The following is a 56232-nucleotide window of genomic DNA, read 5'->3' as shown; positions in this document are numbered from 1 at the left end:
AAGTACTCGCCCATGGTGCAGCCGGTAAAGGGCGCGATGTACTGCATCGGCGCCGGATCGGAGGCGGTGGCGGCGACGACGATCGAGTATTCGAGCGCGCCCTGCTCTTCCAGCACCTTCACGAACTGGGCGACGGTCGAACGCTTCTGGCCGACCGCGACGTAGACGCAGTACAGCTTGATGTTCTCGTCCGGCTGCGCGTTGAGCGGCTTCTGGTTCAGGATGGTGTCGAGCGCGATCGCGGTCTTGCCGGTCTGGCGGTCGCCGATGATCAGCTCGCGCTGGCCGCGGCCGATCGGGATCAGGGCGTCGATGGCCTTGAGGCCGGTCGCCATCGGCTCGTTCACCGACTTTCGCGGAATGATGCCGGGTGCCTTGACGTCGACGCGCATGCGCTTCTCGGCCTGGATCGGTCCCTTGCCGTCGATGGGGTTGCCGAGCGCGTCGACGACGCGGCCGAGCAGGCCCTTGCCGACCGGCGCGTCCACGATGGCGCGGGTGCGCTTGACGGTCTGGCCTTCCTTGATCTCGCGGTCGGCACCGAAAATAACGACACCGACGTTGTCGGTTTCGAGGTTCAGCGCCATGCCGCGGGTGCCGTTCTCGAACTCGACCATTTCACCGGCCTGGACGTTGTCCAGACCGTAGACGCGGGCGATACCGTCGCCGACGGACAGCACCTGTCCGACTTCGGAGACTTCAGCTTCCTGGCCGAAATTCTTGATCTGGTCCTTGAGGATCGCGGAAATTTCCGCGGCGCGGATGTCCATCAGCCTGCCTCTTTCATCGCGTGCTTGATCGAATTGAGTTTGGTGCGAAGCGAACCATCCACCATGCGGCTGCCCAGCTTGACGACGAGGCCACCGATGATCGAGGGATCGACTTTCACGTTCAGCGCGACGTCCTTGCCGGTCACCGACTTCAGGGCAACCTTGAGGGCATCGAGATTCTTGTCAGAGAGCGCCTCCGCCACCGTGACGTCGGCCGTCGTCTCGCCCTTGAACCGGGCCACGAGGGCGCGGTAGGCGCGGCTGACGTCGGCCACCGCGAACAGGCGGCGGTTGGCGGTCAGCACTTTCAGAAAGTTGGCGGTGATGCCGGCGATGCCCGCCTTGTCCAGCACGGCCGAAAGGGCCTTGGACTGGGCATCGGCGGCGAACACCGGGCTGCGGACGAGGCGCTTGAGATCAGCGCTTTCGTTCAGCAAGGCATCGAATTTATCAAGATCGGCTTTGACCTCGTCGACCACGTTCTGGTCGCGGGCCAGCTCGAACAAGGCCGTTGCATAACGGCCGGACACACCTGAAACGGACGTATCTTCTGCAGCCACAGACGCGCTCTTTTTGCTGTCAAACTCGCAAGGGAAAAACCGTCGCCACGAAGCGGCGCCTAGCGATCCAAGCCCTTGGAATTCAAGCGGGACTTCGATTTCCGACCAGCACGGGAGGTGCCGGGCTCGTTAAAATCGCGGCTTTGCTAACATAGCAGGTGCGCAGGTGCAACATGACGCCAAACTAAAGGCATGAGGTTCTATCGCCAGTTCGTCGCAGCCTCGCAACACATTGCGCGCGGGAGGGCCGACCGAGGCGGCGACCTGCCACGTCACGGAATTCAGCGCCGGCCCTGCCGCGGCACCCCCCATTTGGTTCCTGCCCCCAGCGCATAGCGGCCATGAACACGGATCGCTGAGGCGTGAATCCGTTCCCACCAGTTCCACCCGCCGAATACTTATCGAATTCTAAACGCTAAGGGCGATGACTTCGCTTTACAGTATTCGCAAGTAATATAGAGGTTAATAAATCGTTAAAGGCGAAGATTACGGAACATCGGCTGAATATCACGCGACGGTAACAAGATATTTCAAGACGACACATAGCGGATTTACTGCCCAATTCACGCCTCATTGGGAATCGAAACGCCAAATCGCTCACAAACTGATGGGGGCTCCACTTGCCACAAATGTGGCAATACTAGCTTAGGGACCATTAAATGCTGTCTTTGAAGACGCTGGGCTTTGTGACCCGGCCGCGTACGGCGATTGCTTTCGTCGCCGCAACTCTCCTCGTCGGTGGAACTGCCACCGAAGCTTCCGCCAAATCCAAGCATCGGCATCACCACCGCCACCACGCCCAGACCGAGGCCAACGCGACCTCCGATTGGCGCAATGCCAATGCGTCGATGACGCCGACCTCCGGCACGGGCCGCAGCTTCTCCGGCATCGCGTCCTTTTACGGCAATGAGTCCGGCAGCAAGACCGCCTCGGGCCAGCGCTTCAACCAGAACGCCATGACCGCGGCGCACCGTTCGCTGCCCTTCGGCACCAAGCTGCGCGTCACCCATGGCAGCCAGAGCGTCATCGTCACCATCAACGACCGCGGCCCGTTCATTCGCGGGCGTGTGCTCGACCTCTCCACGGGTGCCGCCCGCGCCATTGGCCTCACCAGTCGCGGCGTTGGCCGCGTCACCGCGGAAGTCGTCTCCTAAAGGCGCGATCCGCGCCTGATCGAGCGCGCAGTTTTCATCAGTTTGCTGCGCACGTGAAACAAGCCCGCGGTCTTGGGGGACCGCGGGCTTTTTTTGTTTTGTCATTCCGGGGCGCGCGGAGCGCGAACCGGAATCCATTCATCCACAAACTCTGCCGCCCGATGGATTCCGGGCTCGCGCTACGCGCGCCCCGGAATGACAGTAGAGGGTATGGCTGCGGTGGCCCTACAAAAAGCTCTGCGGATCGACGTCGACTTCCAGCTTCAGATTGCCTGTCGGCTTCGGGCAGACCGCGAGCCAGTTGCGCAAATAGTCCGACAGGTCGAAACCGCGCGCCGATTTCACCAGGATGCGGAAGCGGTAGCGGCCCTTGATGACGGCGAGCGGCGCTTCGGCGGGGCCGAGCACGACGACGCGCTCGTCGCGCGGCGCGAGCGCGACGAGCTTGCGGCCGAAGCCTTCGGCGCCCGGGCGATCGCCGGCGGAGATGATCAGGCTGGCGAGCCGGCCGAACGGCGGATAGAGCGTCTTCTCGCGCAGCTCGATCTCGCTGTCGTAGAACGCCTCGCGGTCGCAGGCGACGAGCGCCCGCATCACGGGATGATCGGGCTGGTGGGTCTGCAGATAGCCGACGCCGCGGCCCTGCTCTCGGCCGGCGCGGCCGATCACCTGGTTGAGCAATTGCCAGGTGCGCTCCGCCGCGCGCGGATCGCCGTTGGAAAGGCCGAGATCGGCATCGACCACGCCGACCAGATTGAGCCGCGGGAAGTTGTGCCCTTTGGCCACGAGCTGCGTGCCGATGATGATGTCGACGCGGCCCTCCGCGATCTCGGCGAGCTCGCTTCGCATCGTTTCGATCGAGGTGATGAGATCGCTCGACAGCACCATGGTGCGCGCTTGCGGGAACAACGCGGCCGCCTCCTCCTGCAGGCGCTCCACGCCGGGGCCGACCGCGACCAGCGATTCCTCGGCCGAACAGTTCGGGCAGACATGCGGGCGCGGCATCGAGAAGCCGCAATGGTGACAGACGAGGCGCTGGCGAAAGCGATGATCGACCAGCCAGGCATCGCAGATGGAGCAGGCGAAGCGATGGCCGCAGGCACGGCACAGCGTCAGCGGCGCATAGCCGCGGCGATTGAGGAAGAGCAGCGCCTGCTCGCGCCGCTCGATCGCGGTCCTGATCTCGCCGGCGAGCCGCGGCGAGATGAAGCGGCCGCGCGCGGGCGGCTCGCGGCGCAAATCGATGGCCTCGATATGCGGCATGTGCTGGCCGCCGAAGCGCGAGGGCAGCGCGATGCGCTGATAGCGGTTCTTGCGCGCATTGACCTCGGATTCCACCGACGGCGTCGCGGAGGCCAGCACGACCGGAATTTTTGCGATATGCCCGCGCACCACCGCCATGTCACGGGCGTGGTAGTGCACGCCGTCGTCCTGCTTGTAGGCCTGGTCGTGCTCCTCATCGACGACGATGAGGCCAAGATTGGCGTAAGGGAGAAACAGCGCCGAACGCGCGCCGACCACGACCGGCGCCGAACCTTCGGAGATCGCGGCCCAATTGCGCGCGCGGGTGCGCGGGGTGAGCTCGGAATGCCATTCGATCGGCCGCACGCCAAAACGCTGCGCGAAGCGATCGAGGAACTGGCCGGTCAGCGCGATCTCCGGCATCAGGATCAGCGCCTGCTTGCCGCGGCGGACCACCTCGGCGACCGCTTCGAAATAGACCTCGGTCTTGCCCGAGCCGGTGACGCCATCGAGCAGCGCGACATGGAAGGTGCCATTGGCCGCGAGCGCGCGCATCGCATCCACACCGGCACGCTGCAGCGGCGAAAAATCCGGCCGGCCGAATTCCGGATCGGGTGCCGGCGGCGGTGGCGGCGGCGGCATCGGCTCCACCGTGAGCGTGCCTTCATCGACGAGGCCGTCGATCACGCCCGAGGAGACGCCGGCCTCCTTGGCCGCCTCGGACTTGCCGTGCAGCAGCCGGTCCGACAGCAGCGCGATGACACGCTGGCGCGCCGGCGTCAAACGCTTCGGCGGATTGCCGGTCAGGCGCACGCCGGCGCGCACCCGCTCCGGGCCGAGATTTTCGCCCATGCGCAGGCACATGCGCAGCACCATGCCGCGCGGGCTCAGCGTGTAATTGGCGACCCAGTCCACCACCTGGCGCAGCTCCGGCTTGAGCGGCGGGATATCGAGCTTCTCGCTGACCTCCTTGAGGCGGTTGTGCAGGCGCGGATCGGGATTGGCGTTCTCGCCCCAGATCACGGCCAGCACCTCGCGCGGACCGAGCGGCACACTGATGAGATCGCCCGCCTTCAGCTCCATCCCGCGCGGCACCTTGTAGGAATAGGTCTGGTCGAGCGCGACCGGCACCAGCACGTCGACCATGCGGGTGGCGGGGGCGGTGTCGTTGCGCGGCGATTGGTCCATGAGCTTTGGAATCGGAACCTTGAGGTCTTGAGGCTAGCGCCGCGCGGCGGCCTTAGCGAACAGTAAACTGGTGTGATGCGATATACTGTGCGGAATCACCACGTCCAGAGCGCATGAGCAAAGCGGCCGCCCCACACATCGAGCTCGCCAGCGCCGATCCCTCGATCGCGCAGGAGATGGCGCGCTGGCTGTCGCATCTCGGCGCCGAGCGGCGGCTGTCGCCGAAGACGCTGGAGGCCTATGGCCGCGATCTGCGGCAATGCCTGGATTTCCTCTGTGGCCATTGGGGCGAGCGCGTCACGCTCGAGCGGTTTGCAGCGCTGGAAGCCACCGACGTGCGCGCCTTCATGGCGATGCGCCGCGCCGACGACATCGCCGGCCGCAGCCTGATGCGCGCCCTGGCGGGCCTGCGCTCGTTCGGACGTTTTCTGGAGCGTGAGGGCAAGGGCAAGGTCGGTGCATTGTCGGCGATCCGCGCGCCGAAGGTCGCCAAGAGCCTGCCGAAGCCGCTGCCGATGGCATCGGCCAAACGTCTTGCCGACGCCGACGAGCGCGCCGGCGAGGAGCGCGAGACCTGGATCCTGGCGCGCGATGCCGCGGTGATGGCGCTGCTCTATGGCTCGGGCCTGCGCATCTCCGAGGCGCTGGGTCTCAAGCGCCGCGAGGTGCCGAAGCCCGGCGAAGGCGACGTGCTGGTCGTGACAGGCAAAGGCAACAAGACCCGCATGGTGCCGGTGCTGCAGAACGTGCTCGCGCTGGTGCAGGAATATGTCGCGATGTGCCCCTATCCGCTGCCGGCGGAAGGACCGATCTTCGTCGGCGCGCGCGGCGGCCCCTTGAGCCCGCGCATCATCCAGCTCGCGATGGAGCGGCTGCGCGGCGCGCTCGGGCTGCCCGACAGCGCCACGCCGCACGCGCTGCGGCATTCCTTCGCCACGCATCTGCTCTCGCGCGGCGGCGATCTGCGCGCCATCCAGGAATTGCTCGGCCATTCCTCGCTGTCGACCACGCAGGTCTATACCGGCATCGATTCCGAGCGGCTGCTCGAGGTGTATGCCAGCGCCCATCCGCGGCGCTGACACACTCTCGTCATAGCTCGCGTGCCTCTTGCACAGCGCCCACGGTTCGGTCAAATCGTGGGAACCGGCACAGGAGGGACATTATATGGGCGCACATGAAAGCATGGAGCATGCCGAGCACGCCGAACACGCGTCCGGCTCGAACAAGAAGATCGCTCTTCTGATCGCCGTGCTGGCGCTGTTCCTGGCGATCTCGGAGACGCTCGGCAAGGGTGCCCAGACCGAATCGATCAGCAAGAACGTCGAGGCCGCCAATCTCTGGGCATTCTTCCAGGCCAAGAGCATCCGCCGCACCGTGGTGGTGACCGCGGCGGAACAGGGCAAGCTGACACTGGCCGCCGCGGCCGAGGCGCAGAAGCCCGCCGTGCAGAAGCAGATCGACGACTGGACCAAGACCGCGCAGCGCTACCGCTCCGAGCCCGAGACCGGCGAAGGCACCGAGCAGCTTGCGGACAAGGCCAAGCACGCCGAGCACGCCCGCGACGAGGCGACCGCGAAGTACCACCATTTCGAGCTGGCCTCGGCCGCCTTCCAGATCGGCATCGTGCTGGCGTCCGCCACCATCATCACCGGCATGATCGCGCTCGCCTATGTCGGCGGCGCGCTGACGATCGCCGGCCTGTTCATGACCGCGCTCGGCCTGTGGTGGCCACATCTGCTGCATTTGCATTGAGGTGTTGAGGCCGGGTTCTCACCGCGTCATTGCGAGGAGCCCTTGCGACGAAGCAATCCAGACTGCCTCCGGGGAAAGATACTGGATTGCTTCGCTGCGCTCGCAATGACGGAGGATAGAGCGGGGACGCCTGTCCCGGATTGCGCTGCGCTCCATCCGGGCTACGGACGGTCCTTGTGGCGAAGATCACCGCGCCTGATGCACGCTCTTCCTGAAGCGCTGGATCATACGCAGCGTGCGGTAGGACCAGCCCTCGCCGTTGCCGGCGATCAGCTCGCGGATGCGGCGCTTGATCGGGTCGACCAGCTCGGCGGCCTTGGCGCGCACCCTCAGCACCAGGGCGTAGATCCGCTCGAACCAGCGCATCTCCAGAAGCTTGGCGCGCGTGACGTCGAACACGAAGGCGGTGACGCCGACGCCGACAAGCTTTCCGAACACGATCGTGAAGAACGCGCCGGTCCAGTATTCATGCGCGAGCAGCCACAGCCCGACCAGCTTGAGCGGAAACAGCGGGACGACGGGCACCGCAAACACGAGCAGCGTCATGGCCGGCGAGAGCGCATCGACGCGCTCCGTCAGCCAATGCTTGAAGCGCGCCAGCGGGATGGCTGCGACGATCCTGGCGACGATCGGCTCGAGATGATCCCACAGCCAGGCTTCGATCAGGAAGACGATCGCAAGCAGGACCCAGACCGGTTGAAGAAGGCGGCGCAGCATGTGTTCCCCGCCCGGTTCGGCGCTGGGCGCGTCGTTACATATGGATGGCTCGCTTGCCGACCGCAAGCGCGGCTTCCTTGACGGCCTCCGAGCGCGTCGGATGGGCGTGGCAGGTGCGCGCGAGATCTTCCGCACTGCCGCCGAATTCCATGAGAACACACGCTTCATGGATCATTTCGCCGGCTTCGCGGCCGATAATGTGCACGCCGAGCACGCGATCGGTCTTCGCATCCGCGAGAATCTTCACAAAGCCGTCGGTGGTCTGGTTGACCTTGGAGCGGCCGTTGGCGGTGAACGGAAACTTTCCGACCGTGTAAGCCACGCCCGCCTGCTTGAGTTCCTCCTCGGTCTTGCCGACGGAGGACACTTCCGGCGTGGTATACACGACGCCGGGGATCACATCGTAATTCACGTGGCCGGCTTGGCCTGCGATGATCTCGGCGACCGCGACGCCCTCGTCCTCGGCCTTGTGCGCGAGCATGGGGCCTGCGACGACATCGCCGATGGCATAGACGCCCTTCAGGCTGGTGGCGAAATGCGAATCGATCTGCACCCGGCCGCGCGCGTCCAGCGCGACACCGGCTTCCTTGAGGCCGAGACCGTCGGTGTAGGGCACGCGGCCGATGCAGACGAGCACGACGTCGGCTTCGATGGTCTCGGCGGCACCGCCGGAAGCCGGTTCGATTTTCGCAAGCAATGCCTTGCTGTTCATCTCGACGCCGGTCACCTTCGAGCCCAGCTTGAATGCAAATCCCTGCTTTTCAAGGATGCGCTGGAATTGCTTGGCGATCTCGCCATCCATGCCGGGCAGGATGCGATCGAGGAATTCGACCACCATGACTTCGGCTCCGAGCCGGCGCCACACGGAGCCGAGTTCGAGCCCGATCACGCCGGCGCCAATGACCAGCAATCGGCCTGGCACCTTGTCCAGCGCCAGCGCGCCGGTCGAGGACACGATGCGCTTCTCATCGATCTCGATGCCCTTGAGGCGCGCGATGTCCGAGCCGGTGGCGATCACGATGTTCTTGGTCTCGACCACCTGCGACTTGCCGTCGGCGGAGACCTCGACCTTGCCGGTGCCGAGGATCTTGCCGGTGCCCTTGAGCACGTCGATCTTGTTCTTCTTCATCAGGAACTCGACGCCCTTGACGTTGCCGTCGATGCCCTGCTGCTTGAAGTTCATCATCGCGGGCAGATCGAGCTTCGGCGCGGAAACGCTGACGCCCATCTTGGCGAAGGAATGGCCGGCTTCCTCGAACATTTCGGAGGCGTGCAGCAGCGCCTTCGACGGCATGCAGCCGACATTGAGGCAGGTGCCGCCGAGGGTCGCGTTCTTTTCGACCACGGCGACCTTCATGCCGAGCTGGCTCGCGCGTACCGCGCAGACATAACCGCCCGGTCCGGTGCCGATGACGACGAGATCGTAGGTAGCCATGAGAGAAAGTCCCGTAAGGTTAGCGCGTGGTGAGGATGCGTCAGCGCGGCGCGTCAGCGTCCGCCGGACACATCGAGAATGGCTGAGGTGACGTAGGAGGCCTCGTCCGAGATCAGCCAGACGATGGCATTGGCGATTTCATCGGCGGTGCCGACGCGCTTCATCGGCACCAGATGGGCCAGGCGATGGGCGCGGTCGGGCTCACCACCGGCAGCGTGGATGTCGGTGTCGATCAGGCCGGGACGGATCGCGGCGACGCGGATGCCCTCGCCCGCGACCTCATGGCCGAGGCCGACGGTGAAGGAATCGACCGCACCCTTGGACGCGGCGTAGTCGACATAGGTGTTGGGCGAGCCGAGCCGCGCTGCGACGGACGACAGGTTGACGATGACGCCGCCCGTGCCGCCGTGCTTGGTCGACATCCGCTTCACCGCCTCGCGCGCGCAGAGGATGGAGCCGGTGACGTTCACCGCCATCACGCGCTGGATGCGCTCGGCCGACATCTCGTCGACGCGCACGCCGCTCTTGCCGACGATGCCGCCATTGTTGACGAGCGCCCCGAGCGTGCCGAACCTGTCGGCCTCCTCGAACAGATTGAGGATGTCGCTTTCCTCGGCGACATCGCATTTCACAGCGATGGCCTTGCCGTTGCTGGCCGCGATCTGCGCGACCACCTCGTCGGCCGCCTGCTTGTTGCTGGCATAGCCAACCACGACGCGAAAACCGCGCGCGGCCGCCGCAAGCGCGGTCGCCCGCCCGATGCCGCGGCTGCCGCCGGTGATGACAACGACTTTATCCGTCACATCAATCCCCACGAGTTCGAGCGCACTACGACGTCCTGCCCTCAAGAGCCGCCAAGCGATCAAGCACGGACTTGTCCGTCAAGCTGATCAAATGGAACAGAATGAAGGGCGTGAGAAACGGGATCAGGCACAAGGCCGCGAAGCCGACCCCCTTACCTTTCCTGCGACTAATCGGAATCGCAAAGAAGAAAAAGATAAGGGTGGTCAGCAGGAGCGGCACCATGGAGATGAGCGCATGCGCGAGCGACGGCTCCCCCATCGTCGCCTCCCTTAGAGGTCCAGCACCAGGCGCGCCGGATCTTCCAGGCTCTCCTTGACGCGGACCAGGAAGGTGACGGCTTCCTTGCCGTCGATGACGCGGTGATCGTAGGACAGCGCCAGATACATCATCGGGCGGACCTCGATCTTGCCGCCGACGACCATCGGCCGCTCCTGGATCTTGTGCATGCCGAGGATGCCGGACTGCGGCGCGTTCAGGATCGGGGTCGACATCAGCGAGCCGTAGATGCCGCCATTGGTGATGGTGAAGGTGCCGCCCTGCATCTCGTCGATCTTGAGCTGGCCGTCACGGGCGCGGCGGCCGAAATCGGCGATGCTCTTCTCGATGTCGGAGATCGACTTGTGGTCGCAGTCGCGCACCACAGGCACGACCAGGCCCTTGTCGGTGCCGACGGCAACGCCGATGTGGTAGTAGTTCTTGTAGATCAGGTCGCTGCCGTCGATCTCGGCGTTGACGGCCGGGATGTCCTTCAGCGCCTGCACGACGGCCTTGGTGAAGAAGCCCATGAAGCCGAGCTTGGCGCCGTGCTTCTTCTCGAACGCGTCCTTGTAGTGTGCGCGCAGCGCCATGACGTTGGTCATGTCGACCTCGTTGAAGGTCGTGAGCATGGCCGCGGTGTTCTGCACGTCCTTGAGCCGGCGCGCGATGGTCTGGCGCAGCCGGGTCATCTTGACGCGCTCTTCGCGGGCGGCGTCATCGGCCGGCGACGGCGCGCGGACCTGCACGGCAGCGGCGGGCTGATTGACCGGCGTCGGCGCCGAGGCGGCGCGCTCGATCGCGGCCAGCATGTCGCCCTTGGTGACGCGGCCGTCCTTGCCGGAGCCCGGCACGGTCGAGGCGTCGATGCCGGTCTCGGCCGACAGTTTGCGCACGGACGGCGCGAGCGGCGCATCGGCCGGCGGCGCCTTCGCGGCAGCGGGAGCCGGCGCGGGAGCGGCGGCAGCAGCTGCAGGCGCCGCAGCCTTGGCCGGCGCGGCGGCGGGCTTGGCTGCGCCGGCACCATCGGTGATCTGACCGAGCAGCGCGCCCACGGCAACGGTCGCACCATCGGCAGCGATGATCTCGCTCAGCGTGCCGGCGGTCGGCGCGGGGACTTCGATGGTGACCTTGTCGGTCTCGAGCTCCACCAGGGGCTCGTCGACGGCGACGGGGTCGCCGGCCTTCTTGAACCAACGGCCGATGGTGGCCTCGGTGACGGATTCGCCGAGCGTCGGCACACGAATTTCAGTCATGGTCTCTTCCTCAAGGGATCGCAGGTAGCGGTCATGAATTTCATACGTCATTGCCCGCGAAGGCGGGCAATCCAGTACGCCGTGACCTTCGTGATCAGAACGAAAGCCGCGGAGTACTGGATGCCCCGCCTTCGCGGGGCATGACAGAGTCCTAAAAAAACTTCTCAGCTCAGTGCTTCGTCCAGGAACGCCTTCAGCTGAGCCTGATGCTTGGACATCAGACCCGTTGCGGTCGCGGCGGAAGCGGCGCGGCCGACATAACGCGGACGCCGGCTCGCGCCGTTCACCTGGTTCAGCACCCATTCCAGATAGGGCTCGATGAAGTGCCAGGCACCCATGTTGCGGGGCTCTTCCTGGCACCACACCATCTCGGCCTTCTTGAAGCGCGACAGCTCGGCCACCAGCGCCTTCAGCGGCACCGGATAGAGCTGCTCGACGCGCATCAGGTAGATGTCGTCGATGCCGCGCTTCTCGCGCTCCTCGTAGAGGTCGTAATAGACCTTGCCGGAGCACAGCACGATGCGGCGGATCTTCTCGTCGGGGACGAGCTTGATCGCCTCGTTCGGCAGCATCTGGGCGTCATCGTAGAGGATGCGGTGGAAGGTCGTGCCCTTCGCGAGCTCGTCGAGACGCGACACCGCCCGCTTGTGACGCAGCAGCGACTTCGGCGTCATCATGATCAGCGGCTTGCGGATCTCGCGGTGCAGCTGCCGGCGCAGCACGTGGAAATAGTTCGCCGGCGTGGTCGGGTAGACCACCTGCATGTTGTCTTCCGCGCACATCTGCAAGTAGCGCTCGAGGCGCGCCGAGGAGTGCTCCGGCCCCTGGCCCTCATAGCCGTGCGGCAACAGGCAGACCAGACCGGACATGCGCAGCCATTTGCGCTCGCCCGAGGAGATGAACTGGTCGAACACGACCTGCGCGCCGTTGGCGAAGTCGCCGAACTGGGCTTCCCACAGCGTCAGCGTGTTCGGCTCGGCGAGCGAATAGCCGTATTCGAAACCGAGCACGGCCTCTTCCGACAGCAGCGAGTTGATGACCTCGTAATGGCCCTGCTCGTGGCCGAGATGGTTGAACGGCGTGTAGCGGCTTTCGTCTTCCTGGTCGATCAGGACCGAATGGCGCTGCGAGAAGGTGCCGCGTTCCGAATCCTGTCCGGACAGGCGGACGTGGTGGTTTTCGTTGAGCAGCGAGCAGAACGCCAGCGCCTCGCCGGTCGCCCAGTCGATGCCGTTGCCGCTCTCGATCGCCTTGGCGCGGTTATCGAGGAAGCGCTGAATGGTGCGGTGAACGCGGAAACCGTCCGGCACCTTGGTGATCTTGCGGCCGATGTCCTTCAGCGTGGCGATGTCGACGCCGGTGACGCCGCGCCGCGCATCCTCTTCCTGGTCGGCGATCTTGAAGCCCGCCCACTTGCCGTCGAGCCAGTCGGCCTTGTTCGGCTTGTAGGAGGTGCCGGCCTCGAACTCGGCATCGAGCCGGGCGCGCCAGTCCGCCTTCAGCTTGTCGACCTCGCCCTCGGTGACGACGCCTTCCGCGATCAGGCGCTTGGAGTAGAGCGTCAGCGTCGAGGGATGGGCGGCGATCCGCTTGTACATCACCGGCTGGGTGAAGGCCGGCTCATCGCCCTCATTGTGGCCGTAGCGGCGGTAGCACCACATGTCGATGACGACGGGCTTGTGGAACTTCTGCCGGAATTCGGTCGCGACCTTGGCCGCGAACACGACGGCTTCCGGATCGTCGCCGTTGACGTGGAAGATCGGCGCATCGATCATCTTCGCCACATCCGACGGATAGGGCGAGGAGCGCGAGTAGCGCGGATAGGTGGTGAAGCCGATCTGGTTGTTGACGATGAAGTGCACGGAGCCGCCGGTGCGGTAGCCCTTCAGGTCGGACAGGCCGAAGCATTCAGCAACCACGCCCTGGCCGGCGAAGGCGGCGTCGCCGTGCATCAGGAGCGGCATCACCGAGATGCGCATATCAGGGGGATCGCCGTGCTGGTCCTGCTTGGCGCGGACCTTGCCGAGCACGACGGGATCGACGATCTCGAGATGCGAGGGGTTGGCGGTCAGCGACAGGTGGATGCGGTTGCCGTCGAACTCGCGGTCCGAGGAGGCGCCGAGGTGATACTTGACGTCGCCGGAGCCTTCGACCGCGTCGGGATTGGCCGAGCCGCCCTTGAACTCGTGGAATAGTGCGCGATGGGCCTTGCCCAACACCTGGGTCAGCACGTTGAGGCGGCCGCGATGCGGCATGCCGAGCACGATTTCCTTCACGCCGAGATTGCCGCCGCGCTTGATGATCTGCTCGAGCGCGGGGATCAGGGCTTCACCGCCGTCGAGGCCGAAGCGCTTGGTGCCGGTGAACTTGGTGTCGCAGAACTTTTCGAAACCCTCGGCTTCGATCAGCTTCTGCAGGATGGCCCTGCGGCCTTCACGCGTGAACGAGATCTCCTTGTCGGGTCCCTCGATGCGCTCCTGGATCCAGGCCTTCTGCGCCGCGTTGCTGATGTGCATGAACTCGACGCCGAGCGTCTGGCAGTAGGTGCGCTCGCAGATCGCGGTGATCTCGCGCAACGTGCCGTATTCGAGGCCGAGCACGTGATCGAGGAAGATCTTGCGGTCGAAATCGGCTTCGCTGAAGCCGTAGGTGCGCGGATCGAGCTCTTCGCGGTTACGCTGGGCTTCGATGCCGAGCGGATCGAGCTTGGCGTGGAAGTGGCCGCGCATGCGGTAGGAGCGGATCAGCATCAGGGCGCGGACGGAATCGCGCGTCGCCTGAAGCAGGTCGGCGGAGGAGATGTCGGCCCCCTTGGCCTGCGCCTTGGCGGCGATCTTGCCACTGACCGTCTTCTCGACCTCGGCCCAGTTGCCGTCGAGGGCGGAGGTCAGATCGTCCTTCGGGGTCAGCGGCCAGTTGTCGCGCTCCCAGGACGGGCCTTCCGCGTTCTTGCTGATGTCAGCCGGCGCGTCGTTCAGGCTCTTGAAGAACTCCTGCCACTCGGCATCGACCGAGCACGGGTCCTTCTGGTAGCGGGCGTAGATTTCGTCGATGTAGGTGGCGTTGGTGCCCTGCAAAAAGGATGACAGGGCAAAGGCTGCGTTCGCGTCCTGGCGAGACATACTTGAGTTCCTGGCGATTTCGATTCGCGCATAACAAACGGCGCTGGCGCCGAGCTCCCCCGACAGGGCTCGACGCGACAGGCACCCTTTACCCTATTTGCTGCGAAACTTCGCCCGGAAAAGCACGAAGAACTGAATTAGCCTTTCAACTTTTCGGCAAGCGTGTGGCCGAGGCGGGCGGGCGACGAGGACACTGTAATCCCTGCGGATTTCATCGCCTCGGTCTTGGAACCGGCATCGCCCTTGCCGCCGGAGATGATGGCGCCGGCATGACCCATGCGGCGGCCGGGAGGGGCGGTGACGCCGGCGATGAAGCCGACCATCGGCTTCTTGCGGCCACGCTTGGCCTCGTCCTTGAGGAACTGGGCGGCGTCCTCCTCGGCGGAACCGCCGATCTCGCCGATCATGATGATCGATTCGGTCTTGGGGTCGGCGAGCAGCATCTCCAGCACGTCGATGAACTCGGTGCCCTTGACCGGGTCGCCGCCGATGCCGACCGCGGTGGTCTGGCCGAGGCCTTCCTGGGAGGTCTGGAACACCGCTTCATAGGTCAGCGTGCCCGAGCGGGAGACGATGCCGACCGAGCCGGTCTTGAAGATGTTGGCGGGCATGATGCCGATCTTGCACTCGCCGGCGGTCATGACGCCCGGGCAGTTCGGCCCGATCAGGCGCGACTTGGAGCCGAGCAGCGAGCGCTTGACGCGAACCATGTCGATCACAGGAATGCCCTCGGTGATGCAGACGATCAGCGGGACCTCGGCGTCGATGGCTTCGCAGATCGCGTCGGCTGCGCCCGGCGGCGGCACGTAGATCACCGAAGCGTCGGCGCCGGTCTTCTCACGCGCCTCGCGCACGGTGTCGAACACCGGCAGGCCAAGATGCGTCGAGCCGCCTTTGCCCGGCGAGGTGCCGCCGACCATCTTGGTGCCGTAGGCGATCGCGGCCTCCGAGTGGAAGGTGCCGTTCTTGCCGGTGAAGCCCTGGCAGATGACCTTGGTGTTCTTGTCGATCAGGATGGACATGAGGTCTGCTTTCGCGAAACTAACAGAGTGAGTGGGTCAGTGGATGCGGCGGTAGACGCCGGTGAGGACGTCGGACCAGCCTTCCGCGTCCGGCGAGAATTGAATCTTCAACGAGTAGGAATCCTCATTGATGATCTCGTAGACGTGGCGCGCATTGCCGCGGAGCGAACCGCGCACCAGCGTCAGGGTCTTGCCGGCCCAGCCGCCCGAGGCGGGCGATGGCGGCGTATAGCCGAGCGAATCGTACCAAAACAATTTGTAGGTCCGGTCGTCGCGGTCGAAGGTGAAGATGCCGTGGGTGGCGAAGACCTGCTTGCCGTCGCGCATCTGGACGGAGTCCTGGATCAGATAAAAGCCGTTGAGATCCATGCGCGCGACGGTGCGCGAGGTCGCCGGCCCGCCCGCCGTCCAGCGCGACGGGAAGACCATCTCCTCACCATCCCATTCGCCGGCGAACGCGGCGAGGCGCGCATGCTCGGGGAGCGGAGATGATGCGGCGAGATGGTCCTGGGCCATGGCGCTAGCCTCCCTTGACGGCCTTCACGATCTTCTGCGCGGCGTCGTCGAGATTGTCGGCGGGCACCACGTTCAGTCCGGATTCACGGATGATCTTCTTGCCGAGCTCGACATTGGTGCCTTCGAGACGGACCACCAGCGGCACGCTCAGGCCGACCTCGCGAACCGCAGCCGTGACGCCCTCGGCGATCACGTCGCACTTCATGATGCCGCCGAAGATGTTGACCAGGATGCCCTTCACGTTGGGATCGGCGGTGATGATCTTGAACGCGGCCGCGACCTTCTCCTTGCTGGCGCTGCCGCCGACGTCGAGGAAGTTGGCCGGCGCCATGCCGTAGAGCTTGATGATGTCCATCGTCGCCATGGCGAGACCGGCGCCGTTGACCATGCAGCCGATATTGCCGTCGAGCGTGACGTAGTTGAGATCGTATTTCGACGCCTCGATTTCCTTGGCGTCTTCCTCGGTCAGATCGCGCAACGACACCGCGATCTCGGGATGGCGGAACAGGGCGTTGTCGTCGAAGGACACCTTGGCATCGAGCACGCGGAGCTCGCCCTGCTTGGTCACGACCAGCGGATTGATCTCCAGCATCGACATGTCCTTGGCGACGAAGGCCGCGTAGAGCTGCGCGGTGAGCTTCTCGGCCTGCTTGGCGAGGTCGCCGGACAGATTCAGCGCCTTCGCGACCGTGCGGCCATGATGGCCCATGATGCCGGTCGCCGGATCGACCGAGAAGGTCACGATCTTCTCCGGCGTGTTGTGCGCGACGTCCTCGATGTTGACGCCGCCTTCGGTCGACACCACGAAGGAGACGCGCGAGGTCTCGCGGTCGACCAGGATCGAGAGGTAGAATTCCTTGTCGATGTCGGAGCCGTCCTCGATGTAGAGGCGGTTGACCTGCTTGCCGGCAGGTCCCGTCTGCACGGTGACCAGCGTCGCGCCCAGCATCTGCTTGGCGAATTCGTTGACCTCTTCCACCGACTTGGCGATGCGGACGCCGCCTTTGTCGCCGGCGGATGCTTCCTTGAACTTGCCCTTGCCGCGCCCGCCGGCATGGATCTGGCTCTTCACCACCCAGACCGGGCCGGGAAGCTGTCTTGCGGCGGCGTCGGAGTCCGAGGCCTTGAGAACCGCTACGCCGCGCGAAATCGGAACGCCGAATTCATGCAGCAGCGCTTTGGCCTGATATTCATGGATATTCATATGGTCGCTCCCTGAACCCGCGGGCGGTGACCTCATGGGCCCACCTCAGTCTTGTGGCTGGCATACCATATACCACAGGAACTGCAACCCGGATTCTTTGACAATCGAGATCTACCGAGACCGGAACCCCACCCCGGTCAGCCGGGGTCCGGAAGTGAAACCGCCGAAGACCGGGTTTCGATCTTCGGCGGGTATTGCTTTGCCTTAGCGGCCGAGAAGATCGGGTGCGATCTTCTTGCAGGCATCGACCAAGCCCTGCACGGCACCGACCGACTTGTCAAACGCCTCGCGGTCCTTGCCGGCGAGTTCGATCTCGACCACGCGCTCGACGCCCTTGGCGCCGATCACGACGGGCACGCCGACATACATGTCCTTCACGCTGTACTCGCCGTTGAGATAGGCGGCGCAGGGCAGCACGCGCTTCTTGTCCTTCAGATAGCTCTCGGCCATCGCGATCGCGGAGGCGGCAGGGGCGTAGAAGGCCGAGCCGGTCTTGAGCAGGTTGACGATCTCGGCGCCGCCATTGCGGGTGCGGTCGACGATCTCGTCGAGGCGCGCCTGTGAGGTCCAGCCCATCTTGACGAGGTCGGGCAGCGGGATGCCGGCGACGGTGGAGTACTTCACCAGCGGCACCATGGTGTCGCCGTGGCCGCCGAGCACGAAGGCGGTGACGTCCTCGACCGAGACGTTGAACTCGTCGGCGAGGAAGTAGCGGAAGCGGGCCGAATCCAGCACGCCGGCCATGCCGACGACCTTCTTGTGCGGCAGCCCCGAAGCCTTCTGCAGCGCCCAGACCATGGCATCGAGCGGGTTGGTGATGCAGATGACGAAGGCGTCGGGGGCGTACTTCTTGATGCCGGCGCCGACCTGCTCCATGACCTTGAGGTTGATGGAGAGGAGGTCGTCGCGGCTCATGCCGGGCTTGCGCGGCACGCCGGCGGTGACGATGCAGACCTTGGCGTTGTCGAGCGCCTCATAGGAGTTCGCGCCGGTGTAGTGGGCGTCGAAGCCGTCGACCGGCGAGGACTGCGCGATGTCGAGCGCCTTGCCCTGCGGCACGCCCTCGGCGATGTCGAACATCACGACGTCGCCCAGTTCTTTCAGGCCGATGAGGTGAGCCAGCGTTCCGCCGATCTGGCCGGAGCCAATCAAAGCAATCTTGTCGCGCGCCATGTGAACCTGTCCTTTAGACACGTAAGGAGGGGAAACTGAGACGGGTGGTTATCCCTTTCGTCTCCCCCGTTCAAGTCGCCCAATGCCCAATTGTCGGGCTTGCCGAGATAGCAGCCAGCATACCCCGGCCGTCATTCCGGGGCGCGCGAAGCGCGAGCCCGAAATCCATAACCACCATCCGGAGTATGGATTCCGGGCTCGTCGCTTTGCGACGCCCCGGAATGACGGCGGGGATAGGACTTAAGTCTCGACCAAGCCCTTGGTCGAGCCGCTGGCGGTGGAATCCTTGCGGCCGTGAGGCAGCGCCAGATAGGATTCCGAGCTCATTTCGATCAGGCGCGAGGCGGTCCGGTTGAACTCCATGGCCTCGGCGCCATCGGTCGCGAGGTAGAGCGAGATCGGATTGGCGTCGGCCGAGGCCATCAGCTTCACGGCGTTGTCATAGAGCGTATCGATCAGGGTGATGAAGCGCTTGGCCGCGTTGCGCTGGGAGAGGTCCATCACTGGAATATGGTCGACCAGGAGGGTGTGATAGTCGTGCGCCAGCCTGAGGTAGTCGGATGCACCGAGCGGCTGCTCGCAGAGGTCGGCGAAGGAGAATCGCGCCACGCCATGGGCCGAGCACGGCACGTGCAGAATGCGGCCCTTGATCGAAATGTCACGCGAGCGGCATTTGGCGCCGCCCGTCATCCGCTTCCAGGCACGGTCGAGCGCGGCATCCGCATCGCCATCGGCCGGTGTCAGCCACATTGGCACGCCCTGCAGCTTCTCCAGGCGGAAGTCGGTGCGCGCATCGAGCCGCGCGACGTCCATGTGGTCGGTGATCTGCTTGATGAAGGGCAGGAACAGCGAGCGGTTGAGACCGCCCTTATAGAGATCGTCGGGCGCGACGTTGGAGGTCGCGACCACGACGGTGCCGAGCTCGAATAATTTGGCGAACAGGCGGCCCAGGATCATCGCGTCCGCGATGTCGGTGACATGGAATTCGTCGAAGCAGAGCAGCCAGCTCTCCTCGAAGATCGCATTGGCCGTCAGAGCGATGACGTCGCTGTCGGCGATCTCGCCGCGCGCGATGCTCTGGCGATAATCGTAGATGCGCTCGTGCACGTCCGCCATGAACTCGTGGAAATGCGCGCGGCGCTTATGCTCGACCGATGAGTGCTGGAAGAACAGGTCCATCAGCATGGTCTTGCCGCGGCCGACCTCGCCGTGGATGTAAAGCCCGCGCGGCGCCTCGTCCTTGTCACCAGAGCTGAACAGGCGGCTGAGCAGGCCCTGCTTGCGGGTGGGCTTGTAGGTCGAAAGCCGCAGGTCCAGCGCCGCATAGGCCTCGGCGACCTCGGCCTGCGCGGGATCCGGCTCGATCGCGCCGGACGCGATCTCGGCCTGATAGGCCTCGCGGAATGAGGGATTTGGGGTGGAGAGCATGGCTCTTTACCGCCAGAGACGGACGGAAATTGCAAGCCGTGAAATGGGGTCAGAGGTATGCGCGTTTCTTCTCCCTCGCCCCGTTCTTACGGGGGCGCGACGAGCTTCGCTCGCGCTGGGAGGGTCGGGGTGAGGGGCTCTATCCGCGTATGAGATCCATCGAAAGACCTGTCCCCCCTCACCCGGATCGCGAGAGCGATCCGACCTCTCCCCGCAAACGGGGAGAGGTTAAGAAAGAAATTACTCACACAGCTCGTAGGCGTCCTCGACCACATACGGGCCGCCGCCCGTCGATGCGCGCGAGGAGAACAGCACGAAGCGTTCGGCCATGAACGCCCTGCTCGGGAAATAGCCGCGCAGCGAGAGATAGTCGGCGACGTCGCGGTCGGAGGCGTCGTGAAGCCTCGCGAGCGTGACGTGCGGAATGAACTTGCGTCCCTCCGGGTCGAGGCCGATCCGCTGCATCATGCGCTCGAGCTCGGCCTGCAATTCCATCAGCGGCTTGCTCGGCGCAATCGTGGCGACCACCGCGCGGGGCTTGCGGCCGCCGAAGCTGGTGAGCCCCTGCACCTTCACCTCGAACGGCTTGCGGTCGACGCGAAACAGCATCGAAGCGATCTCGTTGGCGGAAGCGCCGTCGATGTCGCCGATGAAGCGCAGGGTGACGTGATAATTTTCGGGATCGATCCAGCGGGCGCCGGGGAGGCCACCTCTCAAGTTGGAAAGCGACTGGCCGATTTCGGCCGGAATTTCCAGACCCGTGAACAAACGCGGCATCGTTTCGCACTCCCGATGCTTGGGTACGGTGCTCGAACAGCGAGAACCATATCCAAATTAGAGCCGGCGACGAATCACCGGTACCCTGATTCCTATCGCAGTTGTGTGACTCTGCGAAGCACACCGCGCCTCACCCCGGTAAAACCCTGGGAATTAGGGTTAGCGCTGCCTGGTTTCAACGCCGTTGCTCAGCGATCGTGCCAATGAATGCCTCCACCATGGGCATGATCCTGCCGACGATGATGTCGACGCCTTCAGCGGTCGGATGAATGCCGTCGGCCTGGTTGAGCTTGGCCTCGGCCGCGACGCCTTCGAGGAAGAACGGATAGAGCGGCACGTCGAATGTCTTCGCCAGATCCGGATAAATCGAATTGAAGCGCGCGGCGTATTCGGCGCCGTAATTCGGCGGCGCCAGCATGCCGCAGAGCATGACCGCAATCTTTCGCGCCTTGAGCCGCTGGACGATGTCGGTCAGCGCGGCGCGCGCCACGTCGGGATCGATGCCGCGCAGCGCGTCATTGGCGCCGAGCTCGACGATGACGCCGTCAGTTCCATCGGGCACCGACCAGTCGAGCCGGTCGCGGCCGCCCGAGGTGGTGTCGCCGGACACCCCGGCATTGGTCATGTCGACCTCTATGCCTTTGGCCCGCAAGGCTTTTTGAAGCTTTTGGGGGAACGCCTCCTGGGCCGGAAGGCCAAGGCCCGCGCTTAAGGAATCGCCGAGGACGACCAGCTTGACCGGTTTTGTCGCACCCGCCCAAGCGGGGTTCGCCATCGTCATGACGGCGAGCATCAACACGGCTATGTGCATGAACAATCCGTAACGCCTCTCGACCCCGCGTGCGGACTTGCCATATGACCGGACCATGGACACTCGCATCGACCCCTCTTCGCTCGCCGCTACCGCGGACACCATCGCCATCTCCAACGTCAACCTCTCATTGGGCACGGGCGCGGCACGCGTTCACATCCTCAAGGATATCAGCCTGCGGGTCGGCCGGAGCGAGACGATCGGCCTGATCGGCCCGTCAGGCTCGGGCAAATCCACGCTGCTGATGGTGATGGCGGGGCTGGAACGTCCTGATAGCGGAGAGGTGGTGGTGAATGGCACGCCTTTCAATGCCCTCGACGAGGACGCGCTGGCGCGCTTCCGCGGCCGCCAGGTCGGCATCGTCTTCCAGTCCTTCCACCTGATCCCGACCATGACGGCGCTGGAGAACGTTGCTGTGCCGCTCGAGCTCGCCGGCAACCCCGATGCCGCCAAGCGCGCGGCAGAGGAGCTGCAATCGGTCGGGCTCGGTGACCGCCTGCATCATTATCCGACCCAGCTCTCCGGCGGCGAGCAGCAGCGCGTCGCGCTCGCCCGCGCGCTGGCGCCGGATCCCGCGATCCTGGTCGCTGACGAGCCGACCGGCAATCTCGACGAAGCAACCGGTAAGCAGATCGTCGATCTGCTGTTCAGCAAGCATGCCGAGCGCGGCATGACCTTGGTGCTGGTGACGCACGATTCCTCGCTCGCGCATCGCTGCGATCGCGTCATCCGCCTGCGTTCCGGGCGCATCGACACGCAGTCTGCGCCCGCATGAGCGCCGTGGCCGAATCGTTCCCGAAGCCGAACGCCGTCGCGCTGTCGCTGCGCTACGCCTTGCGCGAATTGCGCGGCGGCCTGCGCGGCTTCTACGTCTTCATCGCCTGCATCGCGCTCGGCGTGATGGCGATCGCCGGCGTCGGCTCGGTGTCGGCGAGCCTGAGCGACGGTCTGGCGCGCGAAGGCCGCACGCTGCTCGGCGGCGACGTCTCTTTCGTGCTGTTCCAGCGCGAGGCCAAGCCGGAAGAGGTCGCGTTCCTGCGCTCGCGCGGCACGCTGTCGGCGGCTGCGACCTTGCGCGGCATGGCGCGTTCGGCTGACGGCAAGCTGGCGCTGGTCGAGATGAAGGCGGTCGATAACACCTATCCGATGCTGGGACAGCTGACGCTGGCACCAAAGCTGCCGATGGCCGATCTGCTCGCCGAGCGTGACGGCGCGTTCGGTGCCGCCGCCGATCCGACGCTGCTGGCGCGGCTCTCGCTCAAGACCGGCGACCGCGTCACGATCGGGTCCGCAACGTTCCAGATCCGCTCCACCGTCGAGGCCGAGCCGGACAAGCTCGCCGGCGGCATCGGCTTCGGGCCGCGCTTTCTGATCAGCGAGGCGGCCTTGCGCGCCACCGGCCTGATCCAGCCCGGCAGCCTGGTGCGCTGGGTCTACCGGGTCAAGCTGCCGGAGGCCGCGAACAACGAGCGCGCCACCGAAGCCTTCATCGCGGATGCGCGCAGCGCCGCGCCGCAGGCCGGCTGGGAGATCCGCAGCCGCTCCAACGCCTCGCCGCAGCTCGAGCGCAACATCAACCGCTTCACGCAGTTCCTGACGCTGGTCGGCCTTGCCGCGCTGCTGGTCGGCGGCGTCGGCGTCGCCAATGCCGTCAAGAGTCACATCGACCGCAAGCTCGAGGTGATCGCTGCCTTCAAGGCCGTCGGGGCCACCGGCCGGGACGTGTTCGGCATCTACCTGGCGCAAGTGGTCCTGCTGGCCGCGATCGGGTCCGTGATCGGCCTGGCGCTCGGCGCCGCGATGCCCTTTGCGATCGTTGGCCTGTTCGGCAAGCTGTTGCCGCTGCCGGTGGTGCCGGCCGTGCACACCGACGAGCTCGCGCTGTCCTTCCTCTACGGCCTCCTCACCGCGCTCGCCTTCGGCCTGTGGCCGCTCGCGCGCGTGCACGACGTGCCGGTGGCCGCGCTGTTCCGCGACACCATCAGCTCCGAATGGCACCGGCCACGCGCGAGCTATCTCGTGTTCATGGCCGTCGTGATCGCACTCCTCATCACGGTCGTGATCGGCCTGTCGTTCGACAGGCGCATCGCCGCGGTGTTCGTGGCTTCCTCGGTGGTCGTGTTCGCCTTGCTGCGCGGCATCGCCGCCCTGCTGATGACGATCGCACGACGGCTGCCACGGACGCGGCTGCCGATGCTGCGGCTTGCGATCGCCAACATCCACCGGCCGGGCGCGCTGACGCCGTCCGTCGTGCTGTCGCTGGGGCTCGGGCTCGCCGTGCTCGTCACCATCACCCAGATCGACGGCAATCTGCGCCGGCAGTTCCTGGCGGCGCTCCCCGACCAGGCGCCATCGTTCTTCTTCATCGACATTCCGAGCGCGCAGGCCGAGCAGTTCGATGGCTATCTGCGCCAGATCGCCCCCGGCGCCAGGATCGAGGACGTGCCGATGCTGCGCGGACGCATCGTCGCCGCGCGCGGGGTGCGCGCCGAGGAGCTCAAGCCGACCACGGATTCCGAATGGGTGCTGCAGAGCGATCGCGGCCTGACCTACACCGCCGAGCTGCCGAAGGGCTCCAAGGTGGTCGAGGGCGAATGGTGGCGCGCCGATTATTCCGGCCCGCCGCTGGTCTCGTTGGAGAAGAAGATTGCCGACGGGCTCGGCCTCAAGCTCGGCGACGAGGTCGTGGTCAACGTGCTCGGCCGCGACATTCCGGCCAAGATCAGCAATTTGCGCACGATCGACTGGCAGGGTCTCGGCATCAATTTCGTCCTGGTGTTCTCGCCCAACGCCTTCAAGGGCGCGCCGCACACCCATATCGCGACGCTGACAGAAGCGGGCGGAAAGGCGGCGGGCGACGGCAAGATCATCAAGGAGGTCGCCGACGCCTATCCGATGGTGACGAGCGTGCGCGTGCGCGAGGTGATGGAGACGGTCGGCTCTGTGGTGACCAATCTGGCCCTGGCGATCCGCGGCGCCAGCGCCGTGACGCTGATCTCGGCGATCCTGGTGCTGGGCGGGGCGCTCGCCGCCGGCCACCGCCACCGCGTCTATGATGCGGTGATCCTCAAGACCCTGGGTGCGACGCGGCTGCGGCTGCTCGGCGCCTATGCCCTCGAATACCTCCTGATCGGCCTTGCCACCGCGGTGTTCGGGGTGATCGCGGGCAGCATCGCGGCCTGGCTGATCGTGACGCGGCTGATGACGCTGAGCTTCGTCTGGCAGGCCGGCAGCGCCGCCGGGGTGGTCGCCGCCGCGCTGGTCGTGACCGTCGGGCTCGGGCTTGCCGGCACGCTGCTGGCATTGAACAAAAAGCCGGCGACGGTGTTGCGAAATTTGTGACAAAATGTAGCGGCGGATCGGGCTGCCCGGAATCGGCCCGGTTTCGGCGATTAACCACGCTACCGGTCAGCTTCGCGTCAGGATTGACGCCGAGGGCGACATTCAGCCGCGCGTGGAAGGTTGCGGCGAATGTGTTAGTTTCCCACATATCGGATGGGTTCGGAGCCCCGATTGTGAGCCAAAATTCAGTCGGCTGGCAGCGGTCTCCGAGATAGAATTTGACGAACCGGCGGCATGGCGACCCTCGTGCCGGACCGGACCAACCAACGGGAATTCGACCATGTCGGACCTAGACCGTAACTACGCTTCTCCTTTCGGCAGGGCCGCCGGGCGTGTTGACGCCGCGACGGTCGATGCCGGCCTGCGCGCCTATATGCTGCGCATCTACAACTACATGAGCATTGGCCTGGCCATCACCGGCCTTGCCGCGCTCGGCGTCTACATGGCCGCCGTGACCGACGTTCCGACGGCGGACGCCGTCCGCGTCGGCAAGGTGTTCCTGACACCGTTCGGCTACGCCATGTTCGTCAGCCCCCTGAAGTGGCTGTTCATCCTGGCGCCGCTCGCGATGGTGTTCGTGATCTCGGCGGGCATCAACCGTCTGGCACCCTCGACCGCCCAGATCCTGTTCTGGGTGTTCGCGGCGCTGATGGGCATCTCGCTGTCGTCGATCTTCCTGGTGTTCACGCACACCTCGATCGTGCGGGTGTTCTTCATCACCGCGGCGACCTTCGGTGCGCTGAGCCTCTACGGCTACACCACCAAGCGTGACCTGACCGGCATGGGCTCGTTCCTGTTCATGGGCCTGATCGGCATCGTTCTCGCCAGCCTGGTGAACCTGTTCCTGGCCAGCTCGATGCTGCAGTTCATCGTGTCGGTGGTCGGCGTGCTGGTGTTCTCGGGCCTGACCGCCTGGGATACCCAGCGGCTGAAGAACGACTACATCTACGGCTATGCCTCGGCCGGCGGTGACGTCGCAGAGCGTTCGGCCATCACCGGCGCACTGTCGCTGTACCTGAACTTCATCAACCTGTTCACGCTGCTGCTGCAGCTCCTCGGCCAGCGCGAGTAAGCTCTGAGACGAGAGAACGGACACGAACCCCGGCCGAAAGGCCGGGGTTTTTGTTTGGAGGGTACGGCCTCTCCCCGTCATTGCGAGGAGCTCGCGACAAAATTGCGCAGCAATTTTGCGCCGATGCGACGACGCAATCCAGAGCCCCTCCGCAGATGCATTTCTGGATTGCTTCGCTGCGCTCGCAATGACGGGTGTGGAGGCAGCGCAGCCTCTTCCGGCCCCTCAGGGAACGCTCTATCCTTCCCCCATGTCCGCACCCGATATCAGGCCCACCACCGAGGCCGACCTCCCCGCCGTCACCGCCATCTACCAGCAGGCCGTCCGCGAGGGCACGGCGACGTTCGAGCTGGAGCCGCCCGACCTCTCGGAAATGACGCGCCGCTATCGCGCGCTGATCGACGGCGGCTATCCCTATTTCGTCGCCATGCTGGACGGCCGCGTGGCCGGCTATGCCTATGCCGGCGCCTACCGGCCGCGGCCCGCCTATCGCTTCACGGTGGAGAACTCGATCTATCTCGATCCGTCCTTCCACCGCCGCGGCGTCGGCTCAATGCTGCTGGAACGGCTGATCGTCGAATGCGAAGCGCGCGGCTTTCGCCAGATGATCGCTGTCATCGGCGATTCCGCCAATGCCGGGTCGATCGGCGTGCACACAAGGTGCGGCTTCAAGATGATCGGCACGCATCCCAGTGTCGGGCTGAAATTCGGCCGCTGGCTGGACACCGTGATGATGCAGCGCGACCTCGGCGAGGGCGCAAGCACGGTGCCGGGGAAGTAGTTCATCCGTCATTCCGGGGCGATGCACAGCATCGAACCCGGAATCCATTGAACGGCAGGGGCGGTGGAGGGAGGGATGGATTCCGGGCTAGCGACTTCGTCGCGCCCCGGAATGACGATCGATGGTTCGGCTAAACCACCGCCAATTTGCGATCGATCACCAGCAGCACCCGCTCGAGCTCGTGGCCGCGACGCAGGATCAGGCCGGTCGCCGAGATCACGCTGTACATGCCCTGTTTGCGCGCCAGGCGCGGGTCCTTCTCGATGCGATAGATCGGCACTTCCGAGGCGCGGCGATAGACCGAGAACACGGCGCGGTCCTTCAGGAAGTCGATGGCATAGTCGCGCCATTCGCCGTCGGCGACCATGCGGCCGTAGAGATTGAGAATCCGGTGCAGCTCGAGCCGGTTGAACGTCACCCGGTTCGGCTGCGCAAGCGCCGCGGCAGGACGCGCCGCCGCGCGCTGCTCGCTCGGGTCGGCATCCTCCGACGTCAGACTCATGGGAAGCGCCTCCTCATCGCACGGCTACCCGCGTCCGCCAAGATCGTCCCGGAACCGCGTTCGTGACAATTGCATGATTGCGCCAACCGTTCCGCATCGCAAGGGGCTCGACCCATCGAATCGGCGTCGCATCAGGGCACACGCAAGGGTGGAACTCCGTCGCGGCAAACCGTCACGGGATCGTTAGCAGGAATCATAGTATCGCCGCTTTTCCGCCAACCGCCTGCCGCCCTGCACTGCGAAAAGGGTGACGTGCGTTGACCCGGTCCTTTCGGTTCCGGATTCCTCAGCCCCCAGCCCCCCGGGGTCGAACAGGATCGGGTCTGTACGCACGACAAGGAGGGCCAACGCAAGTTGGTCCTTTTTTGTTTGTGCCGAGATGCTTCCGGGTCCGCCGTCATTCCCGGGCGCGCGAAGCGCGAGCCCGGAATCCATTTACCATCACACAAGCTGAGAAATGGATTCCGGGTTCGCGCCAAGAGGCGCGCCCCGGAATGACGAGCATCAATTGCTGAGACGTTCTGCCTGCTTCAATGCAGCGACGTGTAGGCCGCACCCAGCATCGGGCCCGGCCTCTCGCGGCTGCCGTCCTGGACGTAGACCACCGCGCCGTCGACGCCGTCGCGCGTGAGGTTCTCGATCGGCACCGTCCAGCTCTCCGGACGGCCGGTCCAGTCGCCGACCTTGAGCAGGCTGCGCACCACGTTGTGATAGGTGACCTGCTGTCCCTTGTTCTCGCCGCGGGTGATCGCGATCGGCACCGACTTCGCGATCGAGCAGATCCAGACCTCGCCGCGCGAGACCGTGGGCTCCTTGCTTGCGGCTACCGACACGTTGATCTGCTTGCCCGAGAGCGACATCGTCACCGGCACGCTCATCACGCCAGTGCCCTTGTCGGTCTTGCCGATCGCGTTCTCGATGCCGGTGCGATCGCTGCCGATGACATGGGTGGAGCCGTTGACCACGACCTGCGGCGTGTAGACCTCGCGGTCGCCGCGCATGCGCGAATAGGCACGCTGCCGTGCAGAGAAGCGCGAATCCGCCAGCGTGTCCTTCCAGCCGAGATAGTCCCAATAATCGATCGGCATGCTCAGCGCGATGACCGAGGGGTCCTTGGAGAGATCGCCGATGATCTGGTCGGCGGGCGGGCAGGAGGAGCAGCCCTGCGAGGTGAACAATTCGACGACGGCGCGGGGTTCAGCTTCGGCAGGACGAATGACGGCGATGATCGCACATATGCCGAGAGCTCCCGACCAGAGGGCGCCGGACCAACGTGGAATCAGATGGGAAGCCGTCATTGTCGTCATGTCGAACGCCGCACACCGTTGCTCTCAGGGGGAAATCTTATCGCCGGATGGTCACCGTAGTCTTACGGGGCGCGGTACATTCATCCATCCGGGCCACCGTCCAAAGGGAGGTTTTCCGCCGGGCGGGCCCATCTGAAGCGTACCGCAAACGCGCGAAGGCGGCCTTTGATAGGCCGCCTTCGTTAAGGCTTCTACTCACTTCGCAGTGAGCCATCATTCACAAATCCGCGTTTACGCCGCGAGCTTGCGCAGCACGTAGTGCAGGATGCCGCCGTTGCGGTAGTAGTCGAGCTCGTCCAGCGTATCGATGCGGCAGAGCAGCGAAACGCGCTGCAGCGAACCGTCGCCGGAGACGATCTCCGCGGTCAGCTTCTGGCGCGGCTTGAGGTCGCCGACGAGGCCGCGGATGGTCACCTTCTCGTCGCCCTTCAGCCCAAGCGACTGCCAGGAGGTGCCTTCCTCGAAGGTCAGCGGCAGCACGCCCATGCCGACCAGGTTGGAGCGGTGGATGCGCTCGAAGCTCTGGCAGATCACGGCGCGCACGCCGAGCAGGCGCGTGCCCTTGGCGGCCCAGTCGCGCGAGGAGCCGTTGCCATACTCGGCACCGGCGAACACCACCAGCGGCACCTTCTCTTCCTGGTACTTCATCGCGGCGTCGTAGATCGACATCTGCTCGCCGTCGGGCCAGTGCTTGGTCAGGCCGCCCTCGGGGATGTTTCCGTCCGCGCCCTTCAGCATGAAGTTCTTGATGCGGATGTTGGCGAAGGTGCCGCGCATCATCACTTCATGGTTGCCGCGACGCGTGCCGTACTGGTTGAAGTCGGCCGGACGCACCTGGTGCTCGCTGAGATATTTGCCGGCGGGCGAGGTGAGCTTGATCGAGCCGGCCGGCGAGATGTGGTCGGTGGTGATCTTGTCGCCGAACATGGCGAGGATGCGCGCCTCGACGATGTCGGTGACCGGCTCCGGCTCCTTCTTCATGCCTTCGAAGTAGGGCGGGTTCTGCACATAGGTCGAAGACATGTTCCAGCGATAGGTCTCACTCTCGACTGTCTTGATCTTGCGCCAGTTGGTGTCGCCCTTGAACACGTCGGCATACTTCTTCTTGAAGATCGACGCGGTCACGAACTTCTTCATGAAGGCGTTGATCTCCTTGGTCGTCGGCCAGATGTCCTTCAGGTACACCGGCTTGCCGTCCTTGCCCTCGCCGAGCGGCTCGGTGGCGAGGTTCTTGGTGACGCTGCCCGCGAGCGCGTAGGCGACCACCAGCGGCGGCGAGGCCAGGTAGTTCGCCTGCACATCCGGCGAAACGCGGCCTTCGAAGTTGCGGTTGCCGGAGAGCACGGCGGCCGCGACGACGCCGTTGTCGTTGATCGACTTCGAGATCTCCTCAGGCAGCGGACCGGAATTGCCGATGCAGGTGGTGCAGCCGAAGCCGACCAGGTTGAATCCGACTTTGTCGAGATCGGGCTGCAGACCGGAATTGGCGAGATATTCCGCGACCACCTGGCTGCCCGGCGCGAGCGAGGTCTTCACCCACGGCTTGGCCTTGAGGCCCTTCGCAGCCGCATTGCGCGCGAGCAGGCCGGCACCGATGAGCACGCTCGGGTTCGAGGTGTTGGTGCAGGAGGTGATCGCAGCGATCACGACGTCGCCATGGCCGATGTCGAAGTTCTTGCCGTCGACGGGGAAACGCTTGGCCGGCTCCTCGGCCTTCTTGTACTCGCTGGCAAGCGCGAGCGAGAAGCCGTCCGCGACGGTCGGCAGCGCGATGCGGCCTTCGGGACGCTTCGGGCCGGCCATCGACGGCACGACGTCGCCGAGGTCGAGGGTCAGCGTTTCCGTGAACACGGGGTCGGGCGACTTGGCCGTGCGGAACAGGCCCTGCGCCTTGGCATAGGCCTGCACCAGCGCGACGCGGGCCGAGGCACGGCCGGAGGTCTTGAGATAATCGAGCGCGGCGGCATCGACCGGGAAGAAGCCGCAGGTCGCGCCGTATTCGGGCGCCATGTTGGCGATCGTCGCCTTGTCGGCGACCGAGAGGTGGTCGAGGCCGGGGCCGAAGAACTCGACGAACTTGCCGACCACGCCAAGCTTGCGCAGCATCTGCGTCACGGTGAGCACGAGGTCGGTCGCGGTGACGCCTTCCTTCAGCGCGCCCTTCAGCTTGAAGCCGACGACGTTGGGCAGCAGCATCGACAGCGGCTGGCCGAGCATGCAGGCTTCCGCCTCGATGCCGCCGACGCCCCAGCCGAGCACGGCAAGGCCGTTGACCATGGTGGTGTGCGAATCGGTGCCGACCAGCGAATCGGGATAGGCCACCTCGAAGGTGCCGGTCTTCTTGCCGACGGTCATCTTCTCCTTCTTGGTCCAGACCGTCTGGGCCAGATATTCGAGGTTGACCTGATGGCAGATGCCGGTGCCGGGCGGCACGACGGAGAAGTTCGAGAAGGCCTTCTGGCCCCACTTCAGGAACTCGTAGCGCTCCTGGTTCTGCTTGTATTCCTCGGTGACGTTCTTGCCGAAAGCCTTGTTGTCGCCGAAGAAGTTCACGATCACGGAATGGTCGATGACGAGATCGACGGGCACCAAGGGGTTGATCTTCTCAGGCTCGCCGCCGAGCTTCTGCATCGCGTTGCGCATCGCGGCGAGGTCGACCACCGCGGGTACGCCGGTGAAGTCCTGCATCAGCACCCGCGCCGGGCGGAAGGCGATCTCATGCTCCAGCGACTTCTTGCGCAGCCATTTCGACACCGCGACGATGTCTTCCTTCTTGACCGAGCGGCCGTCCTCGTTGCGCAGCAAATTCTCGAGCAGGACCTTCATCGAGTAGGGAAGTTTCGAAATTCCCTTCAGACCATTCTTCTCGGCGGTGGGCAGGCTGTAATAGACATAGGTCTTGGCGCCGACCTTGAGAGTCTTTTTGCATTTGAAGCTGTCGAGCGAGGTCATGTAGGAGATCCCAATTGCTAGTTATACCCGGCAGGGTATTTTAACACCGTCAGCGTATCAGGCTGGGCCGCTTGCAGGGGCAGGTTGAGTTGCTGCATCAAGTAGTTCCGGGCTTATAGAAGCTTTCTAACCGCGCCGCCACAGCCACTATCGTGCCGCAGCAATTCGCGAGCCAAAAATTCCCATGCGCTACCCCAAGATTTCCTGAGGCCCGGCTGTGAGCGGACTGAACCAAGGCGACATGCGGCTGTCAGGTCACGGGCTGAGATGCGTGCGGGGCGGGCGCGAGGTGTTCGCCGGGCTCGATTTCGCGGCCGGGTCGGGCGAGGCCGTCGCGGTGATGGGGCGCAATGGATCGGGCAAGACCTCGCTGCTGCGGCTGATCGCAGGCCTGCTCGTTCCGGCCGGCGGGACGATTGCGCTGGAGGGGGGCCATAGTGAGCTGACCCTGGCGGAGCAGTGCCACTATCTCGGCCATCGCGATGCCCTGAAGCCGGCGCTGAGCGTGGCCGAAAACCTGACGTTTTGGGCTGATTTTCTCGGCGGCGAGCTTTTCGATGCCGTCGAGAGCCTTGCCAAGGTGGGGCTCGACCACGCCATCCATCTGCCTGCCGGATTCCTGTCCGCGGGACAGCGCCGCCGGCTCTCGCTCGCGCGGCTGCTGACGGTCCGCCGCCCGGTCTGGCTCCTGGACGAGCCGACCAATGCGCTTGATGTCGCCGGTCAGGACATGTTCGCCGGCCTGATGCGCGAGCATCTGGCCGGCGGCGGCATGATCGTCGCGGCGACGCATGCCCCGCTCGGGATCGAATCGCGGGAGCTGCGGATCGGGGGTGGGGCGTGAAGTTCAGGCACCCTCAGTTTTCCAAGCGGCCGGGATCGGCTCTCTCCATTCCCTCCCCCCACAAGGGGGAAGGGAGCGCAGTGTGCCTGTGGCTGTCGGATGCGTTCCCAGAAGCTGGAAGCCTCTCATGACCGCCCTCACCGCCCTCATCCGCCGGGACATCAGGATTGCGCTTCGCGTCGGCGGCGGAGCGCTGATCGGGGTCTTGTTCTTCCTGACCGTGGTGGTGCTGATGCCGTTCGCGGTCGGGCCGGATCTGGCGCTGCTGTCGCGGCTGGGACCTGCGATCCTCTGGCTCGGCGCCCTCCTAGCCAGCCTGCTGACCCTCGACCGGCTGTTCATGGCCGACCATGAGGACGGCTCGCTCGACCTGATCACGATGAGCCGGACGCCGCTGGAACTCGCCTGCGCCGCCAAGGCGCTGGCGCATTGGCTCGCCGCCGGCCTGCCGCTGATTGTCGCAACCCCCGTGCTCGGCCTGTTGCTCAACCTCGACATGATCGCCACGGCCGCGGTGGCGCTGACGCTGCTGGCGGGCACTCCGGCGCTGACCTTCACCGGCATGATCGGCGCGGCGCTGGCGGTGACGCTGCATCGCGGCGGGCTGTTGATGGCGGTGCTGGTGCTGCCGCTGTCGATTCCCGTGCTGATTTTCGGCGTTGCGGCCTCGCAGGCGGTGATCGTCGGTCCCATGACCTTCGGCGCGCCGTTTTCGATCCTGTGCGCGCTGTCGCTGGTCAGCCTCGTGATCGGCCCGTTCGCGGCCGCAGCAAGCCTGCGGCATGGCCTCGACTGAGATGGGCTCGACGGACCTTGACCCGGATCAACTTTCGCGACGGGCTTTCGTGCTGATTGCCTGAGCGGCCCCCGGTGATTATCAGGATACCATGACGCTGATCGACCTCGCCAACCCCACGCGGTTCCTCGCGCTGACAGCGCGGGTGTTGCCGTGGCTGGCGGCCGCGACAATCATCCTGCTCACGATCGGTCTCTATCAAGCTGCGCTCGCGCCCGATGACTATCAGCAGGGCGCGACCGTCAAGATCATGTTCATCCACGTGCCCAATGCCTGGCTGTCGATGTTCGTGTGGGGCGTGATGAGCATCGCATCGTTGGGCACGCTGGTGTGGCGGCATCCGCTCGCCGACGTCGCCGCCAAGGCCGCAGCTCCGATCGGCGCCGCCTTCACCTTCCTCGCGCTGCTCACGGGCTCGCTCTGGGGCCGGCCGATGTGGGGCACCTATTGGGAGTGGGACGCGCGGCTGACCTCGGTGCTGATCCTGTTCCTGATGTATCTCGGCCTGATGGCGCTGTGGCGCGCCGTCGACGATCCCTCGCGTGCAGCGCGCGCCGCCGCGGTGCTGACCTTGGTCGGCGCGATCAACCTGCCGATCATCAAGTTCTCGGTCGATTGGTGGAACACGCTGCACCAGCCCGCCTCGGTGATGCGCATGGGCGGCTCGGCGCTGGACAAGTCGTTCCTGATTCCGCTGCTGGTGATGGCGGTCGCCTTCACGCTGCTGTTCGTCACGCTGCACCTGGCCGCGATGCGCAACGAGATTTTGCGCCGCCGTGTCCGCTCGCTGCAGATGATGCAGGCCAGCCGCATGGCGTTTTCGAGCGACATGGCCGCCGGTTCGCGTGAAGACAACGCGTCCAAAGAAGCTGGGGCTGCATGACGATGTCGCTCGGTCCTTATGCCTCTTTCATCGTGGCGTCTTACGCAGCTGTCGCCCTCGTGGTGGCGATCCTGATCGGCTGGGTCATGCTCGATTATCGCAGCCAGACGCAGCGCCTGCGCGAGCTGGAGCAGCGCGGCATCACCCGCCGGTCGGGCCGCAGCGCGACGGAGCTGCGATGAGCGATCAGCCTGCCTCCGCTTCGCCGCAGCGCCGCACCTTCCTGGTGATGCTGCCGCTGATCGTCTTCATCGGCCTAGCGCTTTTGTTCTGGTTCCGGCTCGGGAGTGGCGATCCCTCGCGGATTCCGTCCGCGCTGATCGGCCGGCCCGCACCGCAAACCGTGCTGCCGCCGCTCCAAGGATTGCAAGAGAATGGCACGCAGGTGCCGGGACTCGATCCGGCTGCGTTCAAGGGCAAGGTCAGCCTCGTCAACGTCTGGGCGTCCTGGTGCGTGCCCTGCCATGACGAAGCGCCGCTTTTGACCGAAATGGCAAAAGACAAGCGCTTCCAGCTGGTCGGCATCAACTACAAGGACGCCGCCGACAATGCGCGGCGCTTCCTCGGCCGCTACGGCAACCCGTTCGGCCACGTCGGCGTCGACGCCAACGGCCGCGCGTCGATCGAATGGGGCGTCTATGGCGTGCCGGAGACCTTCGTCGTCGGGCGCGAGGGCACCATCGTCTACAAGCTGGTCGGGCCGATCACGCCGCAAAATCTCAAGGCCGTGCTGATGCCGGAGCTGGAGAAGGCGCTGAAGGCAGGAAGCTGATGCCGCGCTCGTACCACACGCTCAACTGTCATCGCCCGACTTGATCGGGCGATCCAGTATTCCAGAGACGCCAGTCGTATACGGAGAAGCTGCGGCGTACTGGATGCCCCGGTCAAGCCGGGGCATGACAGCGGTATGTGGAGCGACGCTTCGCCTGTCCTTCGCCTAACCCTTGCTCACATCCCCCGCCTCGGCCTCGCTTCTCTCCAGCGAGACCGGCGCGAGATGATAGCGCTTGGTCAGCGGCATCTGGGCGATGGCGAAAATCATCGTGATCGGGGTGACGCCGAACACCTTGAAATTCACCCAGAAATCCGTGCTCTGGGTGCGCCAGACGATCTCGTTCAGCACCGCCATTCCGGCGAAGAACAGCGCCCAACGCAAGGTGAGGATGCGCCAGCCCCGCGGCGTCAGGTTGAACACCTGGTCGAACATCACGGCGATGAAGGAGCGGCCGAACAACAGGCCACCGCCGAGGATCGCGGCGAACAGGCCGTAGATGATGGTCGGCTTGAGCTTGATGAAGGTCTCGTCGTGCAGCACCAGGGTCAGCGTGCCGAACACCAGCACGATCACCCCCGTGACGATCGCCATGATCGGGATGTGGCGCGTCACGATGTAAGAGGCGGCCATCGCGACCGCGATGGCCACCATGAAGGCGCCGGTCGCCGCGAACAGATTGAACTTCGCGTTGACGAAGAAGAACACGAGCAGCGGACCGAGCTCGGTCGCGAGCTTGAACAGCGGATGCGGCTGGGTCTTGTCCATTCTCTCTTCCGTATCTCCCATCCTTCGAGACGACCGCTTCGCGGTCTCCTCAGGATGAGGACCTCATGTGTGGCACGACCTCATCCTGAGGAGCCGCGCAAGCGGCGTCTCGAAGGATGACGCTATTCGATTCCGGCGATGGCGCGGGCGAAGTCGCGCGCGGTGAAGGGCGCGAGATCGTCGACGCCTTCGCCGACGCCGATGAAGTGCACCGGCAGCTTGAACTTCTCCGCGAGCGCCACCAGGATGCCGCCGCGCGCGGTGCCGTCGAGCTTGGTCATCACGAGGCCGGTGACCCCGGCGGTGCGATGGAAGGCCTCGACCTGCGACAGCGCATTCTGGCCGACGGTCGCATCCAGCACCAGCAGCACGGCATGCGGCGCAGTGTCATCCACCTTGCGGATCACGCGCACGACCTTCTCGAGCTCGTTCATCAGCTCGGCCTTGTTCTGCAAGCGGCCGGCGGTGTCGATCAGCAGCACGTCGACATTCTGCTCCTTCGCCGCGGTGAGCGCGTTGAAGGCAAGGCTCGCCGAATCCGAGCCCTGCGCGCCTGCGATGACGGGCGTCTTCGTCCGCTCGCCCCAGACCTTGAGCTGCTCGATGGCGGCGGCGCGAAACGTGTCGCCGGCAGCCAGCATCACCTTGCGGCCTTCGGAGGCGAATTTCTGCGACAGCTTGCCGATCGTGGTGGTCTTGCCGGAACCGTTGACGCCGACCACGAGGATCACGAACGGCTTTTTTGCCGCATCGATCACGAGCGGCTTTGCCACCGGCGACAGCACCTTCTCGACCTCGGTCGCGACGACGTCCTTGACCTCGTCCGCCGAGATCGCCTTGTCGTAGCGCCCCGTGCCGACGGCATCCGCAATGCGCACCGCGACCGACGTGCCGAGGTCGGCGCGCAGCAGCACGTCCTCGATGTCGTCGAGCATGGCGCGGTCGAGCTTGCGCTTGGTGACGAGGTCGGCGACCGCGGTCCCAAGCGAGGACGAGGTGCGCTTCAGCCCATTGGACAGGCGGCGCCACCAGCTCAGCTTGGGGGTCTCGGAGGTGGTATCGTTCATGGTGGCGTGTTAGCCGTTCCGGCCCGTAAACGAAAGCCTTGACCGAAAGCCTGCGATTGCTCGATGTTCCCCAAATGACCGCCGATGAGATCTTGGCCCGCGTGCTCCATCGCGACGGCCTGATGCTGGTCATCGACAAGCCTGCCGGCCTGCCGGTGCATCGCGGCCCCAAGGGCGGCCCCAATCTGGAGGATTGCTTCGACGCGCTGCGTTTCGGCCTGCCGCGACCGCCGGTGCTGGCCCACCGGCTGGACAAGGACACCTCGGGCTGCCTCGTGCTCGGCCGCCACCGCAAGGCGACGGCATCGCTGGGCCTTTTGTTCAAGCACGGCAAGATCGGCAAAACCTACTGGACCGTGGTCGAAGGCGGCCCTGCCGAGGACGAAGGCACCATCGACATGCCGCTCGGCCGGCTCAATGCCGAACGCGGCTGGTGGCAGAAGCCGGATCCGGAAGGGCAGAAGGCGATCACGAACTGGAAGGTGATGGGCCGGGGCGACGGTTTCACCTGGCTTGCCATGGAACCGGTGACCGGCCGGACCCATCAATTGCGGGTGCATGCGGCCGCGAGCGGCTGGCCGATCTTCGGCGATAACATTTACGGCAACGGTCCGCGCTTCGGCGAGCCGCGCCTGCACCTGCATTCGCGCGAGATCGTGGTGCCGATCTCCCGGAACAAGGAGCCGGTCCGCGTGGTGGCGCCGGCCCCGCCGCATATGCACGAGAAGCTCCGGGCCTGCGGGTGGAAGGGGGAGTAGCCTCTTAGACCCTCATGGTGAGGAGGCGCGTCAGCGCCGTCTCGAACCATAGAGGCCCCGCAGGCGCATCGCGGTCGTATCCATCCTTCAAGACGCCCGCTTCGCGGGCTCCTCGGGATGAGGAGCGGTGGTCGGTCGAGAAGCGGCTGTGCTCGGCTACCGTGCCATGGTTTACGAAACCTTCAGCGCTCGCCTCTAATGATAACGGTTGCTTAGAACAAGCTTCCGTAACCGCTCAGGACGAGCCGCGCGCGATGACCAATTCCGGGCTATCGATCATCGACGAGGTCGAATCCGCACTGCGGATCGGCTCGCCGGAAAAGGGCCTGGCGACGGCCCGGCGCGTCACCGAGCTGTTCCTCTCCTCCGCCGGCAATTTCGACGACGAGCAGATCGCGCTGTTCGACGACGTGCTCGAGCGCCTGATCGGCACCATCGAGCTGCGCGCCATCGCCGATGTGGCAGCGCGCGTGGCGCTGGCCGAGATCAGCGCGCAGCTGGCGCCGATCGCGCAGGCGCCGCCGTCGGTGATCCGCCGCCTCGCCAATAATGACGAGATCCGCATCGCCGGCCCCGTGCTGCAGGAATCCGCGCGCCTCGACGACGGCGAGCTGGTGAAGATCGCATCAGCTAAGGGCGAGCCGCATCTGCTCGCGGTCGCCGGCCGCTGGTGGCTGAAGGAGATCGTCACCGACGCGCTGCTGGCGCGCCGCTACCCCAGCGTCAGCCGGCGGCTTGCGGCCAATCCCGGCGCGCGCGTCTCCGGAAAAGGGTTCGCCATCATCGTCGGCCAGGCCGAAAGCGACCCGGAGCTCGCAGTCAGTGTCGGCGTCCGCGTCGACTTGCCCTCGGAGCTGCGCCGCCAATTGCTGCGCTCGGCGACGGACGCCGTGCGCACCCGCCTGTTGTCGCGCGCCCCGCCGCATCTGTTCGAGGAGATCCAGAGCGCGATCGCCGCCGTCGCCATCGGCGCCGAACGCGAAATGTCGGCGGCGCGCGATTTCGAAGGTGCCAAGCGCGCCATCGCCGGCCTCAAGGCCACCGGCCAGCTCGACGAGGCGACGTTGCTCGGCTTCGCCACACAGCGGCGCTATGAGGAGACGGTGGCGGCGCTGGCGGCGTTGTCGGGATCGACGGTCGAGGTGATCCGACCGCTGATGCAGAGTCTGCGCGAGGACGGCCTGCTGGTGCCGTGCAAGGCCGCACAGCTCAGCTGGGAGACCACCATGGCCGTGCTCGAATGCCGTTTCGCGACAGGCGCGATGACGCCCGCGGACATCGCGAGGACACAGGGGCATTTTGCGAGAATGACGGCGGAGAACGCCAAGCGCACGCTGCGATTCTGGCAGGTCAGGGCGTCGTAGTTTTCCCTCTCCCCTTGCGGGAGAGGGTGGCTCGCCGTGAGAGCGGCGAGACGGGTGAGGGGCCTCTCTCCGCGCATGACCTCTCAATGCGATTGCGCGGATACAACCCCTCATCCGGCGCTTCGCGCCACCTTCTCCCACAAGGGGAGAAGGAAGAGAGCAGCTGCTTACGTCGTGAGCCGCTCACCATCAATGCCAGCAATCTTCAGCCGCACGATGCTTCCCACCCGCTCGCCCGCAATCGCCACCGGCAGATAATGCTCCGTGCGGCCCTGCCCCTCGCTCTCGATCAGCACATCGCGCATGGCGCCGATCTCGGCTTGCAGCCGTTGCTGCAGCGCCGCCTCTCCTACCGCGCGCAGCCGCTTCGCACGCTCTTTAATGACCGGCCCCGCCACCTGCGGCATCCGCGCGGCGGGCGTGCCGGGCCGCGGCGAATAAGGGAAGACGTGCAGGAAGGTCAGGCCGCATTGCTCGACGAGATCGAGCGAGCGCGAGAACATGTCCTCGGTCTCGGTCGGGAAGCCCGCGATGATGTCGGCGCCGAAGACGACATCGGAGCGCAGGCGGCGCACCTGCTCGCAGAAGCCAATCGCATCCTGCCGCGAATGCCGCCGCTTCATGCGCTTCAGGATCATGTCGTCGCCCGACTGCAGCGACAGATGCAGATGCGGCATCAGGCGCGAATCGTCGGCGATGGCATCGAGCAGGTCGTCATCGGCCTCGATCGAATCGATCGAGGAGATGCGCAGGCGCTTGAGCTCGGGCACATGGCGCAGGATCTGCTTGGTCAGCAGGCCGAGCTTGGGCGCGCCGGGCAGGTCCGCACCATAGCTGGTGAGATCGACGCCGGTCAGCACGATCTCGGCATGGCCGCGTTCGACCAGGGCGCGCACCTGCTCGACCGCCGCCCCCATCGGCACCGAGCGCGAATTGCCGCGGCCGAACGGGATGATGCAGAAGGTGCAGCGATGATCGCAGCCGTTCTGCACCTGCACGAAGACGCGCGGCAGGCCGCTCGCATAGCCATCGACGAGGTGCGGCGCCATCTCCTTCACCGCCATGATGTCGCTGACGGCGATCTTCTCGCTGGCGCCAAGATCGAAAGCGTGGCGCGTCTCCCGCCACGCTTCGCCGCGCATCTTGTCGTCATTGCCGACGACGCGATCGACCTCGGCCATGCCCGCAAACATCGCAGCCTGCGTCTGCGCCGCGCAGCCGGTGACGACGATGCGCGCCTCGGGGCGCTCGCGCTTCAACTTGCGGATCGACTGGCGCGCCTGCGCCACCGCCTCGTTGGTGACGGCGCAGCTGTTGATGACGATGGTGTCGGAAAGCCCTGCGACTTCCGCCTTGCTGCGGATCACCTCGGCCTCGAAGGCGTTGAGGCGGCAGCCGAAGGTGACGATGTCGACGGCCATCAGGCGACCGGCGCGAACAGCGCCGGATCGAAGCTGCCCTCATATTCGAAGGTCGCGGTGCCCGTCATCAGCACGTGGTCGTCGCGCTCGCGCCATTCGATGCCGAGCTTGCCGCCGGGCAATGTGATCTCGACCTTGCGCTCGGCGCGCTTCAGCCGCGCGGCGGCGACCGCCGTGGCGCAGGCCGCCGACCCGCACGCCTTGGTCAGGCCGGCACCGCGCTCCCAGGTGCGGATCGTGATGTGCTCGCGATCGACGATATGGGCCAGCGTGATGTTGGCGCGCTCGGGAAAGATCGGATGGTTTTCCAAGAGCGGACCGAAGCGGCCGAGATCGTAGGCGTTGACGTCGTCGACCCAGAACACCGCGTGCGGATTGCCCATGCTCACCACTGAGGGCGAATGCAGAATGGGATTGTCGATCGGCCCGATCTGCAATTCGATGTAGCGGGTGTCGCGAAACTCTTCCGCCAGCGGAATGTCCTGCCAGCCGAATTTCGGCGCGCCCATATCCACTGTGTAGAGGTCGGGCGCCGGACCCTGCCAGGCATTGAGCAGGCCGGCGGCCGTCTCGAAGGTCGCGGTGGTCTGCCCGGTCTTCTCGAAGATGCGGCGCACGACGCAGCGCATGCCGTTGCCGCAGGCACCGGCCTCCGAGCCATCGTTGTTGTAGATGCTGATGAAGGCCTCGGTGCCGTCGAGCCGCGGCCTCTGCAGCACCATGAGCTGGTCGTAAGCCACGCCGCCGTTCGCGGACGCGACGGCGCGGGCATCGTCCGGCGTGACCTTGGCCGCCGAATCGCGCAAGTCGACAACGACGATCTCGTTGCCGATGCCGTTCATCTTGGCAAATGCGTGGTTGGCCAGCGCGCTCATGAAAATTCCCGAATTTCGCCTGCCTTATATGGCGATCCTCGGCCGCTTGGCCAGTGATTTGCCACCCGGGTCGGGACATCGGGCAAGGTGCCTGCCATGACGCATCTGTCATGGGACGAATTCGGCGCTCGCGTGTTAGAACGGCGCGGTTCGCGCGAACCGGGACGCGCGGACGGGTTAAGGCCTTGGTGGGTAAGGCCTTGATGAATTGAGGCCCCGACGAAGCGGGCCTCGGGGAGAATAAAATGAACACTTTTCGTCGCCTCGCTTTGGCCGCGCTGATCCCGGCTGCGGCCTTGTCGCATGGGCTGTCAGGCGCTCTGGCGCAGACCGCGAGCCCGGCGCCGGCCGCATCGGCAAGTCCCTCGCCGGCCCCGACGGCTTCGCCCGCCCCGGCTGCAAGTGCCTCGCCCGCCCCCGCTGCCACCCCCTCGCCTGCGGCGAGCGCCTCACCCGCTCCTGCAGCATCGCCAGCGCCCGCCGCCAGCGCCTCGCCCAGCCCGCCCCCGGCCGCCGCCGCGACCCCCGCCCCGGTTCAGACCGCCGATCCCTTTGGCCTCGAGACCACGCTCGAGCCGAAGAAGGTCGTGATGGTCAAGGGCACCGCCAATTGGGACTCCGCCTTCGACACGCTGATCGACGCCTTCAAGGCGCTGAACACGCTGCTCGACAAGCAGGGCATCAAGCCATCGGGCAATTCGATGATCGTCTACACCTCGACGGACGATACCGGCTTCACCTTCCTTGCCGAGATCCCGGTCGATCAGGACCCGAAGAACCTGTCCAAGGACATGAGCATCGGCAAGTCACCTGAAGGCAAGGCGCTGAAATTCGTCCATCGCGGCTCCTACGACAACATGGACAATACGTATGAGGCGATCACCAATCACCTCGACGACAAGAGGCTGGAAGCCAAGGACACCTTCATCGAGGAGTACCTCACCGATCCCCTGAAGACGTCCGAGGACAAGCTCGTGATCAATGTTTTCGTGCCACTGAAGTGAGACTGATGAAAAAGCCTGCCCTACTTGCCGCCGTCCTCGCCACCACGCTGCTCGCCGCGCCCGCGCGCGCCGAGGATTTTCCCTCCGCGATCTCGGTGAGCGGCGAAGCCTCCGTATCCGCGGCGCCCGATCTCGCGCAAATCGATGCCGGCGTCGCCAACGACGCCAAGACAGCGAAAGAGGCCTCCGATGCCAACAACGCCGCGATGGGCAAGGTGCTGCTGGCGCTGAAGGGCGCAGGAATCGCCGAGAAGGATTACCAGACCTCGCGGCTGTCGCTGCAGCCGCAATACGGCCAGAACAAATCCACCGGCGCATCCCCGGTCGTCGGCTTCCGCGCCAGCAACCGCGTCACCGTCAAGATCCGCGACGTGACCAAGGTGGCCGGCATCATCGACACGCTCGTCAGCGCCGGCGCCAACGACATCGGCAACATCTCGTTCGAGGTGACGCAGGCCTCGAAGCTGCTGGATGATGCGCGCGAGCAGGCGGTGGCCGACGCGCGGCGCAAGGCGGAGATTTACGCGAAGGCTGCTGGTGTGACGCTGGGCGCGCCGCTCAGCGTCACCGAGGGCGGCGGCCCGGTGCCGCTGTTCAAGGGCCGCATGGCCGAACGGATGGCCGCAGCCCCGCAGGCCGCAGTTGCGCCGGGCGAAGAGACGCTGACGGTGACGGTGAATGTGAGCTGGGCGATCAAGCCGGGGCAGTAGCCGCTTTCGTAAGAGGCGCATCGCCGCAACACCAATGGGCCGGCGACCCGATCATACGTCCGGCGGCAGGGGATGGCATTGTTGCCCGATCAATCATTCACGCTGATATCAGTAAAAAGAAACCCCGTCGGCGTCTTGGTAAAGACGAAGATGAGCTCGCCGCAAAAGACGAAGTAACTGTCGTTCTTATAGTCATCGCGATCGTAGACGGCCTTGCCGCGCTGGATACACGCGCGATTTTTCGCCGTGAACGAGGTCCGATAGGTCTTGGCGCCAAATTGCGCGGCGTCGCGAATTGCGTTGTCGTTCATGAACGGCAACCGTGTCATACCGGCGACGGCGGCGGAATCGTTTGCCTTCAGCGCCGCGCGAAACTTCTCGATGAAGCCATCGAATTCCTTCTGCAAGGCAGGAGAAGCGACGGCGTTCCTCGCCTGGGCGGCGGCCGGAGCAAGGTTCACGAGAGCGGTTGCAAGCACAATTCTCAGCAAAAATCCCACAGGCCGGCTCCATCCATCGATTAATAAAGGTCTTCCGACCAAAAGAAATCCATGGTGCTTTGTTGCGTCATGGGCTTTCTGGTTCAACGGCGCAGAACCGCACGCACCTGCCGCAATGGGAGCAAAGCGGACATTGCTTTCGTCGCATCAAGCCGCCGGGTTTATGGATACACCACCTAAATCTCCACCACCTGCCCCGGCAGCATCGCCACGAATCTTTCCTGCGGAATCTTCGCGGCATCCAGCGCCTCGACCAGCGCTGTCGCCGGCGCGTCGATCGCTTCGTCGGTCAGCTGGAACGTGCCGTGGTGATGCCCGAGCGCGGCTTCCGCGCCGCAATCGGCCAGCGCCTTCACCGCATCTTCCGGGTTCATGTGCTGGTCGCGCATGAACCAGCGCGGCTCGTAGGCGCCGATCGGGAGGATCGCCAGGCGCAGCTTGCCGTGCTTCTCGGCGACGCGGCGGAAATGGCGGCCATCGCCGTAGCCGGAATCGCAGACCACGTAGATCTTCCCGGCCGGCGTCTCCAGGACAAAGCTCGCCCACAGCGCCTTGTTGCGGTCGAACAGGCCGCGCGCGGTCCAGTGCCTTGTCGGCACCAGATGCACCGCGACGCCTTCGCCGAGCTCGACGCGGTCGTGCCAGTCGAACGCTTCCACCTTGATCGTGGAATCCCAGCTGCGCATGGTGACGTCGTTGCCGAGCGGGGTGACGACGCGCGGGGCGAAATTCTTGGTGAGCCGCGACAGCGTCGCGATGTCGAGATGGTCGTAATGGCCGTGCGAGACCAGCACGACGTCGATCTTCGGCAGCTTCTCGAAGGCGATGCCGGGGTCGTTGTGCCGCTTCGGCCCGGCGAAGGCGACCGGCGAGACCCGCTCCGACCAGACCGGATCGACCAGGATGTTGAGGCCGCCGGCCTGGATCAGCCAGCTGGCATGACCGACGAAGGAGAGCCGCACCTTGTCGCCGTCAACGCGCGCCGGCGGGGTGTCGGCATGGGGACTGGGCGCCCAATCCGGCCAAGTCGCCCGCTGCCGCTTGCCGCCGAGCTGCCAGCGCAGCACCTCGCGCAGCGATTTCGGCGGCGCCCCGTCCGGATCGAAGAAGGTCAGGCCGTCGAAATGATCGGAGGCGGGGCCGTCATAGGTTTTCATGCTGGACATCCAGAGGGAGGGGACGCCGACCAGCGCACCGGTTCCGGCGAATAGTCCGAAAAGGCGGCGGCGGGTGATCGGCACGGCGGGCTTCTAGGGATGGTTGGAGGGGTAAGACATCACCGCCTATATGGGCGGGGCTGGCGGAAAAGGAACCTGCGACAAAAGGATCACGTTTTCAAAACCTTGGCTTACCAAGGGCGGGCCGACACCCTAAGTTTCCTTGACTTTTGGGCGGGAGCGGCGTTTAACCCGGCCACTTTCTCGGAAAGGCTTTCTTTTCGACCCGCCGACCGGCCTCGAGGCCGGAGGTCAACGCCCGACAGCGCTGTGCGCCCTCGGGCGCAAAGGTGTTTGGAAGATGCTTATCCAGGAAGGTGTCATCGCCCGACTTGATCGGGCGATCCAGTATCCCAGAGGCGGCTCGGCTTGAACTGAGGTGCTGCGGCGTACTGGATGCCCCGCCTTCGCGGGGCATGACAGCGGTGAGTTACGGAGCGCTCTTCCCATCGGGAAGACAGCAACAGGACAACGGCATTGTTCGACAATCTGTCGGAACGGCTTGGTGGCATTCTCGATCGTCTGACGGGGCGCGGTGCGCTGACCGAAAAGGACGTCGACGCCGCGATGCGCGAGGTGCGCCGCGCGCTGCTGGAGGCCGACGTCGCGCTGGAAGTCGTGCGCAGCTTCACCGAGCGCGTGCGCGAACAGGCGATCGGCGCCACAGTCGTCAAGTCGGTCACTCCCGGCCAGATGGTGGTGAAGATCGTCCATGACGAGCTGGTCAACACGCTGGGCGCCGAAGGCCAGACCATCGACGTCAATTCCGTGCCGCCGGTGCCGATCATGATGGTCGGCCTGCAGGGCTCCGGTAAGACCACCACCACCGCCAAGCTCGCCCGCCGCCTGGTCCAGCGCGACAAGCGCAAGGTCTTGATGGCCTCGCTCGACGTCTACCGTCCGGCGGCGATGGAGCAGCTGGCCGTGCTCGGCCGCGACCTCGACATTCCCACTTTGCCAATCGTTGCCGGCCAGCAGCCGCCGCAAATTGCGAAACGCGCGCTGGAAGCCGGCAAGCTCGGCGGTTACGACATCGTGCTGCTCGACACCGCCGGCCGCACCACGCTGGACGAAGAGATGATGGCGGAGGCGGCCGCGATCAAAGCCGCGGCCAATCCGCATGAAGTGCTGCTGGTTGCGGACTCGCTCACCGGCCAGGACGCCGTGAACCTCGCGCGCTCGTTCGATCAGCGCGTCGGCCTCACCGGCATCGTGCTCACACGCGTTGACGGCGACGGCCGCGGCGGCGCCGCGCTGTCGATGCGCGCCGTCACCGGCAAGCCGATCAAGCTGATCGGCACCGGCGAGAAGACCGACGCGCTGGAAGACTTCCACCCGGATCGTATCGCCGGCCGCATCCTCGGCATGGGCGACGTGGTGTCGCTGGTGGAGCGCGCCGCCGCCAATATCGACGCCGAGAAGGCCGCACGCACCGCCGAGCGCATGCGCAAGGGTCAGTTCGACCTCAACGACATGCGCGAGCAGCTGCTGCAGATGGCCAACATGGGCGGCATCAGCGGGCTGATGGGCATGATGCCCGGCATCTCCAAGATGAAGAACCAGATCGCGGCCGCCGGCATCGACGACAAGATCCTGAAGCGTCAGGTCGCGATCATCGATTCCATGACGCGCGATGAGCGGCGTCATCCGGACCTCTTGAAGGCCAGCCGCAAGAAGCGCATCGCGGCCGGCAGCGGCCAGAGCGTCGAGCACGTCAACAAGCTGCTGAAGATGCACCGGAACATGGCCGACGTGATGAAGGCCATGGGCTCGGGCAAGCGCGGCCCGCTCGCCGGCATCGCGCAGGCGATGGGCTTCGGCGGCGGCATGAAGATGCCCTCGCCCGAAGAGATGAAGGCGCTGCAGGAGAAGATGCAAGGCGCGGGCGGCGGACAAGGCCTGCCGAATCTGCCGAAGGATCTGCCGCCCGGTCTTCGCCAAGGCCTACCGAACCTTCCGGGACTAACCGGGCTGAGCGGCAAGCCGACGCTGCCGGGCCTCGGCGGTTTCCCCGGCAAGAAGAAATGAGGAATTCGGCGCACGGGATCATCAGCATCTCGCGCGGCGCGGAAATACCAATCAACCGAACAAAACGTACTTTGCAAACCACACTTTCAAGGAGAACTGAATGTCCGTCGTTATCCGCCTCGCCCGTGCAGGCACCAAGAAGCGTCCCGTCTATCACGTCGTCGTCGCCGATTCGCGCTTTCCGCGCGATGGCCGCTTCATCGAGCGTCTCGGCCATTTCAATCCGCTGCTGCCGAAGGACAACGAGACCCGCCTCAAGCTCGACATGGACAAGGTGAAGGCCTGGCTCGCCAAGGGCGCGCAGCCGTCGGACCGCGTCGCGCGTTTCCTCGATGCCGCCGGCGTCAAGAAGCGCGAAGCGCGCAACAACCCTGAGAAGGCCGTGCCGCGCAAGGAGCGCAAGGCGCAGGCCGAAGCCGCCGCCAAGGCGTAAGGCCGGATCATGTCGGCGCTGGTCTGCGTCGCGCGGATCGGCGCCGCGCATGGTGTGCGCGGTGCGGTCAAGCTGTGGACCTTCACCGAGGATCCCTTTGCCGTCCGCCGCTACGGTCCGCTGTCGACCAAGGACGGCAGGCGCCAGTTCGAAATCGCGCAGGTGCGCGAGGCCAAAGATCATCTGGTCGCGACATTCAAGGGTGTCGTGACCCGCGATGAGGCCGAGCGCCTCAACGGCATCGAGCTCTACGTCGCGCGCGAAAAACTGCCCGCGACGGACGAGGACGAATATTACCACACCGATCTGATCGGGCTCGCCGCCGTCACAACTGATGGCGATGCGCTCGGCCGCGTGCTCGCGATCCATAATTTCGGCGCCGGCGACATCATCGAGATCGCGCCGCTCAAGGGCCCGACGATGCTGCTGCCGTTCTCCAACGCGGTGGTGCCGGAAGTCGACCTCAAAGGCGGCCGCGTCGTGATCGCGTTGCCGCAGGAGATCGAGGGCGATCGGGACGAAGATCCCTCCGCGAGTCATCCCCGGGAACGCGGGGACCCATAACCACAGGCCGGAATTTTTCGCTAAGCTGATCACTCCAGCTATCGCAAAACGGGCTGCGGTGGTTATGGGTCCCGGGCTCGCGCTTCGCGCGCCCCGGGACGATGAGATCAGGATGCAATGACCAATCCCTCACCCTGGCGCGCGACGGTGCTGACGCTGTTTCCGGAGATGTTTCCGGGGCCGCTCGGCGTGAGCCTCGCCGGCCGGGCGCTCGCGTCCGGGCTCTGGCAGATCGAGGCTCGCGACATCCGGGCCTCCGCGACCGACCGCCATCGCAGCGTCGACGACACCCCGGCCGGCGGCGGGCCGGGCATGGTGCTGCGGGCGGACGTTCTGGCCGCGGCGATCGATGCCGCCGAAATCGGGCAAGACCCGTCAAAAGCGCGGCCCCGCCTGCTCATGAGCCCCCGGGGTCGGCCATTGACCCAGGCCCGGGTGGTCGAGCTCGCCGAAGGCCCCGGCCCCCTGATCGTCTGCGGGCGGTTCGAGGGGATCGACCAGCGGGTGATCGACGCGCGCGGCCTGGAGGAGGTCTCGATCGGCGATTACGTGCTGTCCGGGGGCGAAATCGCAGCTTTAGCCCTGATCGACGCCTGCGTCCGGCTGCTGCCGGGGGTGATGGGCAAGGAAGCCTCCGGAACCGAGGAAAGCTTTTCGGACGGCCTGCTGGAGTACCCCCAATACACCCGCCCGCAGCTGTTCGAGGGGGTTCCGATCCCTGCTGTCCTCACCTCCGGCGACCACGCCAAGGTGGCCGCCTGGCGGCGGGCCAAATCCGAGGCCGTGACGGCCGCCCGGCGCCCGGATTTGTGGGAAAAGGCCGCGAATCGGGGGAGCGGCCAAAAAACGCCAAAAACCAAGACAGACGGGTGACAAACGCTCCGGCTTGCCTTATAGGAGCGGCCAAATCCGCAATGGCTGGATAGACGAATTTTGCGCAGCCCCCCGTTTCCAGGGCTGGGCGCGCCGATGGAGATTTACCCATGAACCTGATCAAGCAGCTCGAGCAGGAGCAATTCGACAAGCTGTCGGCCGGCAAGGACATCCCGGAATTCGCCCCCGGCGACACCGTGATCGTCAACGTGAAGGTCGTCGAAGGCGACCGCACCCGCGTGCAGGCCTATGAGGGCGTCTGCATCGGCCGTTCCGGCGGTGGCCTCAACGAGAGCTTCACCGTGCGCAAGATCTCCTATGGCGAGGGCGTCGAGCGCGTGTTCCCGCTGCTCTCCCCGATGATCGACTCGATCAAGGTGGTGCGCCGCGGCAAGGTGCGTCGCGCCAAGCTCTATTATCTCCGCAATCTTCGCGGCAAGTCGGCCCGCATCGTCGAGAAGCAGGACCGCGCTGCTGCCGTCGGCGAGTAAGCTTTCGCCACCAGGCAGGTCTTTCGAAAGCGCGGGGCTCGGCTCCGCGCTTTTTTGTTGGCTCTGCTGTCATTGCGAGGAGCCCTTGCGACGAGTAATCCAGACTGTCTCCGCGGATGCATTTCTGGATTGCTTCACGGAGCCTGTCATCGGGCCGCGCTACGCGCGGACCCGGTGGCTCGCAATGACGAGTTGAAACTCTCGCGCTTTAGCTTCCGCGTGCTATATAGCTTCTAGAATGTTTCCAGATCTGACCAGCTTCGCCCGCATCCAGCGCATCGTCATCGACGATCGCTCGCGGCTGCCTGGCCGGTTCTTCGGACGCTTCGCGACCTCGGCAACGTCAGAGCTTAGCCGCGCAGCCTAAAAGCTGCGCTGACGATTTTGTTGCCCGCGCGGTCTGCCGCGCTCATCGCTGACACACATTCTCCGGAGCTCGAGCTCATGTCCAAGCCGACCACCCTGTACGACAAGATCTGGAACGACCATCTGGTGCACGAAGCCGAGGACGGCACCTGCCTGCTCTACATCGACCGCCATCTGGTGCACGAGGTGACCTCGCCGCAGGCGTTCGAAGGCCTGCGCGCCACGGGGCGCAAGGTCCATGCGCCCGAGAAGACGCTCGCCGTCGTCGACCACAACGTGCCGACCACCGACCGCACCAAGCCGAATCCCGACCCTGAAAGCATCGAGCAGATCAAGGCGCTGGCCGAAAACGCCAAGGAGTTCGGCATCGAATATTACAACGAGTTCGACAAGCGCCAGGGCATCGTCCACGTCATCGGCCCCGAGCAGGGCTTTACGCTGCCCGGCACCACCATCGTCTGCGGTGACAGCCACACCTCGACGCATGGCGCGTTCGGCGCGCTCGCGCACGGCATCGGCACCAGCGAGGTCGAGCACGTGCTGGCGACGCAGACGCTGATCCAGAAGAAGGCCAAGAACATGCGCGTCACCGTCGACGGCAAATTGCCGGATGGCGTGACGGGCAAGGACATCATCCTGGCCATCATCGGCGAGATCGGCACCGCCGGCGGCACCGGCTACGTGCTGGAATATGCCGGCGAAGCGATCCGCGCGCTCTCGATGGAAGGCCGCATGACGGTCTGCAACATGTCGATCGAAGGCGGCGCGCGCGCTGGCCTGGTCGCGCCCGACCAGAAGGCGTTCGACTTCCTGCGTGATCGTCCGAAGGCTCCGAAGGGCGCGGCCTGGGACGCGGCGATGCGCTACTGGGAGAAGTTGCGCTCCGATGACGGCGCGCATTTCGACCACGAGCTGCGCCTCGATGCCGCAAAGCTGCCGCCGATCGTGACCTGGGGCACCTCGCCTGAAGACGTGATTTCTGTCACCGGTATCGTGCCCGATCCTGATAAGATCGCCGACGAGGCCAAGCGCATCTCCAAGCATCGCGCGCTGAAGTATATGGGCCTGACGGCGGGCACCAAGATCACCGACATCAAGCTCGACCGCGTCTTCATCGGCTCCTGCACCAACGGCCGCATCGAGGACCTGCGGGCCGCGGCGAAGATCGCCGAAGGCAAGACCGTGTCGGCGAACGTCAACGCCATGGTCGTGCCGGGCTCCGGCATCGTGAAGGAGCAAGCCGAAGCCGAGGGTCTCGACAAGATCTTCATCAAGGCCGGCTTCGAATGGCGCGAGCCGGGCTGCTCGATGTGCCTTGCCATGAACCCGGACAAGCTGAAGCCGGAAGAGCGCTGCGCCTCGACCTCGAACCGCAATTTCGAAGGCCGCCAGGGTTTTAAGGGCCGCACCCATCTGGTGTCGCCGGCGATGGCGGCAGCGGCGGCGATCGCGGGCCACTTCGTCGACGTCAGGGACTGGCGCTAAGCTGGTTCCTGCAATCTGATGCGGTGGAAGGCTTCGTCGTGGAAGCTGAAGGATTGGCTCTAACCAGTCTCTCCGTCATGCCCGGGCTCGTCCCGGGCATCCACGAACTCTCTGCACAAGCCCCAAGAACGTGGATGGCCGGGACATAGGCGAGCGGAAGCGACGCCGTCCTTCGGACGGCTATGCCCGGCCATGACGAATGCAGAGCCAGCAATTCACTCACGTCACCAATAGCGGTACGGATAGTGCCACCGCGGCCAGTGGCAGACGCGGCGCGGGCCGTAATAGGTCCAGATGATCCGGCAGCGGCGCGGATAAGAGTAGGAAGGATAGTAGCCGCCGACATAATAGGGCCGGTAGAAGTGACGATGCCGGAAATGGGGGCGGTGATGGCCCCAGTGCCGGTGGACCCCGCCATATCCGCCGGGGCGAAAGCCGCCATGGCGATGGATGCCGACATGTCTGTGGTGAAAGGCCGGCGCGGCGCGGAAGCCACCGCCGTGGAAACCGCGGCCGATATGCCCGCCGCCGCCGCGAAAACCGCCGCCGTGAAAATGCCCGCCGCCATGTCCGCCGTGCCCGCCACGGCGAACCTGCGTGACGAGATCGTCGGTCGCGGCCTTCGTCATCGGCGACGTCGCCGGATTGATCAAGGTGAGCGCCTCAGCGCGGCGCACGCTGCCGGCCGACAGCATCAGCGTCGCGGCGGCCGCAAGCCCGAGCAAGCGCACCGAGCCGACCCGGCGGCCCAACATCCTCAGCATGGAATCCTCCCTGAATCCGGACGGCAGAGCTGCGACGTCTCCGCCGCGCCATTGCCGTTCAATTGCGGTCGCTCCCGGGATCAAGTTGCGGACAGCGATGTGAACGCGCCATGAATGAACAAGGCGCGGCGCCGCGCTGCGACCCCATGCCTCGCGTGATCGCAAAGCCGGCCGCCAAAGCGGCGCCTTACCAGAAGGGGCCGTAGGTGAACACAAACGGTGCCGGCACGCCGTAGGGATAGGGACGATAGTAGACAGGCCGCGCGTAGTAGCGCGGATCGCGGCGTATGGCAGGCCGTGCGATGTCATAGGTTCGCGCGTGTCGTCGCACATCGAAAACCGCGATTCCCGCCGATGCCTCCGGGACGGTCGCCCTTGGCGCGGCGGACGCGCGAGGCAGCCCAGTGGCCAGCGCGACGGCAAAGGCCCATGCGATCCATCTCGCCATCACACCCTCACGAGGTCGCCGCGAAGTCAGCCCCGACGCCAGTAGCAGCTCACGCGCGGCACGATCACCGTGCCGCTCGGCCGGTACTCCTGCACATAGGTGGCGTTGCAGACCCGGACCGCGTCGGGGCCGGGATTGTAGCGGGGATAGACGCCGTCCGGGCTGTAGTAGGGCGTGATGCGCAGGCGCGGCCGCTTGCGCGGCGGGGGGACATCGTCCGGCGAGACCAGTTGGGCCATCCGGATTTCGGAACTGGCGGCCTGCGCCTCGGCGCCGACGCAAAACTGCGAAAACAACCCCATGCACAGTAGAGTCAGCGCTGTTTTCGTTCGCATTTTTCCGCCCACCCTGAACCGTCCCGTTGACGACCCACGCTCCCCGTTTTGGCGGCGCCCGTCAACCTCGCCGCGCTTATAAAGCCAGATGCATCAGCGGGAAACCCGCGCTAAGAGGTGCTCATGTGGACGGAATTGAAAGCCCCTTCGCTGGCCGAAATGGAAGCGATGGCTCACGACGTGTTCGAGCGCCTGCCGGCGGAATTTCGCAAGCTTTGCGCGGGCGTGATCGTCCGCGTCGAGGACTTCCCGACCGAGGAGGTCCTGGACGAGATGGAATGCGAGAGCGAGTTCGACCTGCTCGGCCTGTTCCAGGGCGTAGGCCTGCCCCAGCAGAGCTTTGGCGACGTGGCACGGCTGCCCAACATGGTCTGGCTCTACCGCCGCCCGATCCTGGATTATTGGGCCGAGCACGACGAAAGCCTCGGCCACATCGTCCGCCATGTCCTGATCCACGAGATCGGCCACCATTTTGGTCTGTCGGACGACGATATGGCCGCGATTGAGGCTAAGGCGGAGTAGGACGCTCTCGGTCCACCTCTCCCCCACCGGGGAGAGGTGAAATTCCGATGCCGCGCCAGTTCGGCTTCAAACCCCCTACGGCAGATTAGATCTGCCGAATTCGGCCTAGGATTTCCGGCCCGATCGCGATAAATAGCCGGTTCCCTGAACCACGTGCGGGAAAGCGCAACCATGGACAAGTTCACCACGCTGGAAGGCGTCGCGGCGCCGCTGAAGATCATCAATGTCGACACCGACATGATCATTCCGAAGCAGTACCTCAAGACCATCAAGCGCACCGGCCTTGGCAAGGGGCTCTTCTCCGAGCAGCGCTACAAGGATGACGGCAGCGAGAATCCGGATTTCGTGCTCAACCAGCCCGCCTATCGCAACGCGAAGGTGCTGGTCGCCGGCGACAATTTCGGCTGCGGCTCGAGCCGCGAGCACGCGCCCTGGGCGCTGCTCGACTTCGGCATCCGCTGCGTGATCTCGACCTCGTTCGGCGACATCTTCTACAACAATTGCTTCAAGAACGGCATTCTGCCCATCCGCGTCACCCAAGAGGACCTCGACAAGCTGTTCGACGACGCCGAGCGCGGCGCCAATGCGACGCTGACGATCGACCTGCCGAACCAGGAGATCCGCGGCCCCGACGGCGGCAAGGTCAAGTTCGAGATCGACCCGTTCCGCAAGCACTGCCTGATCAACGGCCTCGACGACATCGGCCTCACCATGGAGAAGAAGGCCTCGATCGATTCCTACGAGGACAAGCTCAAGCGCGAACGCGCCTGGGCCTGATCGCAAGTTTTTGTTGAGCCCCGGTGCCGCAAGCGCCGGGGCTTTTTCGTTGCCTGGATTGTCCCGTATAGATTTGCCCATGCTGCCCGAGATCGTCACCTTCTGGCATGGCCCGATGGACGCGCTGCGCCAGACCTGTCTGCGCTCGCAATTGGCTGCCGGCCACAAGGTCACGGTCTACAGCTTCGACACTATTCCCGGATTGCCGGCCGGCGTCGCGAATGCCGAGGCCGAGGCGATCCTGCCGCATGCGTTCTCCGAACGCCTGCGGCCGCCGCAGCCGGACGGCAGCTGGCGCGACTGGACCATTCTGCAGTTCAGCGACTTCTTCCGCATGAAGCTGATGGCGAAGGGCCTCGGCCTCTGGCTGGATGCCGACGTGCTGCTGTTGAGGCCGGTCGAGATCGATCCGGCCAAACCGTACTTCGCCTGGGAGCGGCCGCGCCAGCTCGGCAATTCCGTGCTCTATCTGCCGCCCGCGCACGGCATCGTTGCCGCCTTCGAAGAGCTGATGGAGCAGGAGGAGCTGACGCCGAACTGGCTGTCCGTGCGCCATCGCATCACCTTCATGATGCGCCGCCTGCGCGGCGGCTCGAACCGGCTCGCCGATATTCGCGTCGCGATCTACGGGCCCGCGGCGCTCACCGCGCTCGCGCGCCGTGCCGGCGAGCTGCAGAACGCATTGCCGAAGCAATCGTTCTACGCCGTGCATGCCGAGCCAAAGCTGTTCTTCGATCCCTCGAGCTATCTTGGCCTGGTCACCGACCCCGCCATCATCGGCCTGCACATCTCGCCGAAGGGACGCGGCGGCGAGAAGCCGATTCCCGGCAGCCTGTATGCCTGGGCGGCGGAGAGATTCAGGTAGCTGCTGCGCAGGAGGTGCGCTCCCTCTCCCGCTTGCGGGAGAGGGTCGGGGAGAGGGTCTCTCCGCAATGGGACAATCCCCCAGAGGAAAGAGCCCTCACCCGCGCCTTCGGCGCGACCTCTCCCGCAAGCGGGAGAGGTTGGCAACCCCGCTCTTTCCTGTTTGATCCAGCGCAACGCGCTTCTGCATCATTGTGCTTATCTCGCTCCAATTCCGACCGTCCGAATGGAGCTTTCCATGAGCACCGCAACCAGGCCCTACCCCATCGTCCAGGATCTCATCGAGTCCTTCGCGAACTGGGTGAAGCACCGCCGCGAGATCAACGAAATGCGGCAGCTCGACCGCGCCGATTTCGACCGGATCGCCAATGATCTCAGGATCGCGCCGGACGATCTGGAGGAGCTGGTCCGTCATGGCCGGCACGCCGCCGACGAGCTGCCGAAGATGCTCGAACAGCTCGGCATCAGCACTGAGGCGCTCGGCCGCGCGCAGCCGCTGCTGCTCCGCGACCTCGAGCGGGTCTGCTCGCTCTGCAATCACAAGGGACAGTGCGACCGCGATCTCACTGAGGGCACCGCCGCGGAGAATTACCACGGCTATTGCGCCAACGCCTCGACCCTGGAGACGCTCGAGCGTGCCGACCTCGTGCCGCGGTGAGGCATTGCGCTACTCGATCCATTTCGGCGCGTAAGCCATTCCTTGGCTTTGCGCCGTATCGTGATTGATCCAGATTTCGGCGTTCTCGACGCGTAGCAGCTCGACCACCTTGGCCATCGACGCAACCGTCGCCTGCGGGTCGGCATTGAACGACGGCACGCGCATGTGCCGGAGGTTCTCCCGGTTGTGCGCGACGTCACCGCTCAGCAGCACGGCGCCGCGCCGCGGCAGCTTCACCAGCAGCGAGCAATGCCCGGGAGTATGGCCGGGCGTGAAGATCATGCGCACCGCGCCGTCGCCAAATAGGTCGTGGTCGCCATCGACAATCTCGAAAGGCCGCTCCTGCAACGCCTCGTAGTGCGGCAGTGAGTAGCCGAACTGGTCGGGGTCAGGTCCGAACATGGCTTCGAACTCGGCCCGTTGAGCGATCCATCTTGCGTTTTCGAACAGGTCGACATTTCCGATATGATCGAAATGCGCGTGAGAGAGGAGGATCGTGCCGATATCGCGGGGCCGCACCCCGATTTCATCCAATTGGTCCGCGAGAGGCCGGCGCACGATGCCGCGTATGCCGTGTGCGATGATCCGTCCTTCCGGATGCTTCGCCAGCTCATCCGCTATTCCCGTATCCCAGATCAGCCACTCGCCGCGGTGACGAATGAGATAGGCATTGCAGCTCAATGTCATGGGAATGCCGACATTGATGCCGGGAGAATAGATCGAACCGTCTTCGACCTCAGCAATGCCTCCGTCGAGGATGTAGATCCTGTCGATCGTCGCCATGTGAGAACTCTTCAAGCCGCCGATTCGACGCGCCGCTTCGCCTCGCGCATGTCGCGCCCAGGCGGCATGCCGAACAATCGGCAATATTCCCGCGTGAACTGCGTAACGCTTTCGTAGCCGACCCGATGAGAGGCGGTCGCGATGCTCGCGCCATCGGCCAGCATGGTGCGGCGCGCCTCGATCAGGCGCAGCTGCTTCTGGAACTGAAGCGGGGTCAGCGAGGTGATGCTGCGAAAGTGCAGGTGAAAGGCCGAGTGGCTCATCCCCGCGGCCTTGGCGAGCCGGTCGACACGCAAAGGCTTGGCATAGTCGGCGCGAATGATCGCAACCGCACGGCCGATCCGCTGCGCATGGCTGTCGGCCATACCGAGCGCCCTGATGGCACCACCGTGCCGACCGGCCAGTAGCCAATAATGCAGCTCCCGCAGCACTTGGCTCTGGAGGATCGAGGCGGACGAGGGCCGATCGATCAGGCGCAACAACCGCAGCGCCGCATCGCTCACATCCCGCTCCGCTGGCTCGACCCGAAGCGGCTGCGACGGAACATAAGGCGCGGCCCCCATCTCGACGACCAGCCCCTCGATGACGATGGGATCGAGCTCGACGACGAGCGACAGATAGGGCACCGCGGCTGTGGCGCGCGTGATCTGGCTGACCGTCGGCACGTCGCTCGAGATCACCAGCGAATCGCCCGCACCCAGGTCGAACGACGTGGCGCCG

General features: G+C 65.2%; 55 protein-coding genes (2 of these 55 running past the window's edge). 26 read left to right on the top strand and 29 right to left on the bottom strand.

The window, feature by feature from the left end; all coding sequences use genetic code 11:
* Both atpA and N2605_RS35815 read right to left on the bottom strand, forming a co-directional pair.
* Positions 1–770 carry the 5' portion of a F0F1 ATP synthase subunit alpha gene (gene atpA, locus N2605_RS35820; protein WP_036008755.1) on the bottom strand. Its footprint begins 760 nt before the window's first position, so 770 of the gene's 1530 nt are visible here — the first part of the coding sequence; it begins with the start codon at positions 768–770; the stop codon falls past the left edge of the window.
* Positions 770–1330 carry a F0F1 ATP synthase subunit delta gene (locus N2605_RS35815; RefSeq protein WP_109141817.1) on the bottom strand — a complete coding sequence of 187 codons (561 nt, stop codon included), beginning with the start codon at positions 1328–1330 and terminating at the stop codon, positions 770–772. Before N2605_RS35815 ends, atpA begins: the two co-directional genes overlap by 1 nt.
* Positions 1331–1989: 659 nt before the next feature.
* Between N2605_RS35815 and N2605_RS35810 the strand changes: the two genes are divergently transcribed.
* Positions 1990–2484 (top strand): septal ring lytic transglycosylase RlpA family protein, encoded by a 495-nt coding sequence (locus N2605_RS35810; protein ID WP_036008760.1) that lies wholly within the window; start codon positions 1990–1992, stop codon positions 2482–2484.
* A 225-nt stretch (positions 2485–2709) separates the two neighbouring features.
* Here N2605_RS35810 and N2605_RS35805 read toward each other — a convergent pair whose 3' ends face one another.
* Positions 2710–4914, bottom strand: coding sequence for a primosomal protein N' (locus N2605_RS35805; protein WP_260345377.1), 2205 nt, complete (start codon positions 4912–4914; stop codon positions 2710–2712).
* Between the two features lie 113 nt (positions 4915–5027).
* Between N2605_RS35805 and N2605_RS35800 the strand changes: the two genes are divergently transcribed.
* Together N2605_RS35800 and N2605_RS35795 are read left to right on the top strand one after the other, a co-directional pair.
* Positions 5028–5993 carry a tyrosine recombinase XerC gene (locus tag N2605_RS35800; RefSeq protein ID WP_036008764.1) on the top strand — a complete coding sequence of 322 codons (966 nt, stop codon included), beginning with the start codon at positions 5028–5030 and terminating at the stop codon, positions 5991–5993.
* Positions 5994–6078: 85 nt separating this feature from the next.
* Positions 6079–6666 (top strand): DUF4337 domain-containing protein, encoded by a 588-nt coding sequence (locus N2605_RS35795; protein ID WP_036008765.1) that lies wholly within the window; start codon positions 6079–6081, stop codon positions 6664–6666.
* 186 nt (positions 6667–6852) lie between these two features.
* Here N2605_RS35795 and N2605_RS35790 read toward each other — a convergent pair whose 3' ends face one another.
* The 13 genes from N2605_RS35790 to N2605_RS35730 all read right to left on the bottom strand — a co-directional run bounded on the left by N2605_RS35790 (position 6853) and on the right by N2605_RS35730 (position 21186).
* Positions 6853–7383 (bottom strand): hypothetical protein, encoded by a 531-nt coding sequence (locus tag N2605_RS35790; protein ID WP_109141820.1) that lies wholly within the window; start codon positions 7381–7383, stop codon positions 6853–6855.
* 34 nt (positions 7384–7417) lie between these two features.
* Entirely contained in the window at positions 7418–8818 is a 1401-nt protein-coding gene (lpdA, locus tag N2605_RS35785) for a dihydrolipoyl dehydrogenase (protein WP_225148674.1), read from the bottom strand.
* Between the two features lie 53 nt (positions 8819–8871).
* A complete protein-coding gene (locus tag N2605_RS35780; protein ID WP_225148675.1) occupies positions 8872–9621 on the bottom strand; it encodes an SDR family oxidoreductase in 750 nt (249 codons plus the stop codon).
* 25 nt (positions 9622–9646) lie between these two features.
* Complete coding sequence (locus tag N2605_RS35775) at positions 9647–9880, bottom strand: hypothetical protein (RefSeq protein ID WP_036024626.1); 234 nt, start codon at positions 9878–9880, stop codon at positions 9647–9649.
* A gap of 11 nt (positions 9881–9891) precedes the next feature.
* Positions 9892–11133, bottom strand: coding sequence for a 2-oxoglutarate dehydrogenase complex dihydrolipoyllysine-residue succinyltransferase (gene odhB / locus N2605_RS35770; protein WP_225148676.1), 1242 nt, complete (start codon positions 11131–11133; stop codon positions 9892–9894).
* Positions 11134–11297: 164 nt separating this feature from the next.
* Positions 11298–14255, bottom strand: a complete 2958-nt coding sequence (locus N2605_RS35765) for a 2-oxoglutarate dehydrogenase E1 component (RefSeq protein ID WP_260345376.1) — start codon at positions 14253–14255, stop codon at positions 11298–11300.
* 137 nt (positions 14256–14392) lie between these two features.
* On the bottom strand, positions 14393–15277 hold the full coding sequence (sucD, locus tag N2605_RS35760; protein WP_260345375.1) for a succinate--CoA ligase subunit alpha: 885 nt from the start codon (positions 15275–15277) through the stop codon (positions 14393–14395).
* Positions 15278–15313: 36 nt separating this feature from the next.
* On the bottom strand, positions 15314–15793 hold the full coding sequence (locus tag N2605_RS35755) for a DUF1579 family protein (protein ID WP_036024613.1): 480 nt from the start codon (positions 15791–15793) through the stop codon (positions 15314–15316).
* Positions 15794–15797: 4 nt separating this feature from the next.
* Positions 15798–16997: an ADP-forming succinate--CoA ligase subunit beta gene (sucC, locus tag N2605_RS35750; RefSeq protein ID WP_036008785.1), complete on the bottom strand. Its 1200-nt coding sequence runs from the start codon at positions 16995–16997 to the stop codon at positions 15798–15800.
* Between the two features lie 204 nt (positions 16998–17201).
* Entirely contained in the window at positions 17202–18170 is a 969-nt protein-coding gene (gene mdh, locus N2605_RS35745; protein ID WP_025032846.1) for a malate dehydrogenase, read from the bottom strand.
* Between the two features lie 240 nt (positions 18171–18410).
* Positions 18411–19598 (bottom strand): cell division protein ZapE, encoded by a 1188-nt coding sequence (gene zapE / locus N2605_RS35740; RefSeq protein WP_225148678.1) that lies wholly within the window; start codon positions 19596–19598, stop codon positions 18411–18413.
* Positions 19599–19838: 240 nt separating this feature from the next.
* A complete protein-coding gene (gene thpR, locus N2605_RS35735) occupies positions 19839–20375 on the bottom strand; it encodes an RNA 2',3'-cyclic phosphodiesterase (protein ID WP_225148679.1) in 537 nt (178 codons plus the stop codon).
* Positions 20376–20550: 175 nt separating this feature from the next.
* Complete coding sequence (locus tag N2605_RS35730; protein WP_036008792.1) at positions 20551–21186, bottom strand: arylesterase; 636 nt, start codon at positions 21184–21186, stop codon at positions 20551–20553.
* A 55-nt stretch (positions 21187–21241) separates the two neighbouring features.
* On the opposite strand from N2605_RS35730, the gene N2605_RS35725 reads away from it, so the two are divergent.
* The 4 genes from N2605_RS35725 (at position 21242) to N2605_RS35710 (ending at position 26381) form a co-directional block, all read left to right on the top strand.
* Positions 21242–21961, top strand: a complete 720-nt coding sequence (locus N2605_RS35725) for an ABC transporter ATP-binding protein (protein WP_057026565.1) — start codon at positions 21242–21244, stop codon at positions 21959–21961.
* Positions 21958–24528 carry an ABC transporter permease gene (locus N2605_RS35720; RefSeq protein WP_260345369.1) on the top strand — a complete coding sequence of 857 codons (2571 nt, stop codon included), beginning with the start codon at positions 21958–21960 and terminating at the stop codon, positions 24526–24528. Before N2605_RS35725 ends, N2605_RS35720 begins: the two co-directional genes overlap by 4 nt.
* A 280-nt stretch (positions 24529–24808) precedes the next feature.
* The gene (locus N2605_RS35715) at positions 24809–25600 is read left to right on the top strand and encodes a Bax inhibitor-1/YccA family protein (protein ID WP_036008808.1); all 792 of its coding nucleotides are present in this window, start codon (positions 24809–24811) and stop codon (positions 25598–25600) included.
* A 250-nt stretch (positions 25601–25850) separates the two neighbouring features.
* Positions 25851–26381 (top strand): GNAT family N-acetyltransferase, encoded by a 531-nt coding sequence (locus N2605_RS35710; protein ID WP_036008811.1) that lies wholly within the window; start codon positions 25851–25853, stop codon positions 26379–26381.
* Between the two features lie 130 nt (positions 26382–26511).
* Here the strand turns inward: N2605_RS35710 and N2605_RS35705 are convergent, their stop codons facing one another.
* From N2605_RS35705 to acnA, 3 genes are all read right to left on the bottom strand, one after another.
* On the bottom strand, positions 26512–26883 hold the full coding sequence (locus N2605_RS35705; RefSeq protein ID WP_036024594.1) for a DUF2794 domain-containing protein: 372 nt from the start codon (positions 26881–26883) through the stop codon (positions 26512–26514).
* A 530-nt stretch (positions 26884–27413) separates the two neighbouring features.
* A complete protein-coding gene (locus N2605_RS35700) occupies positions 27414–28190 on the bottom strand; it encodes a DUF1223 domain-containing protein (RefSeq protein ID WP_057026569.1) in 777 nt (258 codons plus the stop codon).
* 231 nt (positions 28191–28421) lie between these two features.
* Positions 28422–31142 carry an aconitate hydratase AcnA gene (gene acnA, locus N2605_RS35695; RefSeq protein ID WP_036040732.1) on the bottom strand — a complete coding sequence of 907 codons (2721 nt, stop codon included), beginning with the start codon at positions 31140–31142 and terminating at the stop codon, positions 28422–28424.
* 241 nt (positions 31143–31383) lie between these two features.
* On the opposite strand from acnA, the gene ccmA reads away from it, so the two are divergent.
* From ccmA to N2605_RS35670, 5 genes are all read left to right on the top strand, one after another.
* On the top strand, positions 31384–31986 hold the full coding sequence (gene ccmA, locus N2605_RS35690; RefSeq protein WP_225138545.1) for a heme ABC exporter ATP-binding protein CcmA: 603 nt from the start codon (positions 31384–31386) through the stop codon (positions 31984–31986).
* 127 nt (positions 31987–32113) lie between these two features.
* A complete protein-coding gene (gene ccmB, locus N2605_RS35685) occupies positions 32114–32782 on the top strand; it encodes a heme exporter protein CcmB (protein WP_225130742.1) in 669 nt (222 codons plus the stop codon).
* Between the two features lie 91 nt (positions 32783–32873).
* The gene (locus N2605_RS35680; protein WP_036008837.1) at positions 32874–33665 is read left to right on the top strand and encodes a heme ABC transporter permease; all 792 of its coding nucleotides are present in this window, start codon (positions 32874–32876) and stop codon (positions 33663–33665) included.
* The gene (ccmD, locus tag N2605_RS35675; protein ID WP_109141829.1) at positions 33662–33847 is read left to right on the top strand and encodes a heme exporter protein CcmD; all 186 of its coding nucleotides are present in this window, start codon (positions 33662–33664) and stop codon (positions 33845–33847) included. Before N2605_RS35680 ends, ccmD begins: the two co-directional genes overlap by 4 nt.
* Entirely contained in the window at positions 33844–34437 is a 594-nt protein-coding gene (locus N2605_RS35670) for a DsbE family thiol:disulfide interchange protein (RefSeq protein WP_036008843.1), read from the top strand. The genes ccmD and N2605_RS35670 overlap by 4 nt, the downstream gene beginning before the upstream one ends.
* A 165-nt stretch (positions 34438–34602) precedes the next feature.
* On the opposite strand, the gene N2605_RS35665 is transcribed toward N2605_RS35670, so the two are convergent.
* Both N2605_RS35665 and ftsY read right to left on the bottom strand, forming a co-directional pair.
* Positions 34603–35205: a septation protein A gene (locus N2605_RS35665; protein WP_260345360.1), complete on the bottom strand. Its 603-nt coding sequence runs from the start codon at positions 35203–35205 to the stop codon at positions 34603–34605.
* A gap of 122 nt (positions 35206–35327) precedes the next feature.
* Positions 35328–36272 carry a signal recognition particle-docking protein FtsY gene (gene ftsY, locus N2605_RS35660; RefSeq protein WP_036008849.1) on the bottom strand — a complete coding sequence of 315 codons (945 nt, stop codon included), beginning with the start codon at positions 36270–36272 and terminating at the stop codon, positions 35328–35330.
* A 74-nt stretch (positions 36273–36346) separates the two neighbouring features.
* Between ftsY and N2605_RS35655 the strand changes: the two genes are divergently transcribed.
* The gene (locus N2605_RS35655) at positions 36347–37030 is read left to right on the top strand and encodes an RluA family pseudouridine synthase (protein ID WP_193760611.1); all 684 of its coding nucleotides are present in this window, start codon (positions 36347–36349) and stop codon (positions 37028–37030) included.
* A gap of 254 nt (positions 37031–37284) precedes the next feature.
* Positions 37285–38394 carry a DUF2336 domain-containing protein gene (locus N2605_RS35650; protein WP_036024572.1) on the top strand — a complete coding sequence of 370 codons (1110 nt, stop codon included), beginning with the start codon at positions 37285–37287 and terminating at the stop codon, positions 38392–38394.
* 167 nt (positions 38395–38561) lie between these two features.
* Here N2605_RS35650 and mtaB read toward each other — a convergent pair whose 3' ends face one another.
* Together mtaB and dapF are read right to left on the bottom strand one after the other, a co-directional pair.
* On the bottom strand, positions 38562–39815 hold the full coding sequence (gene mtaB / locus N2605_RS35645; protein WP_260345355.1) for a tRNA (N(6)-L-threonylcarbamoyladenosine(37)-C(2))-methylthiotransferase MtaB: 1254 nt from the start codon (positions 39813–39815) through the stop codon (positions 38562–38564).
* Entirely contained in the window at positions 39815–40690 is an 876-nt protein-coding gene (gene dapF, locus N2605_RS35640) for a diaminopimelate epimerase (protein ID WP_109141833.1), read from the bottom strand. Before dapF ends, mtaB begins: the two co-directional genes overlap by 1 nt.
* Positions 40691–40935: 245 nt before the next feature.
* On the opposite strand from dapF, the gene N2605_RS35635 reads away from it, so the two are divergent.
* Positions 40936–41694, top strand: a complete 759-nt coding sequence (locus N2605_RS35635; RefSeq protein WP_260345352.1) for a GyrI-like domain-containing protein — start codon at positions 40936–40938, stop codon at positions 41692–41694.
* Positions 41695–41699: 5 nt separating this feature from the next.
* Positions 41700–42404: an SIMPL domain-containing protein gene (locus N2605_RS35630; RefSeq protein ID WP_036024562.1), complete on the top strand. Its 705-nt coding sequence runs from the start codon at positions 41700–41702 to the stop codon at positions 42402–42404.
* Positions 42405–42493: 89 nt separating this feature from the next.
* Here N2605_RS35630 and N2605_RS35625 read toward each other — a convergent pair whose 3' ends face one another.
* A complete protein-coding gene (locus N2605_RS35625; RefSeq protein WP_225113772.1) occupies positions 42494–42904 on the bottom strand; it encodes a hypothetical protein in 411 nt (136 codons plus the stop codon).
* 176 nt (positions 42905–43080) lie between these two features.
* The gene (locus N2605_RS35620) at positions 43081–44145 is read right to left on the bottom strand and encodes an MBL fold metallo-hydrolase (RefSeq protein WP_036024561.1); all 1065 of its coding nucleotides are present in this window, start codon (positions 44143–44145) and stop codon (positions 43081–43083) included.
* A 453-nt stretch (positions 44146–44598) separates the two neighbouring features.
* Here N2605_RS35620 and ffh point away from each other — a divergent pair, with 453 nt between their 5' ends.
* From ffh to leuC, 6 genes are all read left to right on the top strand, one after another.
* Complete coding sequence (gene ffh / locus N2605_RS35615; protein ID WP_225144073.1) at positions 44599–46149, top strand: signal recognition particle protein; 1551 nt, start codon at positions 44599–44601, stop codon at positions 46147–46149.
* A gap of 100 nt (positions 46150–46249) precedes the next feature.
* Positions 46250–46582, top strand: a complete 333-nt coding sequence (gene rpsP / locus N2605_RS35610; RefSeq protein WP_025032875.1) for a 30S ribosomal protein S16 — start codon at positions 46250–46252, stop codon at positions 46580–46582.
* Positions 46583–46591: 9 nt separating this feature from the next.
* Positions 46592–47146: a ribosome maturation factor RimM gene (gene rimM, locus N2605_RS35605; RefSeq protein ID WP_260345342.1), complete on the top strand. Its 555-nt coding sequence runs from the start codon at positions 46592–46594 to the stop codon at positions 47144–47146.
* A 117-nt stretch (positions 47147–47263) separates the two neighbouring features.
* Positions 47264–48019, top strand: a complete 756-nt coding sequence (trmD, locus tag N2605_RS35600) for a tRNA (guanosine(37)-N1)-methyltransferase TrmD (protein ID WP_260345340.1) — start codon at positions 47264–47266, stop codon at positions 48017–48019.
* 110 nt (positions 48020–48129) lie between these two features.
* On the top strand, positions 48130–48510 hold the full coding sequence (gene rplS / locus N2605_RS35595; RefSeq protein WP_036008895.1) for a 50S ribosomal protein L19: 381 nt from the start codon (positions 48130–48132) through the stop codon (positions 48508–48510).
* Between the two features lie 444 nt (positions 48511–48954).
* Entirely contained in the window at positions 48955–50361 is a 1407-nt protein-coding gene (gene leuC / locus N2605_RS35590; RefSeq protein ID WP_036024581.1) for a 3-isopropylmalate dehydratase large subunit, read from the top strand.
* A gap of 224 nt (positions 50362–50585) precedes the next feature.
* On the opposite strand, the gene N2605_RS35585 is transcribed toward leuC, so the two are convergent.
* On the bottom strand, positions 50586–51125 hold the full coding sequence (locus tag N2605_RS35585) for a hypothetical protein (RefSeq protein ID WP_260345336.1): 540 nt from the start codon (positions 51123–51125) through the stop codon (positions 50586–50588).
* Between the two features lie 474 nt (positions 51126–51599).
* Positions 51600–51875: a hypothetical protein gene (locus tag N2605_RS35575; protein ID WP_036008907.1), complete on the bottom strand. Its 276-nt coding sequence runs from the start codon at positions 51873–51875 to the stop codon at positions 51600–51602.
* Positions 51876–52031: 156 nt separating this feature from the next.
* Between N2605_RS35575 and N2605_RS35570 the strand changes: the two genes are divergently transcribed.
* The 4 genes from N2605_RS35570 (at position 52032) to N2605_RS35555 (ending at position 54729) form a co-directional block, all read left to right on the top strand.
* Positions 52032–52430 (top strand): metallopeptidase family protein, encoded by a 399-nt coding sequence (locus N2605_RS35570; protein WP_225186558.1) that lies wholly within the window; start codon positions 52032–52034, stop codon positions 52428–52430.
* Between the two features lie 171 nt (positions 52431–52601).
* Complete coding sequence (gene leuD / locus N2605_RS35565; protein ID WP_057026583.1) at positions 52602–53207, top strand: 3-isopropylmalate dehydratase small subunit; 606 nt, start codon at positions 52602–52604, stop codon at positions 53205–53207.
* Between the two features lie 79 nt (positions 53208–53286).
* Positions 53287–54072 (top strand): glycosyltransferase family 32 protein, encoded by a 786-nt coding sequence (locus tag N2605_RS35560; protein ID WP_036040796.1) that lies wholly within the window; start codon positions 53287–53289, stop codon positions 54070–54072.
* A 237-nt stretch (positions 54073–54309) separates the two neighbouring features.
* Positions 54310–54729: a hypothetical protein gene (locus tag N2605_RS35555; protein ID WP_109145541.1), complete on the top strand. Its 420-nt coding sequence runs from the start codon at positions 54310–54312 to the stop codon at positions 54727–54729.
* A gap of 9 nt (positions 54730–54738) precedes the next feature.
* On the opposite strand, the gene N2605_RS35550 is transcribed toward N2605_RS35555, so the two are convergent.
* Complete coding sequence (locus N2605_RS35550; RefSeq protein ID WP_260345330.1) at positions 54739–55512, bottom strand: N-acyl homoserine lactonase family protein; 774 nt, start codon at positions 55510–55512, stop codon at positions 54739–54741.
* Positions 55513–55523: 11 nt separating this feature from the next.
* Positions 55524–56232, bottom strand: partial view of an AraC family transcriptional regulator gene (locus N2605_RS35545; RefSeq protein ID WP_260345328.1) — the 3' portion only. Its footprint extends 185 nt past the window's final position; the window shows 709 of its 894 coding nt (coding positions 186–894); the start codon falls outside the window, past its right edge; its stop codon occupies positions 55524–55526.

This window comes from Bradyrhizobium yuanmingense, from assembly GCF_025200905.1.
GTDB classification, from domain to species: Bacteria; Pseudomonadota; Alphaproteobacteria; order Rhizobiales; family Xanthobacteraceae; genus Bradyrhizobium; species Bradyrhizobium yuanmingense.
This window is presented reverse-complemented; position numbering and strand designations above follow the sequence as displayed.

What these genes read in the sequence shown, in the direction of transcription:
- N2605_RS35810 (WP_036008760.1), top strand. Translation starts at nt 1,990, where the DNA reads ATGCTGTCTTTGAAGACGCTGGGCTTTGTGACCCGGCCGCGTACGGCG.
- N2605_RS35805 (WP_260345377.1), bottom strand. Translation starts at nt 4,914, where the DNA reads ATGGACCAATCGCCGCGCAACGACACCGCCCCCGCCACCCGCATGGTC.
- N2605_RS35800 (WP_036008764.1), top strand. Translation starts at nt 5,028, where the DNA reads ATGAGCAAAGCGGCCGCCCCACACATCGAGCTCGCCAGCGCCGATCCC.
- N2605_RS35795 (WP_036008765.1), top strand. Translation starts at nt 6,079, where the DNA reads ATGGGCGCACATGAAAGCATGGAGCATGCCGAGCACGCCGAACACGCG.
- N2605_RS35790 (WP_109141820.1), bottom strand. Translation starts at nt 7,383, where the DNA reads ATGCTGCGCCGCCTTCTTCAACCGGTCTGGGTCCTGCTTGCGATCGTC.
- lpdA (WP_225148674.1), bottom strand. Translation starts at nt 8,818, where the DNA reads ATGGCTACCTACGATCTCGTCGTCATCGGCACCGGACCGGGCGGTTAT.
- N2605_RS35775 (WP_036024626.1), bottom strand. Translation starts at nt 9,880, where the DNA reads ATGGGGGAGCCGTCGCTCGCGCATGCGCTCATCTCCATGGTGCCGCTC.
- odhB (WP_225148676.1), bottom strand. Translation starts at nt 11,133, where the DNA reads ATGACTGAAATTCGTGTGCCGACGCTCGGCGAATCCGTCACCGAGGCC.
- N2605_RS35765 (WP_260345376.1), bottom strand. Translation starts at nt 14,255, where the DNA reads ATGTCTCGCCAGGACGCGAACGCAGCCTTTGCCCTGTCATCCTTTTTG.
- sucD (WP_260345375.1), bottom strand. Translation starts at nt 15,277, where the DNA reads ATGTCCATCCTGATCGACAAGAACACCAAGGTCATCTGCCAGGGCTTC.
- N2605_RS35755 (WP_036024613.1), bottom strand. Translation starts at nt 15,793, where the DNA reads ATGGCCCAGGACCATCTCGCCGCATCATCTCCGCTCCCCGAGCATGCG.
- sucC (WP_036008785.1), bottom strand. Translation starts at nt 16,997, where the DNA reads ATGAATATCCATGAATATCAGGCCAAAGCGCTGCTGCATGAATTCGGC.
- mdh (WP_025032846.1), bottom strand. Translation starts at nt 18,170, where the DNA reads ATGGCGCGCGACAAGATTGCTTTGATTGGCTCCGGCCAGATCGGCGGA.
- zapE (WP_225148678.1), bottom strand. Translation starts at nt 19,598, where the DNA reads ATGCTCTCCACCCCAAATCCCTCATTCCGCGAGGCCTATCAGGCCGAG.
- thpR (WP_225148679.1), bottom strand. Translation starts at nt 20,375, where the DNA reads ATGCCGCGTTTGTTCACGGGTCTGGAAATTCCGGCCGAAATCGGCCAG.
- N2605_RS35730 (WP_036008792.1), bottom strand. Translation starts at nt 21,186, where the DNA reads ATGCACATAGCCGTGTTGATGCTCGCCGTCATGACGATGGCGAACCCC.
- N2605_RS35725 (WP_057026565.1), top strand. Translation starts at nt 21,242, where the DNA reads ATGGACACTCGCATCGACCCCTCTTCGCTCGCCGCTACCGCGGACACC.
- N2605_RS35720 (WP_260345369.1), top strand. Translation starts at nt 21,958, where the DNA reads ATGAGCGCCGTGGCCGAATCGTTCCCGAAGCCGAACGCCGTCGCGCTG.
- N2605_RS35715 (WP_036008808.1), top strand. Translation starts at nt 24,809, where the DNA reads ATGTCGGACCTAGACCGTAACTACGCTTCTCCTTTCGGCAGGGCCGCC.
- N2605_RS35710 (WP_036008811.1), top strand. Translation starts at nt 25,851, where the DNA reads ATGTCCGCACCCGATATCAGGCCCACCACCGAGGCCGACCTCCCCGCC.
- N2605_RS35705 (WP_036024594.1), bottom strand. Translation starts at nt 26,883, where the DNA reads ATGAGTCTGACGTCGGAGGATGCCGACCCGAGCGAGCAGCGCGCGGCG.
- N2605_RS35700 (WP_057026569.1), bottom strand. Translation starts at nt 28,190, where the DNA reads ATGACGACAATGACGGCTTCCCATCTGATTCCACGTTGGTCCGGCGCC.
- acnA (WP_036040732.1), bottom strand. Translation starts at nt 31,142, where the DNA reads ATGACCTCGCTCGACAGCTTCAAATGCAAAAAGACTCTCAAGGTCGGC.
- ccmA (WP_225138545.1), top strand. Translation starts at nt 31,384, where the DNA reads ATGCGGCTGTCAGGTCACGGGCTGAGATGCGTGCGGGGCGGGCGCGAG.
- ccmB (WP_225130742.1), top strand. Translation starts at nt 32,114, where the DNA reads ATGACCGCCCTCACCGCCCTCATCCGCCGGGACATCAGGATTGCGCTT.
- N2605_RS35680 (WP_036008837.1), top strand. Translation starts at nt 32,874, where the DNA reads ATGACGCTGATCGACCTCGCCAACCCCACGCGGTTCCTCGCGCTGACA.
- ccmD (WP_109141829.1), top strand. Translation starts at nt 33,662, where the DNA reads ATGACGATGTCGCTCGGTCCTTATGCCTCTTTCATCGTGGCGTCTTAC.
- N2605_RS35670 (WP_036008843.1), top strand. Translation starts at nt 33,844, where the DNA reads ATGAGCGATCAGCCTGCCTCCGCTTCGCCGCAGCGCCGCACCTTCCTG.
- N2605_RS35665 (WP_260345360.1), bottom strand. Translation starts at nt 35,205, where the DNA reads ATGGACAAGACCCAGCCGCATCCGCTGTTCAAGCTCGCGACCGAGCTC.
- ftsY (WP_036008849.1), bottom strand. Translation starts at nt 36,272, where the DNA reads ATGAACGATACCACCTCCGAGACCCCCAAGCTGAGCTGGTGGCGCCGC.
- N2605_RS35655 (WP_193760611.1), top strand. Translation starts at nt 36,347, where the DNA reads ATGACCGCCGATGAGATCTTGGCCCGCGTGCTCCATCGCGACGGCCTG.
- N2605_RS35650 (WP_036024572.1), top strand. Translation starts at nt 37,285, where the DNA reads ATGACCAATTCCGGGCTATCGATCATCGACGAGGTCGAATCCGCACTG.
- mtaB (WP_260345355.1), bottom strand. Translation starts at nt 39,815, where the DNA reads ATGGCCGTCGACATCGTCACCTTCGGCTGCCGCCTCAACGCCTTCGAG.
- dapF (WP_109141833.1), bottom strand. Translation starts at nt 40,690, where the DNA reads ATGAGCGCGCTGGCCAACCACGCATTTGCCAAGATGAACGGCATCGGC.
- N2605_RS35635 (WP_260345352.1), top strand. Translation starts at nt 40,936, where the DNA reads ATGAACACTTTTCGTCGCCTCGCTTTGGCCGCGCTGATCCCGGCTGCG.
- N2605_RS35630 (WP_036024562.1), top strand. Translation starts at nt 41,700, where the DNA reads ATGAAAAAGCCTGCCCTACTTGCCGCCGTCCTCGCCACCACGCTGCTC.
- rpsP (WP_025032875.1), top strand. Translation starts at nt 46,250, where the DNA reads ATGTCCGTCGTTATCCGCCTCGCCCGTGCAGGCACCAAGAAGCGTCCC.
- rimM (WP_260345342.1), top strand. Translation starts at nt 46,592, where the DNA reads ATGTCGGCGCTGGTCTGCGTCGCGCGGATCGGCGCCGCGCATGGTGTG.
- trmD (WP_260345340.1), top strand. Translation starts at nt 47,264, where the DNA reads ATGACCAATCCCTCACCCTGGCGCGCGACGGTGCTGACGCTGTTTCCG.
- rplS (WP_036008895.1), top strand. Translation starts at nt 48,130, where the DNA reads ATGAACCTGATCAAGCAGCTCGAGCAGGAGCAATTCGACAAGCTGTCG.
- leuC (WP_036024581.1), top strand. Translation starts at nt 48,955, where the DNA reads ATGTCCAAGCCGACCACCCTGTACGACAAGATCTGGAACGACCATCTG.
- N2605_RS35585 (WP_260345336.1), bottom strand. Translation starts at nt 51,125, where the DNA reads ATGCTGAGGATGTTGGGCCGCCGGGTCGGCTCGGTGCGCTTGCTCGGG.
- N2605_RS35575 (WP_036008907.1), bottom strand. Translation starts at nt 51,875, where the DNA reads ATGGGGTTGTTTTCGCAGTTTTGCGTCGGCGCCGAGGCGCAGGCCGCC.
- N2605_RS35570 (WP_225186558.1), top strand. Translation starts at nt 52,032, where the DNA reads ATGTGGACGGAATTGAAAGCCCCTTCGCTGGCCGAAATGGAAGCGATG.
- leuD (WP_057026583.1), top strand. Translation starts at nt 52,602, where the DNA reads ATGGACAAGTTCACCACGCTGGAAGGCGTCGCGGCGCCGCTGAAGATC.
- N2605_RS35560 (WP_036040796.1), top strand. Translation starts at nt 53,287, where the DNA reads ATGCTGCCCGAGATCGTCACCTTCTGGCATGGCCCGATGGACGCGCTG.
- N2605_RS35555 (WP_109145541.1), top strand. Translation starts at nt 54,310, where the DNA reads ATGAGCACCGCAACCAGGCCCTACCCCATCGTCCAGGATCTCATCGAG.
- N2605_RS35550 (WP_260345330.1), bottom strand. Translation starts at nt 55,512, where the DNA reads ATGGCGACGATCGACAGGATCTACATCCTCGACGGAGGCATTGCTGAG.